Below are 57,671 nucleotides of genomic sequence, written 5' to 3' on the forward strand. Positions count from 1 at the left end.
ACACCATGCTTAGTACAACAACTAAGCCCATCAATGATCTCTTAACAAATTTAAACATTATAAAATGTTCACTCCTTCAATTTATACTGCCCCCAAAAGCAATAAAAATTGATTTAATATCGTATTTGCTAGATAATCTTAAATAAGGTTAAAATTATTCTATTTAACCAATCATTAACATTTTACTTGAAAATTACAAGGGTGGCAAAGATTATGAATAAAAAAATCCGTTCTTTCTTATCAGCTTCCCCAGGTGTTTGGATGATTCGATTAATTATTACTGCTTGTATTGTCGGAATCATCGTTATTGAAGCTGGAATTTACCTTGCACGTCCACTAGTTACCGCTCATTCAATCAACTTAAGATCGAACCCTAAGATATCATCTAAGTTAGTTAGTCGGATTGAGAATGGAACGCGCTTAAAAGTAATTAAAAAGAACGCAGAGACAGACTGGTGGTATGTAAAAGCTAATGGCCACACCGGTTGGGTTGCCTCGTGGTTGATCAATCAAACTAAATACAATGCTAAAACAGCAAATAAAATTGCTGAATCAACAATTGTGTTGGATCCAGGCCATGGTGGAGAGGATACTGGGACCCTATCACATTTTGGTAGTGGTGCTGATAATGAGGAAAAAACCTACACCTTACCACTTGCGCTTCGGGTTCGTGATTTACTCAAACCGACTTATGCACGGGTAATTATGAGTCGGACCACTGATAAAACAGTTGGTCTTCAAGAAAGGGCTGATTTATCTAATAATTCGAAAGCTAATTTATTCATGAGTTTTCACTATAATTCCTCCAACGTTGCTAATGACGCAACTGGCTTTCAAATTTTTAAATATCACAATAATGCCGATATTTTTGCCGAAATTTTAAATAATAATTTTTCAGGCCTACCATTGGTCAATCGTGGCATTGATTTTGGTAACTACCTCGTTCTCCGTAACAATAAGCAGCCCGCCGTACTGATTGAAATGGGCTTCATGGATAATTCAAAGGATCTCCAATACATTCGTAACGCAGATTATCGTAACACTGTAGCAAAAGACGTAGTAAAATCAATGAAACAATATTTGGATGCGGAGTGATTAATGATGATGAATCTATGTACTTTTAATTTAGATAATGCAGAAATTAAGTTAGCAATGCCAGAAATTCGATTTGCAAAACCACTCTATGCATTAATTGACCAAGATCGTGAATCACTTGCCCGATATTTACCATGGGCTGCTGAAATGGAGGGGCCTGATGATGAGGCTAACTTCTTAGAATTTGCACGGGAACAATTCGTTGATTCTAAATTATTCCTATTCGTAATTCTTTATAACGATCAACCTGTTGGCATGATTGATTTACATAACATTAATAATGATAATCATTCAGCTGAAGTTGGTTATTGGCTATCCAGTACTGTGCAGGGGCGTGGAATTATGACGAATGCATTAAAACAAATGATCATTAACGTCCAGCCAGAGTTACAGTTGCATAAAATCACCGTAATTGCCGATGTTGAAAATATCGCAAGTCGATCAATTCCCCAAAGATTAGGGTTTGTTCACGAAGCCGTCTTAAAAGATCATATTTTCTCAAATGGTCAATATCACGATGCCGATGCTTACATTCGATTGTTCAATAATTAAGAAAGATTGGAATTAATTTACTAATCACTTTAAAATAATATATAATTAGATTGTTAGTATTTTTTAAAATTTATTATTAAGGAAGGTTTTATATGCCAATTTTAATTGGAATTTTACCAGCACTTTTATGGGGGATTGGTCCGCTAATCGCCACCATCGCTGGAGGACGTCCAATTGACCAACTAATGGGGACCGTTTATGGTCAAGTAGCCGTTGGTTTAGTGCTTTATCTTATCTTTAGGCCAGAGTTAACGCTAAGTGGTTTCATTTGGTGTTTTGCTGGAGGAGCACTTTGGGCAATTGCACAATTAATGCAGTTCGCTGCATTTACAAAGATGAATGTCTCAACCGCAATGCCAATTTCAACTGGATTGCAATTAGTGGAAATTCCATTAATTGGGGTTATCGTCTGGGGTGAATGGGGTTCAGCAACTTCTAAAATGATTGGTTTTATCAGCATCTTAGTTCTAATCGTTGGAATCACATTAACCAGTATTCAAGATGGTAGTGTTGAAAGACCTAAAATGGATTACAAATCTGGGTTAACCCTCTTAATTGTTGGTTCATTAGGTTACACTGCATGTTCCGTGTTTCCACGGGTCCCAAATGCAGCCGGTTTATCTAGTTTATTCCCACAAACCCTTGGGATGTTCTTTGGTGCATTAGTACTTGGGTTGTTCATGCAAAGTAAGGATCATAAACCACTATTCTTTACTAAGCCGACATTAAAGAGTACTTCAATTGGGATTGCTGGTGGTTTCGGGGTGCTTGCATATTTAACTTCTTTAAAGCTAAATGGGGTTGCAACAGCCTTTCCACTAACCCAATTAAACGTTATCATTTCTACATTAGGTGGAATTGTTATTCTCCACGAACACAAAAATAAAAAGGAACTTACATTTACCATTATTGGATTAATTCTGGTAATCGGAAGTGCCTTCATGATTAGTCAACTAGATTAACGTAAATAAAAAATTGCGCTGCAATCGCAGCGCAATTTTTTTATTTAGTCATCGATTAACATTAGTTTTTCAATTTATTTGTAAACGACTTTAAATCTTTCAAACAGGCATGGCATTTGGGGATTAAAGCGCTGGCCAATTTTTGCATATTCACGTTTAAACAAATTCAAATGAGTCCTTTTCCAATGCCTTAAAGAACGATCACCATCTTGATGAGCATTTTCAGCTGACACTTGATCAAATGCTATTGTCTCAATTGATTCAGTTCGTGTAATACAAATCGGCGATTCAGATCCATCTAAAATGACATTGTAGTCCCCCACTTTGGGGACATCTTCGTTATTAGGAGCGTATAATCCAACTGCCGATGAAGTGGTAGTCTTTACCCCATTAGCGATTAACTTAGCTAGCTTGTCAGCCTGCCTTTTCCCATTTCCATCAGAATAAACATCAAAGTAATCCACGTTGGACAATGCAGTAGTATTTAGAAATTGTTCCCAGTATTGTTCAATCTTAGTAGTTATCATATTAATGCCCCCTCAATATTTTTAATCATTATAGGGCTAAAAAATGCCACCGGAAACCGATCCGATGGCATCTTTAATTGATGTTAATTGATTTAATCACTACTTAATTGCTTTAATGATTACTTAATAATGGCTTTTTGAAATATTTTAACTTGATTCCAATCAATACTATTTAACAAAATTACGGTACCAATCAAAAATCGCCCGTGCCTGTTGCTCTGGCAGGTAACGATAATCATTTGCTTCAGCTTTAAACCCGCGGCGAATATCAATTGATAGGTGGGCGCGTTTGGAACGTACCATCCAAATCGACTGACGGAGGTTGATGCTTTGAATTTGGTGCCAGTTGATTATCTGGGTCTCACGGGTTAATAAACTGGCAGTCTGAACCGCAATTTGGTCTGCACTAATCTGCGTTACGGCAGTCACCCGCCCCTTATAGATTCCATTTAAAATCGCCAGGACAACGATAATCACCGTGAGGACTACCATCCAGGTACTACCGAAATGGGTAAAAAAGGCAACCCCAGTTAACGAACCTAAAAAGACCAGGACCCAAAACACGCCGTTTCTAGCAAAGAGCCACTGACTATAGCGATCACCAGCCTTAAAATTAATTTGCCGATTGGGAATTAAGTCAATAAAATGATTCACGACTTGAAACGCCTGTTGATCCTTGACCACGGGCATTACGGTTACGACACTTTTTTCATCATCACGACCAGAGTTTGTGACCAAGTCCATTTGAACGGTCGTTAAGTGAAATAGTTGCCGAACTGCGTTTTGCTTAAAAATCACCGCTTGAATCTTATTGATCGGCAGATTAATCGTCTTACGTTGGAAAAAGCCCTTTTCAATCACCAGATGATCACCCTGCTTCGTTAAGGTGAACTTATAAAACTTGATGAATGTTTTGACTAACCCAACTAGCATCAACAGTAGCACCAAAAAGATGATTGACTCCACGATACGGTAAATGCTAGTCGCAAAGTTATTGTAAACATTGATTGCGCTTCCTACGTTCAAGTGTAATTCGTTCAAGATCGCCACAAGGGCAAAAATTTCACCGAAAAAGTGGATATCGGTCAGTCCAAACGTGAACATGTCTGTACCGTTAATGCGGTATTGATCTCCCGATTTAGCTTGAGTTGAATGTAATTCTTGTTCAGTGGTTTGCTCTTCTGGAACTTCACTGCCAGTTGCATTGCGATGATACTTTTCGATCAACGGTGCGATCGAAGTATTAACTGCGGGGAGCTTAACCTGACTCTTACGGTCGTCTGATCCAGCGGTGTTGACTACCACCTCTTCGACTCCGAACGGTCGCAAGAAGAACCACTGCCGATTTTGAATCGTTTGAATTCGATCATATGGAACGTGGCGTTGTTTCTTGAAAATAATTCCGTGACGAATAAATAGCTCGTTCGGCAAAATCGAGTAGCGAAAGGTAGCGTATTTAATAACGGCTAAAAGCGCTATTAAAACCAGAAAGATGGCTACGCTTAAAAATGGATTCCGATTCGCTAAGAAAAAAACGACCAGGGTAACCCACCCATTTTTAACCGCTTCACCGATAAACATTAATATCGCCAACGGATGCAAGTGTTTATTGTGCATTCTTGGCCTCCAATGCTAGTTGCATGACCCGATTCTTTAACTCTTCGGCATGCTGCTTGGTGAGGGCATCGATTGAATGGCTCGAACCCCCAGTATCAATGTCGATCTGGTATAACTTCTGGCTGATCAACAATGGTCCCTGATTCAAATCAACGTTTTGCACCCGCGCGATCGGAATTGCAATGTGGTGTCTAAAAAAGAAGCCCTTTTCGATCTCAACGTCGGTCTCGTTGACCCGAAAGTGATAGAAACGATAACGGTATGGAATCAACAATAATTGCGTGACAACGGACAGGATTCCTAGACCAATGATAATGAATGTCCCGAAATGCGGTAACCACGACCATATATTAATAATAAAGGCGTAAGCAACGCTGCCGAGCACCCAAAAACAGGCCTCGATCAAGGCGCTAAATAGCCATACTAACTTAACACGGTTGGGTAAACTTTGCATGGTTCGCTCCTTAAAAGTCTGCGTCAGCACTTCGATTAAAGTACTTTACATAGTAGTTATCATTTTGTAGGGTAATTTTTGTCACCGTCGTATTATCTGGTTCTTGAATCACCATTACGTCTGTCGGGTTGCCTAGTGCAGCTAAAACAGCGGCTTTGATCGTAAAGCCATGCGTTACTACAATGATTTTTTGGTCAACACCTTGCTTATTAACGTCAAGCATAAAGTCATCAACCCGTTGAATCACAGAATCAAAAGTTTCACCATCTGCTAACAATGAATATGATGGTAATACATCGTTTAAGACAGGATCGAACACTTCAGGATGGTCTCTTTGTAAGTCAGCATTCTTCTTACCATCCCACTTACCATATGAAATTTCTAGCACCCGTTTATCCAAAGTAATCGGGAGTTTCGCAGTCTGGTTCAAATAAGCAGCCGTATCTTGAGTCCGCTTCAAAGGACTAGCGATAATCCGATCCGCAAAGGAAATATCAAAGTTTTCGTATAAATTTTGGGCTTGTTGCTTACCCTTCTCAGAAAGATAGGTAATCGGGGTGTTAATACATCCCTGCTTTAAGCCCGCCGCATTAGCAGCGGTCTGGCCGTGGCGTACAAAATAAAAATCAGTCATGTTGGTCCCTCCAAGGTTAATTTTCTATAATTATCTCATATCTAATATCTCAAAACAAAAGCATTTTTAATTTTATATTGCATTTTAAAAAGAGGTGTGTTAAATTTAGGTTATAAAGAAGGGGAGGATTTCTAATGAACATTACTATTTATAATCTAAATAAATTTAATATCGTTAGCTCAAAAAGTTCCTCTCGGTCTACAGTGACATTTATGTAGGCCTATTTAAAATGACACTTTAGTCTGGTCTTGCATAGATGTCTTCTACATCACTGCGGGACCGGGAATTATACCCTTGAAGAAGCTCCCGCAGTGAAATTATTGCGGGGGCTTTTTGTTTCCACTTTTTTATAAAAAATCCACATAAGGGGTCTTAATTGATGACAGTTTATAATTTTTCAGCTGGTCCAGCGGTCTTACCAAAGCCAGTCATGGATCAAATTCAAAGGGAGCTCCCATCGCTCCAGGGTAGCGGAATGAGCATTTTAGAGATCTCACACCGTACCCAGCGTTTTCAAGATATTTTGGATAACACTAAGCAAGATTTGAAAGATCTGCTTCAAGTTCCTGATAATTATGAAGTCCTATTTTGTCAAGGTGGTGGAACTGGTCAATTTGCTGCCGTACCACTTAACCTAGCCAATCATCATCGTAAAATCGCATTGCTCGATAGTGGCCATTGGGCATCTGGAGCTGCTACCGAAGCTGCTGATTTAGGCTATACGGTGGATGTCGTTGGTAATACCAAGTCTGAAAAGTACCAATCACTACCATATCCAGATCGCGAACTATCATCTAGTGAATATGACTACCTATACACAACCCTCAATAACACGATTGAAGGTACTACTTATCACAATGCCATCCTGCCTGACCATAAGGACATCACCCTCGTAGGTGATATGTCATCCAACTTCATGGCAGAACGTTACAACGTAAGTGACTTTGGATTGATTTTTGCAGGAGCACAAAAGAACCTGGCACCCGCTGGGGTCACGATCGTCATCGTTAGAAAAGATTTAATCGACCCTGCAGAACACACGCCAAAGATTCTGAATTATGAACCATACGTTAAAAAAGATTCGATGTTCAACACGCCACCAGTATTTCCAATCTATGTCGCAGGGCTAGTTACACAGTGGCTTAAAAACCTCGGCGGCGTTGATGAAATGGAAAAGATCAACAAACAAAAGGCAGCCGTATTATACGACTATCTTGACGAATCCAAATTATTCAAGAACCATGTCAAACCATCACAACGGTCATTGACTAACATCACATTCTCGACTGGCAACGCAGATTTAGATGCTCAATTCGTTGACTTTGCGACCCAAAACGATCTTATGAGCGTTAAGGGCCACAGAAGCGTTGGCGGACTTAGAGCCAGTCTTTACAATGCCATGCCAATTGATGGTGCCAAAGCATTAGTTGATTGCCTACACAAATTTGAACAAACCCACTAGGAGGAATTTTAAAATGTACAACGTAAAAACTTATAACGCAATTTCACAAGCCGGAATCGACCACTTATCAGATCAATACCAAGTTAACCAAACTGATAATGCAGATGCATACTTAATTCGTTCTGTTGACCTACACGAAGCAGAATTTCCAGAAAAGTTAAAGGTGATTGCTCGGGCTGGTGCTGGTTTCAACAACATCCCATTGGACCGCGTTACCGAAGCCGGAATCGCAGCCTTTAACACCCCTGGTAGTAACGCCAATGCCGTCAAAGAATTAGTGATCGCCATGCTCGTAGCTTCCGCTCGTCACTTATTCTCAGTAACCAAGTACACTGCTGAACACATTGACATCGATATCTCACTGATGAAGAAGACCAATGACCGCTTCAAGGGAACTGAATTACTAGGCAAGAAATTAGCCGTTATTGGTTTGGGACACGTGGGTTCATTAGTTGCCAATGCTGCGCGCGACTTAGGGATGGAAGTAATTGGTTTTGACCCATTCCTTTCATCAGATGCCGCTTGGAACGTTTCGAACCAAATTGAACGTGCTAATTCAATGAAGGCAGCCATTAGCGACGCTGACTTTGTAACCGTCCACGTTCCAAAGACAGAAGACACGACTGGATTAATTGGTGCAGATGAAATTAAAGCCATGAAAGATGGCGTCCACCTATTGAACTACTCACGCCTAGGCATTGTTGATAACCAAGCCGTCGTAGATGCAATTAACGCTAAGCACGTGGCTTCATACATCACTGATTTTGGTCAAGACATTCTTCGCGATAACGACGATGTCGTTGTCACTCCCCATATTGGTGGATCAACTGAAGAAGCAGAAGCTAACGGCTCCGTTCGGGGTGCCAACATCATCATGACCTACCTCGAAACTGGAAACGTTAAGGGCGCATTAAACCTGCCCGACTTAAACGTTCCATTCAATACTCCTTACCGAATTACGTTAATTCACGAAAACATTCCAAACATGGTGGGACAAATCGCTACTAAGGTGGCTGATTACGACTTAAACATCGAAGGAATGAGTAACGCCGCTAAGGAACACACTGCCTATACTGTCATTGATTTAGATCAAGAACCAACCCAAGCAGTAATTGATAACCTATCCCAAATCAATGCCGTGATTAGAGTACGGGTCATTAAGAATCAAAAATAAGCCTTGATTAATAATTATATTCAAGGTAGAATACATGTAATTACAAAGCATTTTAAATTAGTCCTGTGAGGCTAGCAATTGACGGTGCATATTTCTATCCATTTCCGCTTAATCGGGAGTGCTTTAAAGCCGGCTAGTCTTACAGACTGGTCGGCTTTTTTATATAGAAAGGTGAAACTGATGAGACCAATTATTATTGCGCTGGATTTTAAAAACCAACAAATTTGTTTTGATTTTCTAAATCGGTTTACCCATCCTGAAGAACTATTTGTAAAGGTTGGGATGGAATTATTTTACTTTGCGGGACCTAGTATTATTACTAAATTACGTAAAATGGGCGTCAAAGTGTTTCTTGATTTAAAACTGTATGACATTCCCCACACCGTTGAAAAAGCGGCAGAACAAATTGGGCGCCTCGACGTTCAAATGACCACGATCCACGCTGCTGGTGGAGCTGAAATGATTCAAGCTGCCAAGCGCGGTTTAATCAACGGGAGTCAGACCATTAATGGCACCCCTGCAAAATTATTAGCGGTGACCCAATTAACATCCACTTCAGAAGCGCAAATGCAATCAGAACAATTAGTTGACGCTAGTCTCAAAGAATCAGTCACCCACTTAGCTAAGTTAGCCGCTACCAATGGAGCCGATGGAACCATCTCATCAGCACTAGAAACGCCACTAATTCATGATGCTGCTGGCAACGAATTTCTATGTATCAACCCAGGGATTCGGTTGAAAAATAATAGTACCGATGATCAAAAACGAATCACCACTCCCGCTCAAGCCCGTGAATTGGGTAGTAACGGAATCGTTGTGGGACGGGCAATTACCCAGGCGAAAGACCCACAAGCTGCATATCAAATTATTAAACAAGAATGGGAAGGATAATTAACATGGCACTTAAAATTGAAAAACAAATCGCATCAGGACTACTCAGAATCAACGCAGTCACTTTATCACCCAACAAGCCATTTACCTGGGCTAGTGGAATCAAATCGCCGATCTACACTGATAACCGACTCACGATTGGTTATCCTGATTTAAGAACCCAAATTGCCGATGGCCTGGCCAACATGATTAAGATTGCATATCCAGAAGCCAACGTAATCGGCGGGGTAGCAACTGCAGGGATTCCGCATGCCGCACTAGTTGCAGATCGACTAAACTTACCAATGGTCTACGTTCGTTCCAAGCCTAAGGACCACGGTCAAGGACGGCAAATCGAAGGCCATCTCCCAGCCGATGCAAAGGTCGTATTGATTGACGATTTAATCTCAACTGGTGGTAGTGTCTTAGATGCTGCTAAGGCGGTTGATAAAGAAGCTGATGCAAAAGTCATTGGGGTTGCTGCTATTTTTACCTATGAACTATCAGACAGCACTAAAAACTTTGCAGATGCCAAAATTCCATTGACCACCCTCACTAACTATTCTAGCTTAATTGAACAGGCTAAGGATGAATCATTGATTACTCCTGAAGATCATAAATCACTATTAAAGTGGCGCCAAGATCCATGGAGTTGGGGTAAATAAAAGTTAGGCATGTTTTAAGGAAAAGTGACGAATCGCTTGATTTTGTATCTTTTTTGTACTATTATTACAATAATGTACATTGTGAATATCCAATGTATTGAGCTAATTATTACTATCCTAAAAACTTTCTTTTGAAATCTATAAAAAGACCATACGGGGCTGTGTGGTCTTTTTATCTATTGACGGGGAGGAATTAATTACCATGAGTAAAGTATCAATGGAAAAAACAGAAGCTAAAAACAAGCAACAAGCCACTAATGCCAATTCTAGACATTGTGATTGTGCCACTCGCAAACAAGCCTAAACTAAAAGCCAGTTCGAACTTAAAATTCGAACTGGCTTTTTTATTTTAGTATGCGAATCAAAAAAATTAATATTTTTGATTTCGTGATAAAATTCGGCCATGGCGCATTTTATCGTTGATATGAATCTGCTAAATTGCCCCTTCTGGATCCATTTATGAAAGATAATAATAGACACACAAAATAGGTCGTGGTATATTATATCGTACACGATGTAATTAATTATTATCGTTATGAATTCTGTTTCAGAACATTATATTTTAAGAAAGAGGGAAAATCTTTATGTTTAAACACACTCGTAAATTGCAATACAACGCTAAGCCTGATCGTCCAGATCCATTAATGGCACGTCGTCTACAAGAAGCTCTTGGTGGCCAATGGGGTGAAACCACTGGGATGATGTCATATCTTTCCCAAGGTTGGGCATCAACTGGAGATGAAAAATATAAAGATTTACTTCTCGATACAGGGACAGAAGAAATCGGTCACGTTGAAATGATCTCCACAATGATTGGTTACCTTTTAGAAGGGGCCCCAACCACTGCGACTGAAGAAGCAATTAAGAAGGACCCATCCCTAGCTGCCGTTATTGGTGGCATGGATCCAGAACACGGTCTCGTTCACGGAATGACTGCTAGTCTTAACAACCCTAACGGTGCCGCTTGGAACGCCGGTTACGTTACTTCAAGTGGGAACCTCGTTGCCGACATGCGTTTCAACGTGGTTCGTGAATCAGAAGCCCGCCTTCAAGTTAGCCGACTTTACTACATGACTGAAGATGAAGGAGTTCGCGACATGCTTAAGTTCTTATTAGCTCGTGAAACTCAACACCAACTTCAATTCATGAAGGCTCAAGAAGAATTGGAAGAAAAATACGGTGTGATCGTCCCTGGTGACATGGGTGACATCGAACATTCAGAATTTGCCCACACCATCATGAACTTCTCTGATGGCGACGGTTCTCGGGCCTTTGAAGGACAAGTGGCTAAGGATGGTCACAAGTTCGAATTCCAAGAAAACCCTGAAGCAATGGGTGGCATTCCAAAAACTAAGCCTGCTGATCCACGCTTCAAGAACAACCAAGGTTAATTTAAATTGAATCACTTCACTTGCTTATGATGCATAAGTATCGTAAGTAAGCCTAATAATTAAAAAAACGGCGCTGAATTTACTTTCAGTGCCGTTTTTTTGCGTTAAAGTTATTTTTTTAATCCCCTTAGATAAATATCAACTGACACTAACGTCTTAACATTACATGATTAAATCATGACTTTGTTTATTATAAGATTGGTGCCAATAGTCTACTAAATTGCTGCTTAAACCGCAGCCACCTTGATTGTTGACTAAACATTTCCGATGTAATCAGCTTACTACTTGCCATATCTTGTTTATAAATATTAACTAGCTCTTCGCCGATTTTTTCATCGTACATAAACGCATTAATTTCGAAATTCAGCTTAAAGCTGCGGTAATCAAGATTGGCTGACCCGACTGAAGCGACCTTCCCATCAATTACCATTGTTTTAGAATGAATAAAGCCATTCTGGTAGAAATAGATTTTAATTCCATCATCAGCTAGTTGGCGAGCATAGTACTGCGTCGCCCGATAAACGAATGGGTGATCCGGCTTACATGGTACCATAATTCGAACATCGACCCCTGACATCGCAGCAATGCGGAGCGCATCAATCATGCTATCATCTGGAATCAAATATGGCGATTGAATCCAACAGGTCCGTTCCGCCATTTGAATCAACTTAATGTAGCCGACCTTGATTTGTTCCATATCAGAATCAGGCCCACTGGTCACGATTTGCATATCAGTACTTCCATCCACCTCAGTTACAGGGAAGTGTTCTGGACTGTCGTCATCCATTGGATGCTTATCGTCAGTGGCGTTCCAATCTAGGATGAACTGCGACTGCAACCCGAACACCCCGGCGCCAACCACGCGAATGTGGGTGTCACGCCAGTGGCCGAACTTTTTCTTGCGCCCCAGGTATTGATCACCAATGTTAAAACCACCGACATAGCCTACCTTGCCATCAATTACAACGATTTTGCGGTGATCCCTAAAATTAATCCGAAAATCAAAAATGGCTGAATGCGTATGTAAAAATGGTTCTGCAATTCCACCAGCTTCAGTAAGTGGTTTAAAGAACTTTGCATTGGTTCCCATCGATCCCCAACTATCATAAATCACCCGCACCGTGACCCCCTGCTTAGCCTTTTCAACTAACAAATCACGCATTTGAGTCCCAATCTGATCACTATAAAAAGTGTAAAATTCAATGTTAATGCTGTGCTTAGCAGCTTTAACCTCGGTCAACAACCGATTAAAAAGTTGATTGCCATCGGTAAATACGGTGACAGCATTTTTACGGGTTAGGAATGAATCGTCCATATTATCAAATAATCGAATCAGTCCCCGTGACTTATAAGCCACCCGATCAGCTGGAATCGACTGGACGTTTTTAAACATCCCTAATTGCTTATCCAAAATCTTGCGCATGTTGGCAACGTTTTGCGCTTGAAATCTAAATAACCGTTTCTTGGGGAGCTTCCGCCCCAAAAAAGCGTAGATAATAAAGCCCACCCCTGGTAAAAACGAGAGTACCAATAACCACGCCCAGGTGGCTGCAATATCACGTTTTTGTCTAAACACGGTCAACAACGCTAGTCCCGCATTAATCCAAATAATTACATCAATAATATTGGTTAGCATCTATATCACGAATCCCTCCTAATTTTAATATCTAGTATTTCTAATTATACGCTTTTGCTTTGAAAAGATAGGATTATTAATTTTACTGATCAACCAGCATTACTAATACACAATCGTGTATTGATTTATATCTTACACCATTCATTATCAAATGAAAAAAGCGCCCTCAAATTAGGACGCTCAGAAAATAATATTTAGTTCTTACATTTTAATAGCCTGATTGGTAATCAAATCCACTATATTTTTTTGGACCAATTTTCTTGGCGAGTGATTTGGTCTGGTAGTAATGCGCGATAACTGAAATCGTAGCTCCTTCAGCTTCGGTTAACACCCGATGACCCCCAATTGTTTTAACGCTATAAAAAGACCCGTCTCCAGCAGATTGTTGCCAACCACGGAAATTATACCAGGTATTGCCATTATACTTAAACACAGTTGCATATGACCAAGCACCCGTCTTAGAAACTTCCTTTTGAAGCTTTGCATTATAAGGATGGAATTTCGTTGCACTTGCATTTAGATGCAGTGTATATAACTTTTTCTTGCTGCCATCAAAGCCAATGTAAGTATACCAAGTCCCCTGAATACTCTTAGGAAAAGACTTTACATATGTAGGCTTACTTGCATTTGCCTTCGTTTCAAAATCACTAGCAACAAAGATCGAACCAGCTAGTGAAGTTAATAATAACATGCTTAGTAATGATTTCTTTCTAAGAACCATAAATATCATCTCCGTTGATAATCAATATGAAACAATTTAAATATATCAGAAATTAATTTTAAAAGCAAAAAAGCGATATTTTTAATATCGCTTTTTAAATTAAATAACTGAAGCTACTTTTTATCATTGGCATCCCAAATCTTCTTTAAACTCGCCATCCGACCGTATTGATCAGCTTGATCGATTGGTGTCACGATCAAGTTACTATCAGATTGAGCTAATCCAGCAAAGGCATTGATCGATTGATTTTCAAAGTATTTTTCATCAGCATTCGCTAATCCAGACTGAATCGTATCAATTCGATATTTTTCAGCATCAGCTTTAATTCGCGTTGCTTTGGCATTGGCGTTAGCAGTGGCAATTAGGGCTTCGTTTTGTGCCTTGGTCCGCAGTTGAATTGACTGGGCATCCCCTTCGGCCTTTGAAATTTCAGCCTTACGTTCCCGATCAGCGGTTAATTGCTTATCCATTGCTTCTTGAATCGCTGAAGATGGTGTCAATTCATCAATATTAATGCGGTCAACGTTGATTCCGTATGTATTAGTTAAATCACCGATGGCCTCAGCTAAATCCTGGTTAATTTTAGCAGTGGAGCCGAGCACTTCGTTCAAGTCCATTCGCCCCACGATATCACGTAAATGCCCCCGCACTAATTGGGACATTGATTCAACTGAATCCGTATTTTCATATTGGTATTTAGCTGAATCAGTAACGTGATAATTTAAAGTCACGCTAGCGGAAACTTCCGCATTATCCTTAGTGATAATCGAATACTTCTTCAATGAGATTGGGCGCATTGCAAGGCTAACGGTCCTAATCTTTTGTAAAAATGGAACGTAAACATTTAACCCTGATTGAACGGTTCGACTGTACTTCCCTAGGGTTTCAACTAACCCTTCGCAATTTTGTTTAACGATTTTTAATCCAAATGGCATCTTAAAGGCCTCCTTTTTTATTTTTGCCGAAGCAATAACACGTTTCCATTGGTCCCCACCACTTCATATTCTGCCGAAGCAGATGGTTGTGATTCATTCAGTAGGTCATAACGGTAGTAAATCCCCTGCATTAAAACCAGTCTGCTCTTTTTGCTAATTTGATCCCCACTCACGGTGCGGCCAACAAACTGGCGCTGCTCTAAGGTACCACTTTTAACGGTCGTTCTCAACACATTTTTAATATATTCATCGACCGTCCGATGTTCAACTTCAGCAGCGCGCTTAATTTGATCGGCTAATTGCGCATCCAAATTGATTGTAAACTTGATGTTTCACACCTCCCTAAATTGTTTCACGTGTAACATTATCACATTAATTGTTATTATTACAACCAAAATATAAATCGTGATATACTAAATTATAATTATTATAAGACTTGGAGGACTCATGGATGGCTACTAACTTACAATTACGCAGTATGTTAACTTTGGAATCACAACCAGGACCATTTATTTCAATTTTTGTCCCACTTGATAACGTTCGTGATCGTGACTTTGTTACCAATTTAGGTAATCGGGTGAAAAATTCCTTTGTTAATAAATATCCCGATAAAGATTGGTCTCCATATCAAGATAAATTCAATAAAATGCGGATTCCGAGAATGCTCGGCGCGAGAAATACCAAGGGGCTTGCGATTTATGTTGGTCCAACAATTTTAAAAGTATTTAAATTAAACCATGAAGTTAATGAATCGATCATTATGGATGATACCATGAAAATCATTGAACTAATCATGGATACCCAGTTCAAGCACATCCAAAGATCACATCACCTTTTTGATGCAGCAATCAAAAACATTAAAGTGCACTACCATGAAGCTAGTCAAATGGAACTAACCAGTGATAAATTAGACGACATTGTAAAGCTAGCACCAGCTGGACGAATCGATGCCCTAATTATTAATACTGCTGCTTCCCAAGAAGCTAAAAACCATATTTTAAATGACCTTGCCATTACCGTCATTGGATTTGGCGGAAACGTTTTCCTATTAAACAACAGTGAAATGCCTGAAAATAAGGGAGTTGCAGTGATCAAAAGGGGTTAAAAAAGACACTCATTGAGTGTCTTTTTTTATCTCACAAACGGATGGCCACCAGCAACGATAACCCCTAGTAAAATTACTACTATTAGAAGCGTCGCTAAAATTAAAACCATCCGTTTATTGAGTTGATTATGCTTTTGTTTTGCAAATGAAACCTCAATGACACCAATTAATCCAAACGCTGCAACTACTTTAGCCACGGCAAGAAATGGACTGCGCGCCCAGGCGTGCGGGAATAAAACTATTCCACTAACAATAAAAACTAAGTAACAAAACCGAACTATCATTACATAGAATTGGTTGCCACTACTAAGCGATAGGGCCATCACTGTAGAGATAATCATAATCAAAGCAAAAATGATGTGAAGCCATAATAGCATCCTAATTCCCCCAACTAGTCATCCCTTGTTTTTTTTCGCCTTTTTTCAGCCAATAACTTTTCGGCAGTTTTGGCATTAATTTTAACGGAACCATTAGCGTCCAACAGTGGAATCAAAGAACTACCATATCCACCATATTCAACGCCAGTTTCACGATCAACATATACTGAAACGCCAGTAAAAGATTCCTCTAATAATTTAAAGCGTTTTGCCATCTGTGTGTCGCCCCCAGTCTCTTTCCCATTTATTTTACCACAAAAAAACGTATGACTTGAATTACATCAGTCCTACGCTTTCGTTACAATTTAACTTAGGGAATCCCATGGAGCTAATTCGACTGGCGATTGGTTCAATAAATCGCGTTGGGCATCGGAAAGATACTTCTTATTGATCACTACTTCGTAAACAAATGCATCCATCCAGCTGTCATCCATAGTAAAGTAACCCTTATTGCCGTTCTTATCGCCCCAACTATTTTCTACTTTCCAACGGACGGGTTCATCATTAACTAAGTCAACTCCAGTTAACACCATTGCATGTGAAACTTCAGCTTGATGGTATTGAAAACGTTCGGCTTTACTCATCACCAGATCAATATTAAACAATTCAGCTCGATGATAAAGATTAGCATCTAAAATCCCCTCTTTGCGTTCCGATTGTTCAACAACGTCATTGCCAAACCAAACGGTCCCGCCATCCTTTAGTTGTTGAATGGCAGTTGCCTTCAAAACATTCATTGGTAGATTTAAAAATTGAATTTGTTTGCCACCGACAACGTTATTTTGACTAGGCAAACTATATAGTTGGTTGTACTCCTTATCAGGAGCATTAGAAAGTACCACATAATCATCCAGATCATCTGTAAAGTACTTATCAAAAAATTGCTTGGGAGTTAACCCTTGGTCTAAATGGTAGTTTTGTTTATCATCCCGATACTCAAAATCAAATTTTTCAGGTGGAACCCCGACTGAATACCCAACGATGCGGTAAACTTCACTCAACATTTTTTGCCGTGCTTGCGTTAGTTCTTCATCACTAACGCCGTCATTCACTAAATTCCGTAAACGCATTCCATCACGCCGTAATTTTAAGTTCAATAATGAATTAAGGTCGCGAGTATTTTTGGTAACGTTATTTTCTGGGAAAACGCTCGTGGGAACGACCCCATATTTTTGGACCAACGCAGCTGACATTGCCCATTGGCCACCATCATTACCAGGCCCCGCAAGATAAAATTGAACTGTTCGATCTGTAGTTGGTAAATTAGCCGTACTAATCATCCGATCATAAAAAATGTTCGCACGTTCAATTTTATCCCAGAAAAAGAGGTAGCTTTGCGATAGTTCAAAGTCCTTTACACCATACTTTTCAGCAAATTGATGCCGTAAGTTATTTGTAAGCGAAAATAACCAGCAACGCCCACTTTGCCGTTGATTAGTCACTCCACCGGTCTTAACTTCCACTGAAAAAACATGGTTAGTCCGAACGGCAGCTTTTGGATCCTTTGCAACGTTATTGACACCATTTTGTTGGATTGCACGAGCAATTACATCTGCTTGAGGTTGCTTAGCATAATCTTCTTCAAGTGCTGCAATGTCAGCATCAGTTAATTTATTATTATTTTCTGTCATTATCGTTCCTCCAATTTCATATTAATCCCATGCGTTCAATTCGATTGGGGTCTGTGTGAGCATTCTTTGCTGTTCATCAGTTAAATACTGCTTTTTAACAATCACTTCATAAACAAAGTCTTCCATCCAGTCATCAGCCATCGTGAAATAGCCCGATTCACCGACTTTGCTGCCCCAACTATTTTCTACTTGCCATTTAGTCGTCTTTCCATCAATAACGTCGACTCCGGTGAACGTCATTGCATGGGAAGCTTGCGCCTCAGAATATTCAAAACGTTGCTTCTTAGTCATGTCTAAATCAACATTAAATAACCGATCACGACGATATAGCTTACTATCCAGTAATCCTGGTTTAGTATCGGATTGAGCACCTACATCGTTACCGAACCAAACTGGTTCGCCATCCTTTAGCTGTTGTAACGCCATTCGTTTTAGATCCGCCATTGGTAAGTTCAAATAATGAATGTGTTGGCCCCCTACCACGTTATCCGATACTGATTGTTGGTATAGTTTGTTATAAGCACGATGGGGATAATTACATACGGAAATATATTGATTCAAATCAATTCCAAAATACTTATCATAAAATTGTTTGGGGGTAATATTTTTATCAATATGATAATTGTCCTTATCATCTCGGTATTCAAAATCAAACGTTTTTGGCGGTACGCCAATACTCATCGCAACAATGCGGTAAACTTCAGTTAACATTTGTTTTCTAAATTTACTGATTTCATCTGGGTTGGCACCATTGTTAATTAGTTCGCGAAGCTTCATTCCATCCCGTCGTAGTTTGAATGACAATAATCGGTCGAACTCAGCGGTATTGTTAGCAACTTGCGTTCTTGGAAATGCTGCGTCTGGCAATACCCCATACTTTTGGACAAGCGCAACGGCCATATCCCACTCACCACCGTCTTCATCTGGTGATGATAAGTACACTGATAATTCACGATCACTTGTATCCTTAGCAGCCGTTCTAATAATTTGATCATAGTATGCATTGGCCCGTTCGATTTTATCCCAAAAGAATAAGAAGTTAGATGATAGTTGAAATCCTTTTACATTATACTTTTTAATAAATTCATGCCGTAAAACATTCATTAATGCAAACATCCAACAAAAACCAGCTTGTTTTTGATCAGTGATTTGATCATTTTCACTTGCTTTTAAATCAATTGAGAATGTTGGATTTAACCGTACTTTTACTTGATTATCAATCGCAACCTTATTAATTCCATTTTCCTGGATTGCTCTCGAAATAACGTCTGCTTGTGGTTGCCGATTATATGCAGATTTAAAACGTTCTAAATCGGTGTTATTTAACTCATTTGCCATTCTCGATTCCCCCTACGCTAATAGTTTTAAAAATATTTGTAACTATACTATAATTTTCACCCAATTAAAGCAAATTAGTAGAATTAAAAAAGAGCCCCCTTAACAAGGAGCCCTCAATCAAGGCAATCAACTAAGCTTTTGATTTGGCAATATCATCATAAGTGCTTGTCATTTTTTCAATCACAGCAGTTAAATTAACATCATTTAAATCAACAGTGGTCGTTAAACAATGGTATGGACGATAATAATAAATTTTAAAATCACTACCATCGACCCGATGATTAGGTAACTTTTCAAAGTAGTTTTCTACAGTGGATAGTTCTGGATAATCCTTGATATCAAAAACACCCCAGTCTTCCAATTGAAGTGGAATCAATACCCGAACTTGATGGTCGTTATGAACTTGGAACTGGATTTCGCAATCTCCCTCATTAACAAGTCCCACCATTGCCCAGTAAGGTGTTTCTGGGATGATTTTTAAATCTGAAATGCTGTAGTTACTATTTGCTTTAACAGATTCAACAGCAGATTCAATTGTATCGATCATCTTCATTAAATCATATCCTTTCTCAATATTAATACAGGTTAAATTATACCATTATATTAGATAAACAATTACTATTATCTATTGGATTTAGCTGATTTTTAGCATTTTTTGAAACATATTTTTAAATATTATCTATATAAATAAAGATTATCAAAAAATTTTATAAAGGTGGCTATTTTCATGTATTATTTATTTAATAATTGTGATAACATATTAATTTGTGAATGATAGATACTTTTTGTTAGTGAAATTTTAGAACTTTTTCAGTAAAAAATATGTTTTTAAGTGAGAGGTATTAATATGTTTTTAGGAAGTAAAATTGCTCAACAACGTAAGGAAAAGAATATCACCCAAACTGATTTGGCAAGTGATATTTGTACTCAAAACACAATTAGTAAGATTGAAAAGCACAATGTGCCACCAACTACTAAGATTTTAATCAAGCTATGTCAAAGAATTGACCTCACATTAAACGATGTCTTTTCTGACTTTAGCCGTCCAGATAGTGACGTAGATGCACTTTTGAATAATGCTGAACATTCACTATATAACTACAATCATGAAAATGCAGATGAGATTGAAAGCAATATCGCTAAGCTAAAGAATTATCAAATCGAAGCTGAAGCACTGGTCCAATTTCAATTCATCAACGCATTCTTAAAATTTAGACAGGGACAATTCGAAGATGCTATCTTTGAATGTGATAAAGTTCTTGCAAGCACCCGTAGTGAAGATGCTAACGTTTACACAACCTTGGCTTACACAATTAAGGGTGATTCCTACAAAAAACTTGATAAGATCAGTAATGCTGAATACTACTTCAACATTGCGGATAAATTTATCAAGAGCTACAAGTCAGAAAAGGGCCTTGATTACAGTTCTATTCAGGTCATCTTTATTTGTAATCAATTAGCTCACTACTACATTTTAACTAATGAATTTAAAAAAACGATGCGGGTTGCAAAGACTGGAATTCAGTTAAATGATCAACTCCACACGACTTACTTTATGAATTCACTATTCAACACCGCTTTTGAAGCTGGTAAAGAACTTAATTTAGAACCCGCTTTGTTAAAGAATTATCAAAAATTCGCTAATTTATTTGAACAATACAACGGATTTGAAAGTATTAACGCATAATAAAAGGATCCTGATTATATTATGATTAACATTAAACAACACATTCGGATGTATGCTGAAACGGCAGTTCAAAATGGTGACTTAGCAACTACTGAAGATGTTCAATCTTTAGCCCAAGCTGATCACAAAACATGGAATGTTTCGGTCAAACATTTCCAAAACAATAATGGTGTTATCAACATTACACTAGCGCCTGTTTCAGAATCAAAAGATTATCAAGTATTGGATGGCAATAATAATATTATTTGGCAAGGTCAATTCACAGAAGCAAACTTTAACTCTATTATTCAAAATGTTCTAATGAAAATAAATATTATTTAGCTATTAAAAATAAAAAAGAAGTTCACACCATGATTGATGTGAACTTCTTTTTTATTCATATGCTAAAGAATTAATATTCTTTTGTTGTTGTTTATTAGTATTATTGCTGTTGAAAGGCCATGGCCATTCAAAGACGTGAACAACTCCCATGATCTTATCCTTTGGAACGAAGCCCCAGTAACGACTATCGTTAGAAACGCTTCGGTGATCACCTAATACAAAATATTCACCCTTGGGAACCGTAACGGCTTGTTTATTCTTCGGCCAATTAGCAGCTAATTTCTTAATGTCCCAATTTGTAATCTTATAAGTTGGCACCTGAGTCCCCGTGGTTTGTTCATAATTACTAATGAACGTTTGGGAGACCTTCTTATCATTAACGTAAATCGTCCCAGCCTTGAAAGCTACCTTGTCACCAGGAAGTCCGATAACCCGCTTCACATAATAATCGGGATTCCCAGATGCTTGGGGATCTTCTCCAGAAGCATTAAAAACAATCACACTTAGATGCTTAATTTTTGCTTGGCGGTAAACAACAATGGATTGATTGTTCTTAAGGTTCGGTTCCATCGAAGGACCGCTTACTCGCACCTTAGTAATTAAAAAGTTGTTTACTAATCCAAGGACTATCAATGTTACCACAATTGGTAAAATATAGTCCAAGATAAATTGAATCACTCTATTTTCTGATTTCACAATAACGTCTCCCGTTTCAATTTTGACAAATTTATTCATATTATAACATTTTATAGCAAATGTTTGCGATGTTGATATTTTCTTAAAAAAGTACCTGTGGATAAATTATCCACAGGTACTTTTAATTCTAATATCCCAACGAATTGATGTTATAACGTTGCTGACTATTTGTATTGTACTTATTGAACGGCCATGGCCAACCATAAACATGAACCACGCCCATAATCTTATCCTTTGGAACGAATCCCCAGTAACGACTATCATTAGAAACACTACGGTGGTCACCTAGTACAAAGTACTTACCCTTTGGCACGGTAACGGCACCTTGATCAACCTTCCAATACTTAGATAGGGTTTTTAAATCCCAATTTTTAAAGGTTGGAATCCCATCAGAAGTATTTTGGACTTGTGTCCCAGTAGTTGCTTCATACTTACTGATGAAAGTCTGTGGGACTTTTTTATCATTAACATAAACGGTTCCATCTTTAAAGGCGACTTTATCCCCAGGCAACCCAATAACCCGCTTAACATAATAATCAGCAGTCGGGGTTGCGCTAGGATCAACTCCACTAGCATCAAAAACAATCACGCTCTGATGCTTAATCGGTGCTAGCTTCCAGACGACCAATAATTCCTTATCGTTTAAGTTAGGCTGCATTGACGGCCCGCTGACCCGCATTTTATCAACAACAAAAACCCTTAATAAAACCACGAGCACAATTGCAAACACGACTGGAAAAACATAGTCACGAATCGCTTGGAATATTTTATTTTCTTTCAATTTGAAAAACTCCTAAATTTATGTAATTTATAACTAATATATACCTTTTTTAAAAATTAAATACTAATTTAATTAGTTTATAAGAAAAAATTAAAAAGCCATGTTGGCATTTTAATACCAACATGACTTCTTAAATAATGATTATTTAGTTTTGGCAATCCGTCCCTGTTGAATGTAAACACTTAAGATCGCGATATCAGAAGGATTAACTCCACTAATCCGTGATGCCTGTGCAATACTGTGTGGTTGGATCTTTTTGAGTTTTTGATGTGCTTCAGTTGCCAGACCGTCAATTGCGTCATAATCAATGTTTTCAGGAATCTTCTTTGCTTCCATCTTCTTTAATTTTTCAACGTTTTCTTCAGCCTTTTTAATGTAGCCAGCGTACTTAGTACGAATTTCAACTTGTTCGATCACCCGCCGACCAAGTGGCTTAGCTGGTTCTGGAATGAAACGCTTCAAGATGTTGTAGGTAACATATGGGCGCCGTAGAAATACTGAGGCCAAAACCCCATCTTGTAACGGTTTATCCCCGTGTTCTTGAATAAATTGGTTGACCTCATCGTTCGGCTTGATCCGAATGCTGTTCAGGCGTTCAATTTCACCCTCCACAGCTGCTTTCTTTGCTAAAAATGCTTGATACCGTTCTTCTGAAATAAGGCCTAATTCGTATCCCTTTTCAGTTAACCGCATGTCAGCATTATCATGCCGCAAAAGTAATCGATACTCAGCCCGACTAGTCAATAACCGATATGGTTCGTTGGTCCCCTTAGTTACCAGATCATCAACCATAACTCCAATATAGGCTTCGTTCCGTTTCAAAATCAATGGATCCTTACCTTGGGCGCGTAATGCAGCGTTAATTCCAGCGTACATCCCTTGTCCCGCTGCTTCTTCATAACCTGAAGTCCCGTTGGTTTGCCCCGCAGTATAAAGATTCTTTAATACCTTAGTTTCAAAGGTTGGTTTCAATTGGTATGGATCGACAACGTCATATTCAATCGCATAACCAGGCCGCATCAATTCAGCATTTTGCATTCCAGCAACTGAATGAATCATGTTTTGTTGAACTTCTTCTGGCATTGAAGTCGACATCCCATTCACGTAGTATTCTTGGGTTTCGCGTCCTTCTGGTTCCAAAAAGACCTGGTGGTGATCCTTATCAGCAAAGCGCACGACCTTATCTTCAATCGAAGGACAATAACGAGGTCCAATTCCTTCAACGGTTCCGTTAAACATTGGTGCCCGCCCTAAGTTTTCCCGAATGATTTCATGGGTCTTTTCATTGGTGTAGGTCAACCAACATGACAGTTGATTCTTAAGGTCAAGGTATTGACTATCTGGCGTTTCGTAACTGAAGTGGTTCACTTCTTCATCACCAGGTTGTTCAGTCGTTTGACTAAAGTCAATCGTATTCCCATCAACCCGTGGTGGAGTTCCAGTTTTGAACCGCTTTAATTTAAAGCCTAAATTCTCCAAATTCTTGGATAATTCTAGGGCTGGTTGGGTATTATTAGGCCCGGATGAGTATTGTAACTCACCGATAATAATGCGACCACGAGCAGCAGTTCCAGTACATAGAACCACCGTTTTAGCGTTATATTTAGCACCAGTGTTGGTAACGACACCCTTACAAACCCCATCTTCGGTAATCAATGAATCAACGATTCCCTGCCGTAACGTCAAGTTCGGTTGATTTTCAATCGTTTGCTTCATTGCGCGGTGGTAGGCATGCTTATCAGCTTGGGCCCGTAAGGCTCTCACTGCAGGGCCCTTACCCGTGTTTAGCATCCGCATTTGAATGTAGGTTTTATCAATGTTGCGACCCATTTCACCACCCAGGGCATCGACTTCACGCACCACGATTCCCTTGGCAGGCCCTCCAACAGAAGGATTACATGGCATAAATGCGACCATTTCTAAGTTGATCGTAAGTAATAATGTTTTGTTGCCCATTCTGGCCGCTGCTAATGCCGCTTCACAACCAGCATGTCCGGCCCCAACCACGATCACATCATAGTCTGGTCCTTGGTAAGTCTGCTTAACGTGACTTAAAATTTCACTCATAATTTCCTCCAAAAAGTTATCCACATGTTAATTACTTTTTATTTGCAATAAAGTTATCCACAGTTACTTTCCTAAACAGAATTGACTGAATAATTGATCAAGCAACTCGTCGTTATAGCTATCTCCTGTAATTTCACCCAGAAGCTCCCAACAACTAGTCATGTCAATTTGCACCAAATCAACAGGCATGTCGTTTGCAATTCCGTTAATAACATCATCCAAAGCAGCAGTCGCTTGGTTCAACAATCCAATGTGTCTTGCATTCGTTACCATTACGTTCGATTGTGAATTTTCAATTCCCTCTTCAAAGAAGAGTTTGGCAATGCGTTCCTCAAGTGACCGAAGTCCGTCAGCCTTCATGGCAGAAGTGGAGATGATGTTATCCTTACCAACTAGTTGTTCAACTTCAGCTAATTCAATCTGCGTTGGTAAATCGGTCTTATTTAAAATGACGATTCGTTTCACATCATTGGTCAAGGTTAACAATTCACGATCTTCGTTCGTTAGTGGTTCACTAGAATTGAGCACTAGGAGTACTAAATCAGCACTGTTGATTGATTTACGGGAACGTTCGACCCCGATTTTTTCCACTTGGTCATCAGTTTCCCGAATCCCAGCAGTATCGATCAATTTAAGTGGCACCCCACTAACATTGACGTATTCTTCCAATACATCCCGAGTCGTCCCAGGGACGTTGGTAACAATTGCTTTATCCTCATGCAATAAATGGTTGAGAATGCTAGATTTACCAACATTGGGCCTACCAACAATCGCAGTGGCTAACCCATCACGGAGCACCTTCCCCTGTTTGGCAGTCTTTAATAATTGCTGTAAGCTAGCCTTGACTTCATTGGCCTTACTTAACAATAACTTAGTCGTCATTGTTTCGGCCGCATCATATTCTGGATAATCGATATTGACTTCAACGTTGGCCAAAACATCTAAAATGTCCTGTCGTAAGTTCCGAATCAGGTGGGAGAGATTCCCGTCCAATTGATTTAATGCTGCTTTCATGGACTGATCAGTCTTGGCTTCGATCAAATCCATTACCGCTTCAGACTGTGATAAATCAATTCGCCCATTCAAAAATGCCCGCTCTGTAAATTCACCAGGATTCGCCATACGCGCCCCGTTGCTAAGCACAATTTGTAAGATGCGGTTCGTTGCAACAATTCCACCATGGCAGTTAATTTCAATCACGTCTTCTTTGGTGTAGGTGTTGGGAGCCCGCATTACTGAAACCATTACCTCATCGACGGTTTCGTTGCCGTTTGCTGGATCAACAATATGTCCATAATTAATAGTATGGCTAGCAACTTGGTTGAGGTCTTTTCCACGATAAATAGCAGTAATTACCTTCATTGCATCTTCACCACTAATCCGCACGATTGCAATCCCACCTTCACCAGGCGGAGTCGAAATTGCAGCAATGGTATCGAATTCAGTTGTCGTTAGTGCCATATGATGACTTCCTTTCTTTCATTTCAAATCAATTTAAAATACAAAAAAAGTGCCCACACCACGCCCTTAAACCGCGTGGATAAAGCACTTTCACTACTTCATCTAGCTATATTAATTTTTACACGACAAATAACATTTATATCATATATTGATATAAACGGTTTGTCAATTTGGTTGCTTATTTATTTTTTTACTTTGGGACCACTACTACTGCGCGATAGGGCTCTCTTCCAGCCGAGTAGGTACGAACGTATTGATGGTTCTCTAATGTTTTATGAATTTTCTTTCTTTCAAATGATGGCATCGGATCTAAGTAAACTGGTTTCCCCTCTGCTACAACGTCTCGAGCTGTCTTTTCTGCCAATTTTTCTAAAATATCTAAGCGCCGTTGACGATAATTAGCGGTATCTAATTCAACAACGACATGGTAAATTCCTAATCGATTTAAATAAATCTCAGCTAAAGTTTGAAGGGCGTTGATTGTTAAACCATGCTTACCAATCAATAATCCTTCTTCTTTTGTTTCAAAATCAATCTTAACCGTTTTACTATTTTTAAAAATTACTTTTGATGTTGCATGGATGCTTAATTGAATTACAATTGCATCCAAATATTGTTGAAGCTGATCAACTGCTTTTTTAATTTCATCTGAATTACTAGTTGGTTCATCATCCTCATTTTGAGAACGACTGAACTCAATGCTAGCTGACTTAGCAGCATTCGATGCCCTTGTATTAATTTCTTGGTCATCACTTGATGACTTTGGTGTTTCTTCTGCTGTTTTTTGAATTTCCGTTACTTCAACAATTGCATCGCGCTTGCCAAAGCCAAGAAATCCCTTCTTTTCAGTTTGAATTACTTTAATATTTGCTTGATTTTTTTCGATTGCTAGTTTGTTGAGTCCGTTTTGAATCGCTTCCTCAACATTCTTTCCGGTAAACGTGTTCATGAATGTGAATCCCCCAATAATTTTTGACTAACATTATAATGATAGCACAAGAACAACAAAAAAAGACACCAAAATAAGTAGATTTGGTGTCTTTTAATTAAGGTTTAAATTTATTTTCGACGGCTCTTCTTCGCCTTGCGAATTGCCTTAGCAACTTTACGTTCATGTTCCTTACGAACAAATTCCTTTTCTTCACGTTCCCGTTGAATTTTCCATGGGTTTTGAAGAACGAGAGTTTGGACAGCTTGGAACGCATTGGTAATCACCCAGTAAAGTGATAGTGCAGATGGAACGCTTAAAGCAGTAAAGAAGATAATCAATGGCATCCCAAACGTCATAATAGTTGTCATACTATTCTTTTCGGGTTGAGATTTCATTGCAAGCCATGAACTAACAAAAGTCAATAAAGCAGCCAAAATTGGTAGAACAAAGAATGGATCTTTATCACCAAGTTTTAGCCATAAAAATTGACCAGACTTCAAGATTTCAGTTCTTGAAATCGATTGGTAAAGTGCGTAAATAACCGGCAATTGGACAATTAATGGTAAACAGCCCGCAATTGGATTAACACCAGCTTCTGAATAAAGCTTTTGTTGTTCTTCACGCAACTTTTGCATTGTTTCAGTATCCTTTGAGGAATACTTCTTTTGCAATGCCTTTAACTGTGGTTGAATTTCTTGCGTTTTCTTCATGCTCCGAGTTTGGAAAATCATCAAAGGTAAAATGATGATTCGGATAATAATCGTAAATACGATAATCCCAATTCCATAACTGGAACCGAATAGCTTAGATAACCAAATGATAGCACGTGAGAAGTTTAAAACAATTCCCCCGTCCCAAAAACCAGTACTATGATTAGTAATTGGAGTCGTACTACATGCACTCAATAGGAAGACTAAACTAAAAACAGAAGCTAACGCTAAGTATCTCTTTAGTTTTTTATTCAATTTTTTGATCCTCACTATAATTAGGACTAAGTAAATTTGCTAATTTTAATACATGAATCAAATTATACTTGATGGCTTTCATCGATTGGCCTGACGCATGGGGACGAGCAATCACTAAAATATCAACATCACTGCGCAAAGCAGGTTTTAATTCTAAAAGTGATTGTCTGATCCGTCGCTTTACCCAGTTTCTATGAACTGCGTTTCCAATTTTTTTACCAACAGAAATCCCAACTCGAAAATGAGGTTGACTAGGTTTGTCCATTTGATAAATCACAAACATCCGATTAGCCACTGAGTTATGGTTTTCAAATACCGTCTGGAAGTCAGCTTCCTTTTTAACGCGATATGATTTTCGCATAATCCATCTCCAAGTAACGATTCAAAATATACATAATAATGAAAAAGACCACTGAATGGTGGTCAGTGATCTATACAGACAATGATTTTCTGCCTTTTCTACGACGACGTGCTAACACTTTGCGTCCGTCACTAGTTAACATGCGTTTACGGAAACCGTGTACGCGAGCACGATGACGTTTCTTTGGTTGGTAAGTTCTCTTCATTACTAACCCTCCTTAGACTTGTTCAATTTCTATTTAAGTTTACAATACAATTCCTAAATATAATAACACAACTCAAATTAATTTTAAATAGTTATTTTCCGAAACATTCATAATTTTTTATCAACAGGGTTGTGGATAAAAAATGTTACTCAACTTTTAAATCAAAAATATTTAATAAGTTATCCACATGTTATCCACATGTTATCCACATATCCACAGCCTGTGGATAAAGTTATCAACAGGTGTGGATAAGTTTTTATAAATGTTTATATATTAACATTACAAGCCCTTTTTTTATCCACAGCCCCTGTGGATAACCTGTTTTTTTACGATTATTTTATCTGTTATCCACAGCCTGTGGATAAAGTAATCCACAGGGTGTGAAACAAATTTATTTTCATTCACAGCCTGTGGAAAACTCATAATTTTAATGCTAAAATATTTTTTGTATTTTTAAGAAAGGAGGTAGGCATTTTGGATGCTAATTCTCTATGGGAAAAAATTAATGATCATCTCAAAAATGATTTTACCCCCGTCAGTTACCGAACTTGGTTTAAAGATGTAAAGCCAATTAAACTAGATCATAATCGATTAACACTTCAACTTCCTTCTGATTTACACATTGACTATTGGCAAAAAAACATTACCAGCAAGGTAATTGAATACTCCTTTCAAATCACTGGCAAGGATATTAATCCAATATTAGTTACTGAAAATCAAGTTGAAGATGAAAAACAAGAGCAAGCTGAAAGCAAACCGTTTCCACCTGAAGAAGAAAAAAATAATCAGTTAAATCCTGATTATACATTTGATAAATTTGTGGTGGGACGCCCAAACATGTTTGCCCAAGCTGCTGCCCTCTCCGTTGCAGAAGAACCAGTGACTATTTATAATCCCCTTCTTATCTATGGAGGTGTGGGATTAGGAAAGACCCACTTAATGCAAGCCATTGGTAATTTTATATTAGAACAAGATCCCACCAAAAACGTCGTATTTATTACTAGTGATAAGTTTACTAATGAATTTGTTAGCGCCGTTAAAAAGGATGCCCATGGTGGCAACGAAATGGAAAAGTTCAAAGAAAAATATCGAAATGTTGATACCCTACTAGTTGATGATATTCAATTCTTTTCTAGTAAGGATAAGACCCAAGAAGAATTCTTTCATACATTTAATGAGTTGCATAAGGATGGTAAAAAAATTGTCATGACTTCTGATCGATTACCTAACGAAATTGCAAAGCTGCAGGATCGACTAGTTTCTAGATTCAACTGGGGACTTGCGGTCAGTATTGACGAGCCTGACGTTGCGACCAGAACCAAGATACTACAAAGTAAGGCTAAATATGCCAATATTGAAATTACAGACGAAGCACTAGAATACCTCGCTGAAAGTATTAACTCTAACGTGCGGGAGCTAGAAAGTGCATTATCAAGAGTTAAGGCTTTTTCTGAGCTTAAGGGAAACCACGTTAAGATCAATACCAACTTAGTAAAGGAAGCGATGGGTGGAATTGATTTTTCAAGTCGAGTTGAAAAAAACGTTGATATTAATGACATCCTCCAAAAAGTCGCCTCCTATTATGACGTTTCTGTAGATGATATAAAGGGCAAGAAGCGTTATAAAGAAATTGTTGCCCCTAGACAGGTTGCAATGTATCTATCGCGGGAACTTACAAGAATTTCTTTACCTAAGATTGGCAAAGCTTTCGGTGGCAAGGATCATACTACCGTTATCCACGCTTATGAAAAAATAAAGAAGGCATTGGATAACAATGATCCTCAAATTAAAGATGAGGTCAATGATTTAAAAACTGAGCTACTTCGATAACCATTATCGGTATTAAAATGATCATTTGATGTTATAATTTCAACATGTGTTTTGGATGTTTTTATTTACTTATCCACAGGTTATCCACAGGAAGTAAGGACTTATCCACAGGTTATCCACAGGGTTAATCCCTTACGCACCATGCGATTAGCTTACATTTGGCTGACTTATCCACAGGACTTATCACCATCATTTATATAATAACTTATTACTACCACGCCAGGAGGAAATCATAAATGAAATTTTCAATTAAAAGATCTGCTTTCATCAAAAGTTTAACCACTGTATCTAGATCAATCTCTTCAAAGACTACGATTCCAATTTTAACTGGAATCAAAATCACTGCTGATAACGAAGGATTAATTCTTACCGGTAGCAATGCAGATATCTCGATTGAAACTCAAATTAAAAGTAATGACCCTAAAAACGAATTAGTCATTAGTGAAGAAGGCTCAGTAGTATTATCTGCTGGATTCTTTATTAGCATTGTTAAAAAACTACCAGAAGTAACAATGACCGTATCGGTAGGAACTGATTTACAAACAACCATTAAGTCTGGTCAATCAGAATTCACAATTAATGGATTAGATGCCAGCAATTACCCTCACCTACCAGAAATTGATACTGATGATTCCGTTACTTTTTCTGGGGATATCTTTAAAGAAATCATTAGTCAAACTGTAATTGCTGTATCTACCCAGGAAAGTCGCCCTATTTTAACTGGGGTTCATTTTGAATTACGTGATGGGAAATTATTAGCAGTCGCAACTGATAGTCATCGGCTCAGTCAACGTTCGATCGAATTTTCAGGTAGTGATCGTGAATATAGTTTCGTGATTCCAGGAAAGAGTCTGAACGAACTTTCCAAAATGATTGGTGATCATCAAGACCTTGAAATGAGAATTGCTGAAAACCAAGTCCTATTTATTTTTGATGATAACTACTTCTATTCAAGATTACTCGAGGGTAACTACCCCGATACTTCACGATTAATTCCTGAAGAATCAACGACTAAAATTCAATTAGCCGCCCCTGAATTATTAGCTTCAATTGAACGGGCTTCAGTCCTTTCACATGCTTCTCGAAACAACGTAGTTAAATTAACTATTATGCCAAGTGATGTTAAAATTAAAATTACTGGTGATTCTCCAGACGTTGGGACGGTTGAAGAAGAATTAGAACCTGACTCAGTGACTGGCGATGAATTGGAAATCTCATTCAATCCTGATTACGTTAAGGATGCTTTACATTCATTTGGGAAATCAATGATTGAAATTTCATTTTCTGCAGCATTACGGCCATTCACTTTAAAGCCAACTGAAGATGGCGATAGCTTTATTCAATTAATAACACCAGTACGGACGTTCTAGGGTCCGAATAAAAATTCTTTTGTGGGGTGGTTTAAATGTCAAAATTAGAATCAGTTCAAAAATGGACAGCTGAACAAGGAGCAGATGTTACCTACATCAGTAATCCAAAGACGATTGAATATTTAACTGGATTTTATAGTGATCCAGTTGAACGGGTTTTAGCTTTAGTGGTATTTGCAGATCAAGAACCATTTATATTTGCACCAGCACTAGAAGTGGAAGTTGTTAAGGGGACTGGTTTCAGCCATCCTGTTTATGGTTACTTAGACCATGAAAACCCATGGCAAATGATTGGCGACCAAATTAAAAAGCGGGTTGCAGACCCTAAACACATTGCATTGGACAAGGCCTACTTGCCAGTTGCTCGTGAAGAAGCTTTACAAAATGTGTTAACTAGTGCCGCTTTTGATATCGATGTGACTTCATTTATTGATCACATGCGCTTATTTAAAACTGCTGATGAAATTGCGAAACTAGATGCTGCTGGTCGCGAAGCTGATTTTGCATTTGAACAGGGATTTGCTGCGGTTAAGCCTGGCGTGACTGAAATGAGTATTGCTGCCAAATTGGAATACGAGTTGAAAATGCGTGGGGTTAGTAACATGAGTTTTGATACCTTAGTTCAAGCGGGTGCCCATGCAGCTAATCCACATGGTGATACCAGTGAAATTAAAGTTCAAAACAACCAGTTAGTATTATTTGACCTAGGAACGGTTCATTATGGTTATATTTCAGATGCATCTAGAACCGTTGCGGTTGGGAAACCAACTGATAAGGAATTAGATATCTATAAGGTTTGTTTAGAAGCCCAGTTAAAGGCAATGGATGCAGCTAAGCCAGGCATTACTGCAGAGCAACTAGATGCGGTGGCCAGAGATGTTATCAACAAGGCTGGTTACGGTGAATACTTTATCCACAGACTCGGTCATGGGATGGGGATGAGTGAACACGAATTTCCATCAATCATGGAAGGCAATAAGATGGAATTACAACCAGGAATGTGTTTCTCGATTGAACCTGGTATCTACATTCCAAATGTTGCTGGAGTCCGAATTGAAGATTGTGTTCACGTCACTGAAACTGGTGTTGAACCATTTACTCACACTTCAAAAGAACTAACTTATGTTAACAAATAAAAATTAACTTAAATTAAAGCGTGGAACTAATTATTTAGTTTCACGCTTTTTTTGCGTAATTTAAGCTAAAATTTACGATTTAAGGTGTTTTTTCTTTTATTAGACTAATTACATATAATCAACTTAAAATTGCTGTAAAGGCCTGATAATGTGATTACAGTGTACTTTTTGTTATTTTAAGGTTATAATAGAGGTTGTAAAAGAGGGGTGAAAATTTGAAGAAAACTGTTTTTATCTCTACTCCGTATATAACATTAGGACAAATGTTAAAGGAGGAGACAATTGTAGGATCTGGCGGTCAGGCAAAATGGTACCTTCGTGAAAATACAGTCTTATTGAACGATGAACCAGAAAATCGGCGTGGTAAGAAATTGTACGATGGTGACAATGTCTCGATTCCAGACGTTGGGATGTTTTTCATTCGAGCAAAGCAGGATGATTAATGAAAATTGCTAAATTAGAATTAAACCATTTTAGAAACTATGAGCATTTAGCGGTTGATTTCGATAGCGGAGTAAATGTCTTATTGGGTAATAATGCCCAGGGCAAAACGAATCTATTGGAATCAATTTATGTATTAGCACTGACTAAGAGTCATCGCACTAATAATAATCACGATTTAATTCAATGGAAAAACCAAAGTGCCCAGTTGAAAGCCTTAGTTAATAAGGAATCTGGTAAGTTAGACTTAGAATTAAATCTTAGTAAAGATGGGAAACTATCACGGGTTAATCATATTGAACAGCCTAAGCTATCATCTTACATTGGTAATTTGAACGTAGTTTTATTTGCCCCGGAGGACCTTTCAATCGTAAAGGGGTCCCCTCAGATTCGGAGACGTTTTATGGATATTGAGTTTAGTCAAATGAGTAATCAATACCTTTATAATAGTGTTCAGTATCAACGGGTTTTGCGTCAAAGAAACAAGTATCTTAAGTTATTGCAAATTAAAAGGGCTTCTGATTTATTGTATTTGGATGTTTTATCTGATCAACTAGCTGGTTATGGTGCAGAGATCATTTACCATCGGTTGATGCTACTAAAAAAATTGGAACAATGGTCGAGTCAAATTCATGCGACGATTTCACAAAACCAAGAGCACCTAAGTTTTAATTACGTTACGCGCTTAAGAAAAAAGCAGTTAGGTTCGGTTAAGGATATCTATAATGGGCTAATGCAAGCGTTTCAAGATGAACGGAATCGTGAAATTAAAATGGGCACATCCGTTTTAGGCCCCCATCGTGATGACTTAAAATTTCAAATTAACCGAAATGATGTTCAGACGTTTGGTTCGCAAGGTCAGCAACGAACAACAGCATTGTCTGTTAAGTTAGCTGAAATTGATCTAATGAAGTCAGAAACTGGTGAATATCCAATTTTATTATTAGATGATGTTTTATCAGAACTAGATGATGATCGACAAACCCATCTGTTAAGAGCAATTCAAGATAAGGTTCAAACGTTTTTGACAACGACGAGCTTAAGTGGAGTTGCTAAGGATTTGATTCATGATCCAAAAGTATTTCATGTTAACGATGGAAATTTAAATGTTGATTGATGATTTGTGATTAAAGGAGGAGTTAAAGGTGACTGACGAAGAAAAGCGACGTGAAAAAGAAGCTGAAAAGTATAATGCCAGCCAGATTCAAGTTTTAGAGGGCTTGGAAGCCGTTCGGAAGCGACCAGGGATGTATATCGGTTCCACTAGTGTTCAAGGCCTCCACCACTTGGTGTGGGAAATTGTTGATAACGGAATCGACGAAGCCCTCGCTGGATTTGCCGATACCATTCATGTGACGGTTGAAAAGGACAATAGTATTACCGTTACTGATAATGGACGTGGGGTGCCTGTTGACACCATGACTAAGACTGGGAAACCAGCTTTGGAAACGATTTTCACGATTCTGCATGCTGGTGGTAAGTTTGGCGGTGGCGGATATAAGGTTTCTGGTGGACTCCACGGGGTTGGGGCATCAGTAGTTAACGCCTTATCAACAGAATTAGACGTGACTGTCAAACGTGGTGGTAAAGTTTATTACATTGACTTCAAGCGCGGCCACGTTCAAGATCAAATGAAACAAATTGGGACCACGTCCGAAGAAGAACATGGGACCAAGGTACATTTTGTTCCAGATCCAGATATTTTCACCGAAACCACTACTTATGATATGGACACCTTGACGAATCGGGTCCGTGAACTGGCTTTCTTAAATAAGGGCCTTCGGATCACAATTCGGGATGAACGGCCTGAAAAACCAATTGAACATGATTTTCATTATGAAGGCGGTATTAAGCATTACGTTGAATACTTAGATGAAAATAAAGATACCCTATTTGAGACGCCGATTTATGTTGAAGGCAATGAAAACAATATTAACGTTGAAGTAGCCCTTCAATATACCGATGATTACCATAGTAACCTCCTAACCTTTACGAATAACATCCACACAATTGAAGGTGGAACCCACGAAGAAGGTTTCAAACGAGCCTTGACGCGTGTGATCAACGACTATGCTCGCAAGAACAACCTCTTGAAGGGTAAGGATGCTAAGTTGACTGGTTATGACGTTCGTGAAGGCTTAACTGCTGTTATTAGCATCAAGCATCCAGATCCACAATTTGAAGGTCAAACCAAGACCAAGTTGGGGAACTCCGATGCACGGGTTGCTACGGATCGAATTTTCAGTGAACATTTCAACCGTTTCCTATTGGAAAACCCGAGTGTTGCTAGAAAAATCGTTGAAAAGGGATCAATCGCATCCAAAGCACGGGTGGCAGCTAAGCGGGCGCGTGAAGTTACTCGGAAGAAGAGTGGCTTGGAAATCAGTAACCTGCCAGGAAAGTTAGCTAATAACACTAGTAATGACCCTAAGATTTCAGAATTATTCATTGTCGAAGGGGATTCTGCTGGTGGATCAGCAAAGCAGGGACGGTCTAGATTAACGCAAGCAATCCTGCCAATCCGTGGGAAAATTCTAAATGTCGAAAAGGCAAGCATGGATCGGATTTTAGCAAATGAAGAAATCCGTTCGTTGTTCACCGCCATGGGAACTGGTTTTGGTGATGATTTTGATATTTCTAAGGTTCACTATCATAAATTGATCATCATGACCGATGCCGATGTCGATGGTGCACATATCCAAACTTTATTATTGACGTTGATTTATAATTACATGCGCCCATTGTTAGATGCAGGGTATGTTTACATTGCGCAACCACCTTTGTATCGTTTAAGACAGGGAAAATTACAACGTTATCTTGATACTGATCAAGAGTTACACAAACTGTTAAGTGAACTACCAGGTTCACCAAAGCCACAAATTCAACGTTACAAGGGGCTTGGTGAAATGGACCCAGAACAACTTTGGGAAACAACTATGAATCCAGATAATCGGCACCTGCTGAGGGTCGATTCTGAAAACGCTGCTGGCGCTGCCCAGGTATTTGCAATGTTAATGGGGAACCAAGTTGAACCACGGCGTAAATTCATTGAAGAGAATGCTAAGTTTGTTGAAAACTTGGACGTTTAATTAATTGTTACACGTGTAACATCATGATTCATGAATTTAAATGTTTCACGTGTAACATCGATTAAAAATAGACCATGAATGGAGGCAAATAAAGTGGCCGACGAAGAGATTGTAAATCACCGCATCACAGATATTGATTTATCCAAAAAAATGAAAACATCATTCTTGGATTATGCAATGAGTGTTATCGTTGCCAGAGCGTTACCAGATGTTCGGGATGGACTGAAGCCCGTTCATCGTAGAATCCTTTACGATATGCATGAATTAGGGGTGACCCCCGATAAGCCGTACAAGAAATCAGCCAGAGTAGTTGGGGATGTGCTAGGAAAGTACCATCCTCATGGGGACTCAGCTGTTTATGGCTCCATGGTCCGAATGGCGCAAGACTTTAGTTATCGCTACATGCTAGTCGATGGTCATGGGAACTTTGGATCCGTCGATGGTGATGGCGCTGCCGCAATGCGTTACACCGAGGCACGGTTAAGTAAGATCGCGTTGGAAATGCTTCGTGATATTAATAAGGATACCGTTGATTTTCAGGATAATTATGATGGTACTGAAAAAGAACCGACCGTATTGCCATCTCGTTTTCCAAACCTATTGGTCAACGGGGCTTCTGGGATTGCCGTGGGGATGGCTACAAATATTCCCCCACATAATTTAAGTGAAGTAATCAGTGCTATTCATATTTTAATGGGCAACCCAGATGCAACGACGGCTGATTTAATGGAAGCATTACCTGGTCCTGACTTCCCAACTGGTGGGGTCGTAATGGGTAAATCTGGCATTCGAAAGGCATATGAATCTGGAAAAGGAACCATTGTACTGCGGGCTAAGGTTGATATTGAAGAGGTAAGAGGTCACCAACAAATCGTTGCAACCGAATTACCTTACATGGTCAACAAGGCCAAGTTGATTGAACGGATTGCCGATTTAGTTCGTGAAAAGCGAATCGAAGGGATCACAGACATTAAGGATGAATCCGACCGTGAAGGGTTGCGGGTCACGATTGATGTGAAACGTGATGCGAGTGCGGAAGTTGTTTTGAACAACCTCTACAAATTAACGCTGCTACAAACTTCATTTAGTTTCAATATGTTAGCAATTGTTCACGGCGCACCGAAAGTCTTAAGCCTAAAAGAAATCCTGCAAAACTACTTGGAACACCAAGTAGAAGTGATCAAACGGCGGACTGCCCATGATCTTAAACGGGCTGAAAATCGTGATCACATTCTTCAAGGGTTATTGATCGCGCTAGATCACATTGATGAAATCATTCGAATCATTCGTGAATCCAGAACGGGTGCGATTGCCAAAGCTCAATTGATTGATAACTACGATTTATCTGATAAGCAAGCTCAAGCAATCTTGGACATGCGATTAGTACGGTTAACTGGTCTTGAACGCGAAAAAGTTGAAGAAGAGCATCAAAAACTGTTAAAAGATATCGAAGAATTCAAGGCCATTTTAGCCAGCCGTGAAAAAGTGAATGAAATTATCTATAATGAATTATTGGAAATTCAAGATAAGTTCGGGGATGAACGGCGGACCAAGCTATTGGTTGGTGAAGTTCTAAGTATTGAAGATGAAGACTTAATTGCAGAAGAAGATGTGATGGTTACCTTGACCCACAACGGGTACGTCAAGCGCCTCCCAACTTCTGACTTTAAGACTCAAAATCGCGGTGGTCGTGGGATTCAAGGTATGGGTGTCCATAATGACGACTTCATTGAACACCTAGTTGCCACTTCTACTCACGATACGCTCCTATTCTTTACCAATGCAGGAAAGGTATATCGAATGAAGGGATATGAAATCCCTGAATATGGTCGGACTGCTAAGGGAATTCCAATTATCAACTTGCTAGGAATTAAACCTGAGGAAAAGATCGAAGCGGTAATTAATGTTTCTGCTAAAAATAAGGAGGAAGAAAAATTCCTATTCTTTACTACCTTATTAGGTCGTTCCAAACGAACATCAATTAATGAGTTCTTCAATATTCGGAGTAATGGACTTAAGGCAATTAGTCTAAAGGAAGATGACGAATTAATTCGAGTTTCCGTTGTAAATAAGGAAGATAATATTATTATTGGAACCCATCAAGGCTATGCAGCTAGTTTTAAAGCGGAAGATGTGCGCTCGATGGGAAGAACTGCGAGCGGGGTTCGTGGAATTAATCTTCATCCAGATGATTATGTAGTCGGTGCTGACGTGTTAGCTCCAAATAGTTTCGTCTTTGTTATCTCTGAAAAGGGATACGGGAAACGGACGCCAGCTAATGAATATGCGATTAAAGGACGTGGCGGAAAGGGAATCAAGACCGCTAAAATTAGTGCTAAAAATGGTCCTATTGCTGGATTAGCAACCGTTGACGGTGACGAAGACATCATGTTGATTACTGATAAGGGCGTTACGATTCGATTTGATGCGAATAACGTATCCGAAAGTAGTCGGGTTACCTTAGGAGTTCATTTAATTAGAATGGATGGCGAATCCAAGGTTGCTACAATGGCTAAGGTCGCTAAGGAAGACGATTCTGAAGATTCAAGTAACGAATCATAAAAAAATTTAAAATAAAATAACGGCTTTTTAGCCGTTATTTTATTTGTCTGCGTATTTTAACTATGTATCGAAAATACTCATCTCGTTATTAATTTTATTGATTATTTTTAGCAAGCATGCTATAATTTTTACTTGTGAATATTGGTGTTTTCCAATATTTTCCTTGCCCCTTAGAATTGGCTATGGGGCCTCAGACCACAAGGAGGTGTAACTCATGGAAGAAAAGAAATACGAAATTACTTACATCATTCGTCCTGATTTAGATGAACCAGCTAAGAAGGAATTAGTTGATCATTTTGACAAGATCTTGACTGATAATGGTGCTAAGATTATTGATTCAAAGGATTGGTCAAAGCGCCGTTTTGCTTACGAAATTGGTGGTTTCAATGAAGGTACTTACCACATTGTTAACTTAACTACTGATAAATACGAAGCATTACAAGAATTTGATCGTTTATCCAAGTATAGTGATGGTATCTTACGTCAAATGACTGTTTTAAGATAATTAAACTGATCATTGTAATAAAAGAGAGGAGTTTTTCAGCATGATTAATTCTGTTGCATTAACTGGACGTTTAACCCGAGATGTAGATCTTCGATACACACAATCAAAAAGAGCGGTTGCTCATTTTACATTAGCGGTAGATCGTAACTTCAAGAGTGCCAATGGTGATCGAGACACTGATTTTATTAGCTGTCAAGCTTGGGGGAAAACAGCTGAAACCCTTTCTCAGTACGTACACAAGGGAAGCTTAATTGGTGTAGAAGGTCGTATTCAGACTGGTAGCTATGAAAAACAAGGAACTCGCATTTATACTACTGATGTTGTTGTTGAAAACTTTTCATTTTTAGAATCACGTAATTCTGCTAACTCTAATCGGGGTGCAGCAAGCGTGAATAATTTTGGTAATGGTGGTTACAACAACGATAATGGTTCATCTTTTCAAAATGGAAATATGAATGGATTCGATAATCATGTTTCTGGGAATGGTAATTATAATAACCCCCAGCCTAATAATGGTTGGAACGGTGGGAATCAAAACCCATTTCCAAATAATATGAATGGTGGTAACCAAACTCCATTCTCAGATAATATGAATGGTGGTAACCAAAACCCATTTTCAGATAATATGAACGGTGGTAACCAAACTCCATTTACAGATAATATGAACGGTGGGAACCAAACTCCATTTACAGATAATATGAACGGTGGGAACCAAACTCCATTTACAGATAATATGAATGGTGGGAATCAAACCCCACATTCAGACAATGTGGATGGTGGACACCAAACTGAAAATTCAAATCCTAATGATTTGAATAATAATCAAAAACCTGATTCAGGTAAAGATGATTATAATGATCGAAACGACAATAAAGCTCCTTTTAAAGGGAAAGATGATAAGAATAATCGAAACTTAAAGCTTTCCGATGATAATTTACCATTCTAAATTAAACTTAAAATTAGAGTTGTTAAATAAAAATCAAATTATAAAGGAGTGAAAATAATGGCACAAAGAAGAGGCGGACGTCGTCGTCGTAAGGTCGATTATATTGCTGCTAATCATATCGATTACATCGATTACAAGGATGTAGCTTTATTAAATCGTTTTACATCAGAACGTGGTAAAATTTTACCTCGTCGAGTTACTGGTACCAGCGCTAAGAATCAACGTAAGTTGACTGCTGCTATCAAGCGTGCTCGGATCATGGGCTTAATGGCCTTTGTAAGCGAAGACTAATCAGATTAGTTAGAAGGGGAGTGGGATCAATTGGTCCTACTCCTTTTTTTACTATCAAAATCAGATTGTGATAAAATATAGTTATCTCAAAATATAAGAGGTATCATAATGAAGAAAAAAGATTCATTTAAAAACATACCACCCTTTCTTAAAAATAAAAATTTAAGATGGGTAACCTTGTTTACTTCCGTTTTATCGATTTTAGGAACGGTAATTGCATTTCTTTATAGTATCTACACTGGAATCGTCCTTTTGACATTTGTTTGCATTGGATTGGCGTATACTTTCAATTTATTGAATCATTTAAGCGCTAATCGTAATCAGTATATTTCGGATTTATCATATCGGATTCACCGTGGTGAAAGCGAAACAATGCTTGAAATGCCAATGGGTGTGATGATTCTAAGTGATGATCAAAAAATCGAATGGGTTAATCCGTACTTACAACCATACTTTGGTGATCAGGTTGTGCTTGGGAATACAGTAGTTGAAGTTGCACCAGGCTTAAATTCTTTAATTTCCAAATATTGGAATTCGAATGAAGCAAATGATGTTACTTGGAACCACCATCATTTTTCAATGTTAGTTCAAAAAGAATTTCATACCGTTTATTTAATGGATGTCACTAGTTATTACGATATTGAGGAACGTTATAATAATGAAAAGGTTTCAATTGGAGAAATCTTTTTAGATAACTATGATGAAATTACTCAGTCGATGACCGATCAAGAAATTTCTAATCTTTTGAATTATGTCACCAATGAGCTAACTGCTTGGGCTCGTGAGTTCGGGATGTATTTAAAACAAATTGATGATGATCATTTTATGATTATTGCATATGCTAGATCGCTAGCTGAAATCGAGGATGATAAGTTCAAGATTTTAGATAAAATTCGTGAAAGCACGTCTAAGCAAAATTTCCCATTAACACTGAGTGTCGGAATTGCTTATGGTGATGACAATTTAAATAGTCTGGCTGATCAAGCCCAAAGTGATTTAGACCTTGCGTTAGGACGTGGGGGTGACCAAGTGGTTGTTAAGGCTAAGGATAAAGAGGCCCGTTTCTATGGTGGAAAAACAAATCCAATGGAAAAACGGACTCGTGTTCGGGCACGGATGACTTCACAAGCCCTTCAAGAAATTATGAAGGAATCAGATCAAATCTTTGTTCAGGGTCACCAACGTCCAGATATGGATGCAATTGGAGCTTGTTTTGGAATCAGAAGAATTGCTAAGATGAATAATAAACAATGTTGGATCGTTATTGATCAATCACAATTGCATTCTGATGTAAAACGCTTAATTGCAACTAGTAAGGATTATCCAGAAATTTATGATTCGATTATTACTCCTGAAGAGGCTCTCCAAAAGGCAACTGATAATAGCTTATTGATTATGGTTGACCATTCAAAACCATCAATGAGTATTTCTCAGGATCTTTATAAACGTTTGGCTAGTCGGGTGGTAATTATTGATCATCACCGCCGTGGTGAGGAATTCCCTCCAAACCCAATTTTGGTTTATATTGAGCCTTATGCATCATCAACTTGTGAATTGATTACGGAAATGTTTGAATATCAATCACAAGATGCAGAACCAATTAATAAACTAGAAGCAACAGCCATGTTGACTGGAATCTTTATTGATACTAAGTCCTTCTCGATGCGAACTGGAACCAGAACGTTTGATGCAGCAAGTTATTTGCGGTCTGCTGGTGCTGATTCTGAGGAGATGCAACAGTTCATGGAAGAGAATGTGGATGATTATCTTGCTAGAAACCACCTCATTTCTTTGGTTAGATTTGTGGATAAAGATCGTCATATTGCAATGGTGATTGGTGAAGATGATAAGACCTATGATCCAGTTACGGCTGCTCAAGCCGCTGATTCAATCCTCTCCATGTCGGGAGTGGAAGCTTCGTTCGTTGCAACCCAACGTCCTGGTGGAGTGGTTGGAATTTCTGCTCGTAGTAATGGAGAAGTAAACGTTCAAATAATCATGGAACGGCTTGGTGGTGGAGGCCATTTATCAAGTGGAGCTACTCAAATCAGTGATAAGAAAGTATCTGAAGTTGAACCAATTTTAGTTGAAACGATTAAAGATGTTCTTTCAGACGAGACGGATTCGGATAGTAATGATAAAATAGATGAGTAAGATTTAAAGAGTCTGATTTATTTAATTAAATCAGTACAAAGGAGTGGATTCTAAATGAAAGTTATCTTCTTAGAAGATGTTCGCGGAAAAGGAAAACGCGGCGAAGTTAAGGATGTCCCACAAGGATACGCACAAAACTTTTTAATTAAGCATGGTAAGGCTAAGGCTGCTACTGGTTCAGCAATTGGTAAGCTTAAGGCTGAACAACGTGCTGAAGCTAAAAGTGAAGCCGAAGAACTTGCGAATGCCAAAGAATTAAAAACAACCTTGGAAAATGATAATACAGTTGTTGAACTAACTGCTAAGGCTGGTTCAGATGGACGTTTATTTGGCTCAATTCCAAGTAAACAAATTGCCCAAGCATTGGATAAACAATTTAATATCAAAATTGATAAGCGGAAAATTGAATTATCAAATCCAATTCGCTCACTCGGTTATACAAACGTACCCGTTAAATTACACCCAACTGTGACTGCTACAATTAGAGTTCATGTTGATGAAAAGTAATGATTTGAGCTATTAAAACAATACCAAGAAATACTGGGGCCAACACGCTCCAGTATTTTTGATTAAAAATAAAAAGAGGAAATCCAATGAGTAATGAAGTAATGAGTCAAATGCCACCGCAAAATATTGATGCAGAAAAAGCGGTATTAGGTGCAATTTTTCTGGATACTGAATCATTGCCGGATGCTATGGAACAACTGCAATCTGATGATTTTTACAAAAATGCTCATCGGATCATCTTCCAGGCAATGGAGGCATTAAGCGATCGTGATGATAAGATCGACTTTGTGACCGTAGTTGACTATTTAAAATCAAACCAAAAATTAGATGATGTTGGTGGCCCATCTTATTTAGCAGAACTATCCCAGTCTGTTCCGACCGCTTCTAATATTGCATACTATGCCAAAATTGTTCGCAATAAATCAATTGCTAGGAAGCTAATCGAAACGGCGACTAGTATTGCCACCGAAAGCTACAATAATAGCGATGATATTACCACCCTATTAGATGATGCTGAAACTAAGATTTTACAAATCTCCGAAAATCGTGGGCAATCAGGATTTAAACAAATTGATGATGTTTTAAAAAATACGCTTAGTGATATTAGTAAACTAGCTAAAAATAGTGACACTGTAACGGGAATTTCAACTGGTTTTCAAAAGTTAGATGAAATAACCACTGGGCTGCATGAGGGTGAATTAATTATTCTAGCAGCACGGCCGGCCGTCGGGAAGACTGCATTTGCTCTGAATGTAGCCCAAAACGTTGCTACTAAGTCAGATAAAACGGTTGCGATTTTTAGTTTAGAAATGGGCGCAGAGCAATTAGTGAATCGAATGATTTGTGCTGAAGGTAGTATCGATGCCAATCACTTACGAACTGGTAATTTAGATAACGATGAGTGGAATAACCTAATCGTAGCGATGGGGAGCTTGTCTAGAGCCAGTGTTTATATTGACGATACCCCAGGAATTAAAATGTCAGAAATTAGGGCTAAGAGTCGACGCTTAGCTAAGGAGAAGAATAACCTAGGCCTAATCGTGGTTGATTATCTTCAACTAATTGAAGGTGGCAATCGTGAAAATCGACAACAACAAGTTTCTGCAATTTCACGCCAAATGAAAAAATTAGCTAACGAGCTAAAAGTGCCCGTAATTGCGTTGTCACAACTCTCACGTGGGGTTGAACAGCGTCAGGATAAGCGGCCAGTTCTTTCCGATATTCGTGAATCAGGGTCGATTGAACAAGATGCAGATATCGTTGCCTTTCTCTATCGGGATGACTATTATGAACGTGAAGGAAATAATGATGATGATAATAGTGACCCTAAAGATGATAATGAAGATATTGGAGAAGTTGAAGTGATCATTGAAAAGAACCGTTCTGGAGCCCGAGGAACGATTAAGCTCTTATTTGTGAAATCACATAATAAGTTCTCATCTATTTCATACATGGATGATGGTCGTTAAATAAAGAAGTGTTCTTTTGAACACTTCTTTATTTTTTTACTTAATTATTTAAATAACCTTAAACGCTATATCTTATTTTTATAAATCACTGTTAAAATAAGGATAATAAAAAAGAATGGAGCATTAAGCAAATGCAAATTACATTTAGACCACCTAATATGGATGATTTAGACGAATTGTTACATGTGGAACAAAGTTGTTTTGAACCTGAAGAAAGAGCCAACAGAAAAGACTTCATTAACTTTATCAATTATCTTCCCCAAACAACTTTGATTGCTGAAATGGATGGTAAAGCTGTCGGAATGTTGATCGGTAGGACCACTAACGATAACTTATTGAACAATGATAGCTACACGAAGGACTTAACTCGAAAACCAAGCGATAAGTATCTGGGAATATTAGGACTTGCGGTTTCTCCTGATTACCAAGGATTGGGAATCGCAACCCAACTATTGGACCGAATTGCAGAACTGGCCAAAAAACAAGAACTATCAAGATTGATCCTTGATTGTCGTGAACGCTTAATCCCATTCTATGAAAAACATGGGTTTGAACTATTGGGACATTCAAATTCTAATTTTGGTGGAATTGAATGGTTCGGAATGCAAAAAAGTTTAAAATAATTTTTGATTTTCACAAAGTGGGGTTAACTGCTAGAACGGCAGTTAATCCCGCTTTTATGTTTACGCATACTATATATTGTGCTATCTATCATTCATAACACATACATATTGTGTTTGGTAGTCTTTTTCTTCTAATAATTATGTAATAGGATGGAAGTAATGATTAACAAGGAGTGATGGATTTTGCAACGAACGACGATAACGTTTCGTTCTAATATGGTTAGCAATCGGATGAAACAATTTCTAAAGGGATGTGGCCCAGGGATGATTGTAATGCTAGCTGATACGGATGCTGGTTGTTTAATAACCGCCGCTCAGTCGGGATCCAGATTTGGTTATTCAATGATTTTACCGCAATTATTGTTGATACCGATTTTATTTATGGCCCAAGAGATGACGGTTCGCTTAGGAATCATTACCAAAAAGGGACATGGTGAATTGATTCGTGAACACTTTGGGAGTAGTTGGGCAGTCCTTTCCGCAGCGACGTTATTGATTTCAGTTATTGGTGCGTTACTGACTGAAATGATTGGAATCGCTGGAGTTGGGGAACTATTTGGAATTTCCAAATGGGTGACAGTACCATTGGCAACCCTTTTACTAATTAGCATCGTATTCCGTAATTCCTACCATCGGGTTGAACGAATCGGGGTGGCGGTCGGTTTATTTGAACTACTGTTCATCATTGCATTATTTGTCGTTAAACCGAACGGGAATGACATTGTTAACGGCATGCGTTCCATGCCCATTCATGATTCATCATATTTATACTTATTCGCTGCCAACGTTGGAGCGGTCATCATGCCCTGGATGATTTTTTATCAACAGGGAGCGGTGATCGATAAGCAATTAACGCCAAAGATGATTCGTAGAGAACAATTAGACACTGGAATCGGAACGTTGATTACCCAGGGAATCATGATTGGTTTTGTAGTTTTATTTGCTGCGACTACGACTCAAAATGGTCAGCTACCATTAAATACGGTTGCGGACCTGGTTAATTCATTAGTGCCGTTTTTAGGTAGTGGGATGGCCAAAATAATTATTGGTGGCAGCCTGCTTGGCGGAGCTCTTGTTGCCGCAATCGTGGTCAGTTTGTCTGGAACTTGGGGGATTACAGAGGTTTTGCACATTCGCCATAGCGTCAATGACCGCTTTAATAAGCAAAGTTTCGGTTTCTACTTCATATTGATCTTGATTTACATTAGTGGTGCCGCAGTGGCCCTTCTCAATTCTCATACAGTTGAATTAGCGGTGCTAGTAGAGGTGATCAACGCCTTGATGTTACCAATCGTGCTGGGATTCTTGTTATTGCTAGAAGCGAAGGCACTTCCTAAAAAATACCGAATGAAGGGGCTTTATCGCTGGATTGTAATTAGCCTTAGTTTAGTTGTGATGGGATTTGGAATCTATATGGTCGGACCAACGCTCCAAATTTGGTAAAGTGCTACTATTCGGCGGTTCTTTAATGTAAAATGAATTGCAACGGTGGTGAAAACGATGGTATTTTTATTATTATTACTTTTATTGATATTTGGTGGAGTTTCATTATTTTTTAGTTGTTTAGGAACGATTTTAGCGATCGCGGTGATCATTGCACTGATCATAGTTGCATCATGGATAGTTCTATACGGTGTAATCGTGCTACTTGTATTTTACTTAATATACCGTTTTTGGAAATGGCTGTTAATTAAGCATCCCCGCTTAGTCCAACGCCTTAACCTAATTCGCTTTAATGAATGGCTCATTCGAGCTAATAATGGGAAAACAAAGCAAAATGTTTTAATTTTGTTAGTTGCGGTGTTAATCATAATTTGGCTAATTCGTAGGTGAAAATATTATCTGTCTGATATACAGATGTGCTATTATTGACCTATTAAGTATTTTTCATAACTAAGGAGTAATTCAATATGCTATGTATTATGAATTTTAAGACTTTAATGCCTGTTAGAGAACAACAAAAAATGATGGATGATGTTGAAAAACATTCTTTTAAGCCTGACTTAATCATTTCACCAGTGATGTTGCAACCTAATCATTTTAATCATTTCCAAGAAGCATCCCAAAACATTACAATTACCAAGCGGACTGTCGGTGAACCATCCGCTGATGAATTGCATTACCTTGGCATCAAGTATGCTTTTGTTGGACACTTGGAACGGCGGATTCAGTTACACGAAGGATACGACATTATTCACAACAAGCTGGAAAATGCCCTGCGTCATAAAATTGTTCCAATCATCTGTATGGGATCTCAAAACGATGAAGATGGAATTGAAGAAGAATTCAATAAAATTGTTGGGGACTTGGACTTAAGTAATCATGAAGTAATCATTTCATGGGAATCAATTAAGTCGACCTTGGAAGGCAAGCGGCTTTATACTGATGAGACTGCCGAACGGACCTTCAAAGAACTCAAAAAGATTCTCTCTAAGTATGACAATGTTAAGTATCGTTTAGTATTGGGTGGTCACGTTGAACCACGAGAAGCTAAATTAGCTAAGCAACTTGGGATTGACGGGGTCTTAATCGGTGATCGGTTCAAGACTTTTGAACAACTTGATACGATTTTAAAACCATTATCATAATAAAAAATGCACTTCATTTTGAAGTGCATTTTTATTAATCATTGAATAATGATGAATATTTGTAAATTGCGGCAATCATTCGCGTTTGGTCTTTAGAACCCTTTTTATCATTTAAGGTGGTAACGATCAACCGTTGACCGTTATTCTTACTCGTACTTACTAAACAGTAGCCAGCAAGTGGAGTATAACCCGTCTTGAGGCCATCGACCTTAAGGGCGGGATTGTAACTACTACCACCAGGAAGCAGTTCATTTTCATTTTTAAGCGTTTGACCATCTAAAGTAGCGTAACGATGATTAGCATCGTTGACGATTGATGGATATAACTTAAGTAGGTGTTGGGCAATGGTTGTTATTGCTCTTGCGCTGACTTTGTTATAATCAGAACGACTACCGTATTTGAATCCGTAACGGTAAAGGTCTGTGTTTTCCAATCCAGATGCTGAAACAAAATGGGCTTGGTTGGAAATTCCCCAAGCATCAGCTTGCTTATTCATCATTGCTATGAATTTATTATTTGATCCAGCAACGTATTGGCCCAAAGCAATCGCAGCGCTATTTGATGATGCGATCAAAGCGGCTTTATAAAGGCTACGAACGGTATAACGACTCCCTGTGTTCATCCTAAAATTACCTAGATCATAACTCTTGCTCATCTTACTAAGGCTACTGGAAATCGTTACTAAGTGTCCCCATTGATTTAATCTTTTGGCCTTTTGAATGGCGAGGTAGAGGGTCAATAACTTGGTGGTAGATGCAATTGCATATTTAGTACTACCATTTTTGGAATATACAAATTGACCGGTACTAGAATCCATTGCAGCGGCTGCCACCGCACTATTCTTAAGTTTGCTAAGTGCAGTTGCGGAAGTAATTAGTTCATCATCACCAGTGACTCCTGTTGAAGCATTGTAATCTGGTGTATAACTAGCATTTGTAACCGTAGTTGTAGCAACCGTTCCGAAAGTCACGGAGGTCACTAAAATAATTGAAAATCTTTTGATACTTGATTTGTGAAACATTCAATTCACCTCTAAAATTTATGTAATTATATTAATCATATTCCTAAATGAACATTTATTTATAAATGTTATCCTTTTGTAAATTAAAATTCACGATTATGAAATAATAATCGTGGATTTAAGGTTATTTAACTAGTTGATTTTTGACAATGTTTAAATTATAAAAATAAAGAGGAGCGATTTAATATGGCGATTCAACATAAGGAAACCATCCCCGACGACATCAAAGTCTACGGGGCTAAGGTCAATAACTTAAAAAACATTAACGTATCAATTCCTTTGAACGCATTCGTTGCGATCACGGGAGTTTCTGGTTCTGGCAAATCATCACTTGCGATGGGGACACTGTATGCCGAGGGGGCGCGGCGCTATTTAAATGCGCTTTCTACTTACACGCGGCGGCGAATTGGACAAGATGCTCATCCCAACGTTGATAAGATTGAGTACTTACCATCAGCGATTGCACTACGACAACGGCCAACGGTTCCTGGGAATCGCTCGACCGTCGGTACCATGTCTGAGGGGTTGAACGTTTTACGATTAATGTTCTCACGGCTGGGATCTTATACCTGTCCGAACGGTCACACGGTGCCACCAACGATTAAGGTGGCCCAGGCAATGGATGTTGAGGGTCATGAGATGGGCAAGATTCAGTGTCCAACCTGTGGGGTTAAATTCTCCGCCCCCAGTGCGGAATCATTTGCATTTAATGCCGAGGGGGCATGTAAGGAATGTCAAGGGACTGGTAAGGTGCGCCAAATCCTTAAATCATCGTTGATCGAGGATGAGAACGAAACGATTGAAGATGGTGCCGTTGCTTCTTGGCACTTACCAGGTCGAAACTTCATGCCAACCGTTGCTAGGGAGGTAGGGATTCGCATCGACGTTCCATTTAAGGACCTGACCGCACGCGAAAAGGACCTCGTGTTCAATGGACCTGGTAAGAAGTATCAAATCAGCATGCCATCTAAGACGGGACGGGTGTTCAACTTGAATGCGAAGTATGAAAATGCATTCGCAGCCGTTGAAGATAGTATGAAGACCACCAAGAATCCCCGTTCGATCAAGCGCTTGAATCGCTTTTATGCCTTCGATACCTGTCCGCGTTGTCACGGGCAGCGGTTTGATCCAGATGTTTTAACAACAAAGCTATTTGGTAAAGACATTGCAGAAGTCAGCGAGATGACGCTCCTCGACTTAGTCCCATTTTTAGCTGATTTAGATCATTCATTACCAAATGATATGCATGAACTGGCAACTAGTCTAATCAACGAATTTAAGGCGGCCATCAAACCGTTATATGACCTGGGATTAGACTACTTAACATTGGGGCGTGCTGGGAATACATTATCAACTGGTGAATTGCAGCGGATTCAATTGGGCCGAACGCTAAGGAGTCAAACGATCGGTGTTTTATACGTATTAGATGAACCCTCAGTGGGGCTACATGCCGCGAACGTTGCTGGCTTGATCGAAATTTTGCGACAATTAGTTAGCCAGGGGAATTCATTGGTCGTGGTGGACCATAATATTGATATCATTTCAGCAGCTGATTACATCATTGAAATTGGCCCGAAGGCAGGACGCCTGGGTGGCCAGGTAATTGATTATGGAACGCCTGATGAGGTTAAACAAAAACCCAATTCGATCATTGCACCTTTTTTAAAGGGCCAGGGAAAGATTATCGAACGTCCTCAAGCAGCTGCAAATCAAATTTTTCAAAATGGGCAACTTGAGCTCCACATCACAAAGCAGCATAACTTAAATGACGTTGGGATTAAGATTCCAAAAAATCGGCTGACCGTCTTTTCAGGATACTCTGGAGCAGGTAAGTCAACGCTAGTCATGGGCGGATTGGTCAAAGCCATGCAATGCCAAGCAGATGCGCAGCCACTGCCAAATTACATTGACCACTTCAACAGCAACGGCCTTAGTCGGGTGATTGAAATTAATTCGGTCCCCATTGGTAAAAACGTACGTTCCACGGTGGCAACGTATTGTGGAATTTGGGATCCAGTGCGCAAATTATTTGCCAATACCCCTTTGGCTAAAAAACACCACTGGAACGAAGGGCACTTCTCCTACAACGTTAAGGACGGGGCCTGCCCTAATTGTCAGGGGACGGGGACGATCTCACTAGATGTTCAATACCTTCCCGATATGACGATGACTTGTCCAGTTTGTCATGGGAAGCGTTATGCTCCTGATACCCTAGCTGTAAAGTGGCATCACTACAGCATTGCCGATATTTTGGCGTTGTCAGTTACCGATGCGTTGCAAGTCTTCAAGGATGAACCAAAGATCGCAGCCACCTTAAATGCACTTGCACAGATGGGGCTCGGTTACTTGATCCTGGGCGAAAGTACGCCCATCTTGTCCGGTGGTGAGGCGCAACGTTTGAAGCTGGTATCTCAAATGGGGCGCAAGCAAGATGATACCCTATTCGTATTTGATGAACCATCTGTCGGGTTGCATCCCAAGGACGTTGAGGTCTTGAACCAAGTTTTTCAACAGTTAATTGATAAGGGTGCGACAGTCGTTGTGATCGAACACGATTTGGACGTGATCATGAATGCCGATTACGTCATTGATCTGGGTCCTAAGGGTGGTAACCTAGGTGGTAAAGTGGTGGCTACTGGCACCCCAGTAGACATCGCTAAATCTAAGGAAAGCCAGACGGGCAAGTATTTAGCAAAGCGCATGCAACTGGACCGACTGTTGTAAACAATTGTGATTAAATTTAGGTGTATAATGATGATGCATCCTAAATTTACATAAGAGGGTAATCAAATGAAAAGATTATTTTTGCTTCTATTTGCGGCGGCTAGTCTTTCGATGGCTGGTGCTACATCAGTGAATGCTGCGTTGCTGAATGGCTATTGGCATAATAGTGATTTAAAGGTATTGGTAAGTGGTAAGCGGGCCAACGTTAATGGGCAGTACGTCAAAATTAAGCAAACTAGTGCTAATCATTGGCGGAGCGTTGCTAATAAATCTTCCCAACCATTTTCATTAGTAAAGAGCGGCAACAAGCTGACCTTTATTTCTGGGATGGATAAGGAAGTGCTTCATAAGTAAAAAAATGGTAACTGACTAAGGGTTAAAGTCGGTTACCATTTTTAATTTTCATAAAGTTGATGTCCAATAAATGCCAAATGAAAAGGCTACCCAAAATGAATTGAATAGCCTTACATCCCACTACACCCAACAGTTTATTTTATTTAAAAATCTTCTCTAGAATGTAAAAAAGCTATCACGATAGGCTTTATAACACCTTATCATAATAGCTACTTCTCATTTGATGGGCAGTCAGGGGATCGAACCCTGGACCCACGGATTAAGAGTCCGTTGCTCTGCCAGCTGAGCTAACTGCCCAAATGTTTCGGAAATCGATATCACTAAAATATCAACGATTTATATAATATCATTTGAGAAATAAAAAGGCAACCCTTTTTTTCAAAAAAGTTTAAAAAAGTTCTTTAATTGCATTTTAATACAATGAACAAAGGGTATGTCCGTGATATAATTTAATTTGAAGCTGATAATTTATTAGCTGTTCAAACCTAAAAGTAATCGAAAGTACCAAAAAAGAAAATATAACTAGAAATCGTTTTTTAAGAGGTAAATTAAATATGAAAAAAATTCTTGTAGTAGATGATGAAAAGCCAATTACTGATATTGAAAAATTCAATTTGGTAAAAGAGGGCTATGATGTTTCAGTCGCTTACGATGGAGAAGAAGCACTTGAAAAAGTCGATGAAGAAAATCCAGACTTGATTATTTTGGATTTAATGCTTCCCAAAATCGATGGACTAGAAGTTGCTCGTCAAGTACGGAAAAGTCATGATACGCCAATAATCATGGTGACAGCTAAGGATTCTGAGTTAGACAAGGTGTTAGGGCTGGAATTAGGGGCTGATGACTATGTTACCAAACCGTTCTCAAATCGAGAATTGGTAGCGCGGGTAAAGGCTAATTTACGTCGGCAAACCGCTAATGATAACTCTTCCGATGATGATAACCAAGATATTAAAATCGGTGATTTGGTAATTCATCCCCAAGCCTACTCAGTTACTAAACGGGGCGAAAGCATTGAATTAACGCACCGTGAGTTTGAATTATTACATTATTTAGCACAACACATTGGTCAAGTGATGACCCGTGAACATTTGTTACAAACGGTGTGGGGATATGACTACTTTGGTGATGTCCGCACCGTAGACGTTACCGTTCGACGGTTACGTGAAAAAATAGAAGATAATCCTAGTCATCCAGTATGGTTAGTGACCCGCCGTGGGGTTGGTTACTACCTTAGAAACTCAGAAAACGAGTAGGGGGACTAGCTTTTAAAGGGGTATTCCTGTTTTGAATAAGCGATTCAAGTTCTTTCAATCAATTGATTTTAAAATGGCATTAGTGTTCGTTTTAATGCTATTAGTAACTTTGGAAATTGTCGGTGGCGTTTTTGTTACCCAGTTGGAAAAGAAAAACGTACAAACATTTGAAAATCAGCTACAATTACCAACTTACGTTAATAACGCTCTAACCAACCAACTTTCCAAAACCAATACTAAAAAGGCTGACGCTTCGATTCGTTCTCTGCTTTCTGATATTGATAATAATAATGATAATCAAGTGCAGATCATCGATAGCAAGGGAATCATTCGGGGGACTAATCAAGCGAATAATCAAGCTATCGTTGGCCAAAAATCGGTTGATTCTGGCATTAAAGATGCCATTCATAATAATAAAACTGTGACGAGGACGATTCAGCCTGATGATAATAAGTACTTTATTAAGGTAACGCCTCTTTTACGGAGCCAAAATGGGGACGTTGTCGGTGCGATTTACATCAAAGCGAGTCTAAATCCAGTTTATACAACGATTAATAATATTACGATCATCTATTTAGCTGCTGCTGCAATTGCGGTGCTATTGGGCATTTTAATGTCGATTGTGATTTCACGTGCGATCACTCGTCCGATTGATGAAATGAAGAAGCAGACATTGCAAATTGCGCGAGGCGATTATTCTGGACAAGTGCAGGTCTATGGAAAAGATGAGTTAGGCCAATTAGCAATGGCGGTCAACAACCTTTCTGTGAAGGTTGAAGAATCACAAGAGACGACTGAATCTGAACGGCGGCGGCTGGATTCAGTTCTTTCTAATATGACCGATGGAGTGTTAGCTACTGATCGACGTGGAAATATTATTATTGTCAACTATGAAGCTGCAAAGTTCTTGGATTTAGCTGAAGAACACATCATTGGGCATTCAATCCTTGATATTTTAGGGATTCAAGATGATTACTCACTCCGTCAATTACTAGAACAACCAGAAGAGATTTCATTAGATTACACCCATGAGGGGCGTGATTTAATTTTGCATGCCCATTTTACATCGATCCAACGGGAGTCTGGTTTTATTAGTGGGTTAGTGTGTGTATTACGGGATGTTACTGAGCAACAAAAGATTGATAAAGATAGAAAACAATTTGTATCTAATGTTTCCCATGAATTAAGGACCCCGTTGACCAGTGTTCATTCGTATATTGAAGCTTTACAGGATGGGGCTTGGCAAGATAAGGAAATTGCCCCGAACTTCTTGAAGGTTGCTCAAGACGAAACTGATCGAATGATTCGGATGATCAACGATTTATTGACCCTTTCACGGATGGATTCCGGGACTCAAAAAATCAATAAAGAGATGATTAATTTAAATGAGTTGTTCAATTATATTTTAAATCAATTTGATATGATCATTAAGAACGGCAATAAAACCGAACAGGGAATTGACGTAAATAATAATTATAAAATCATTCGTAATTTTACTAAACAAACTCTGTGGGTTGAAATCGATGCCGATCGTTTTACCCAGGTGATTGATAATATTATGAACAATGCCATGAAATACTCACCAGATGGGGGACAAATCACCTGCTCACTGTATGAAACTCATAATCAAGTTATCTTGAGCATTTCCGATCAGGGACTAGGAATCCCGAAGAATGCAATTGACCATATTTTCGACCGATTTTATCGGGTTGATAAGGCGCGCTCCAGAGCCCAAGGTGGGACTGGATTAGGGCTTTCTATTTCGCGTGAGGTAATTGAAGCGCAAGGTGGTCATATTTGGGTTAAAAGTGAGGATGGCAAGGGTTCGACATTCTTTATTTCGCTCCCTTATGAACCAATGGAGGAGGATTTATGGGATGAGAATTAATCGCTTGGGAAAATATTTACTACCTTTTTTACTGACTGTGGCAGTGATCATTAGTATTATTTTATCTGGATCGCTTTGGTTGAATCCATCGCATTATAAAAATAATGCTTCTAGTAGTGCAGGTACGAATATTAAAAATCAACTAAATAACAAGCCATTGTACGATGTTTATGCACCGACCCAATTAATGCATATTGATGAAAATGGTAATCAGCATTTATTAGTTAATCAATCGATTAACTTAATTGGTGAAATTAGGGAGGACATCCATAATTTTAAGGATGTGAAAATTGAATCCACTACCTTTGGATCTAAGGAAGAATACCTTAGGTTGTTGAGACGTTCTGATTCATATATGCTCAATTATTCTAGCCAAGTTTCAATGCCAATCTTAAACGAATTTATGAATAAGAGTTTTGGTAAATTTCCTGACTATAAGGTGAATCGGGTGATTTTGCCATTGGATGATTCCAGACACATTTATTTATTAAATGATAATGGGTACAGGATTTATAAGATATCAATTAAAAAGCATAGCTTAAGTAGTTTGAATGACTTTTTGGATACTAAGATGAAACGAATTGATGTTTCAATGAAATTTTTCAATAACCAACCACTAATCTACTTTAAAAAAGATCAAGAAATGCCTCAGTATGCTTATTTAGTGAACGTTCAACAGCAAAATTACTATGTTACCAGATTGCTAGGCGAATCGCTGAACTTTAACGTTAAACATGAAAGTCATTCAACGGTTTATAATGACCAAGACTCCAAACAGATAACTTTTTATAGTAATAATGATGTTAAGTACGTTGATGAACGACCAAAGTCCATCCCAGATAGCCTGAATCAAATTTTGTATAATAATTATAATATGTTAATTAATTCTGGAATCTCACTGGATAATGTGAAGTACTTTGGTTATAACGATAAGAACCAAACCACGACTTATCGTGGCTATGTTGAAGGATTTCCAATTTTTAATAACATTAATTCTGGGTTCATTAGCATGCAGGTGGATAATAACTCCTCATTAAAATACCAATTCTCACTGGCTAGTTTACAAATTCCAGTCCCAAGTGGGGTGCCTGATGTAAAGCTACCAAGTACGGAGGATGTTTTGGAAACCCTTAAGAAATTAGGTTATAAGAGCAATAAGATCAATGGAATTGAGTTAGGGTATAGTTGGCATGGTAGCTCTAAAACGGATGTATTGGTTAACTTAATTCCAACTTGGTATGTTCGTTATGGTAATAATTGGATTAGTTACGATGATATTTTAGCTGGTAAATAATGGAGGATAGAAGATGAACTTTAAAAGAATTCAAATTATTTTTTTAATTACGTTTATAATTATCGACATCATGCTATTTTCCATTTTGAATCAGAATATAAATCCTCAAACGCAAACTGATGGTTCTGGGGATTCAAACATTATTAAAGAAATGCGAAATGATCAAATTACGTTAAAAACGCCAACTAAGACGAATGGTAACGGTTACTATATTTCCGGAACTCGTGATGACATAATTAGGCAATCTGTTGGTCAATTAGAAAATCAAACGACTAAATTTAGTAATCACACCTTGCAAAGTGAGTTTAAACGACCAATTGCAATGTATTCATCTCATCCTGAAGAAAAGTTGAACCAGTTGATCAAGAGTGATTCATTTGTCATTAATGGAAGTGATTATCAATATAATAGTCAACTATCCAGCAGTTCAACCATTGTTTACGTCCAAAAGTCATATGGTTCTCAATTATATTCAAATTATGGAGAGATTCGTTTTAACATTAGCAATAATGATGGTGATAAAAGATTGGTCAGTTATACTCAGACTTATTTGGATAACTTAGTAACGCTTCGTGAAAAATCACAGACAATTTCTGAAGAACAAGCATTAAGTGCGTTGTATCAATATAATGAAATTCCTAATAATTCACGAATTGAATGGACTAGCTTGTCATATACCCAATATATTGCCGTTAAACAAAACTATATTTTTATTCCAACATGGATTATTGCATATAAGACGGCTAACTCTGATGGGTTACAAATTAAGTGTATTAATGCGTTTAGTGGTTCGATCATCGATAATGATAGTCTCAAAAATCAACTGGCAAATATGTAAAAATAATTAGAAATGCGTGATTAAATAAATGAGTAATGATTCAAATATAATGCGGGTTAGCATTCTCTCAAGTGGGAGTTCAGGAAACGTTGCATATATCGAAACTAATGAGCACCAAATTTTATTGGATGCAGGATTGAGTGGTATCAAAATTAGTAATTTAT

At 38.6% G+C, this 57,671-nt stretch carries 57 protein-coding genes and 1 tRNA gene (2 of these 58 only partly in view); 34 read left to right on the forward strand and 24 right to left on the reverse strand.

What is annotated here, in order from left to right:
- Positions 1 to 58: the 5' portion of a metal ABC transporter solute-binding protein, Zn/Mn family gene (locus ACSYTE_RS01045; RefSeq protein ID WP_491716875.1), read on the reverse strand. 848 nt of this gene lie to the left of the window's left edge; the window shows 58 of its 906 coding nt (coding positions 1-58); its start codon is at positions 56 to 58; its stop codon lies beyond the left edge, outside the window.
- A 155-nt stretch (positions 59 to 213) separates the two neighbouring features.
- Here ACSYTE_RS01045 and ACSYTE_RS01050 point away from each other — a divergent pair, with 155 nt between their 5' ends.
- The 3 genes from ACSYTE_RS01050 to ACSYTE_RS01060 all read left to right on the forward strand — a co-directional run bounded on the left by ACSYTE_RS01050 (position 214) and on the right by ACSYTE_RS01060 (position 2,609).
- The gene (locus ACSYTE_RS01050; protein WP_491716876.1) at positions 214 to 1,095 is read left to right on the forward strand and encodes an N-acetylmuramoyl-L-alanine amidase; all 882 of its coding nucleotides are present in this window, start codon (positions 214 to 216) and stop codon (positions 1,093 to 1,095) included.
- A gap of 3 nt (positions 1,096 to 1,098) precedes the next feature.
- On the forward strand, positions 1,099 to 1,647 hold the full coding sequence (locus ACSYTE_RS01055; RefSeq protein WP_491716877.1) for a GNAT family N-acetyltransferase: 549 nt from the start codon (positions 1,099 to 1,101) through the stop codon (positions 1,645 to 1,647).
- 92 nt (positions 1,648 to 1,739) lie between these two features.
- Positions 1,740 to 2,609: a GRP family sugar transporter gene (locus ACSYTE_RS01060; protein ID WP_491716878.1), complete on the forward strand. Its 870-nt coding sequence runs from the start codon at positions 1,740 to 1,742 to the stop codon at positions 2,607 to 2,609.
- Between the two features lie 74 nt (positions 2,610 to 2,683).
- Here ACSYTE_RS01060 and ACSYTE_RS01065 read toward each other — a convergent pair whose 3' ends face one another.
- The 4 genes from ACSYTE_RS01065 to ACSYTE_RS01080 form a co-directional block, all read right to left on the reverse strand.
- The gene (locus ACSYTE_RS01065; RefSeq protein WP_491716879.1) at positions 2,684 to 3,136 is read right to left on the reverse strand and encodes an ASCH domain-containing protein; all 453 of its coding nucleotides are present in this window, start codon (positions 3,134 to 3,136) and stop codon (positions 2,684 to 2,686) included.
- Positions 3,137 to 3,304: 168 nt separating this feature from the next.
- Complete coding sequence (locus tag ACSYTE_RS01070) at positions 3,305 to 4,753, reverse strand: PH domain-containing protein (protein WP_491716880.1); 1,449 nt, start codon at positions 4,751 to 4,753, stop codon at positions 3,305 to 3,307.
- A complete protein-coding gene (locus ACSYTE_RS01075; protein WP_491716881.1) occupies positions 4,743 to 5,207 on the reverse strand; it encodes a PH domain-containing protein in 465 nt (154 codons plus the stop codon). The genes ACSYTE_RS01070 and ACSYTE_RS01075 overlap by 11 nt, the downstream gene beginning before the upstream one ends.
- 10 nt (positions 5,208 to 5,217) lie before the next feature.
- Complete coding sequence (locus ACSYTE_RS01080; protein WP_491716882.1) at positions 5,218 to 5,841, reverse strand: histidine phosphatase family protein; 624 nt, start codon at positions 5,839 to 5,841, stop codon at positions 5,218 to 5,220.
- Positions 5,842 to 6,220: 379 nt separating this feature from the next.
- On the opposite strand from ACSYTE_RS01080, the gene serC reads away from it, so the two are divergent.
- From serC to ACSYTE_RS01105, 5 genes are all read left to right on the forward strand, one after another.
- Positions 6,221 to 7,303 (forward strand): 3-phosphoserine/phosphohydroxythreonine transaminase, encoded by a 1,083-nt coding sequence (gene serC, locus ACSYTE_RS01085; RefSeq protein ID WP_491716883.1) that lies wholly within the window; start codon positions 6,221 to 6,223, stop codon positions 7,301 to 7,303.
- 13 nt (positions 7,304 to 7,316) lie between these two features.
- Positions 7,317 to 8,477: a phosphoglycerate dehydrogenase gene (locus tag ACSYTE_RS01090; RefSeq protein WP_491716884.1), complete on the forward strand. Its 1,161-nt coding sequence runs from the start codon at positions 7,317 to 7,319 to the stop codon at positions 8,475 to 8,477.
- 180 nt (positions 8,478 to 8,657) lie between these two features.
- A complete protein-coding gene (gene pyrF / locus ACSYTE_RS01095; RefSeq protein ID WP_491716885.1) occupies positions 8,658 to 9,368 on the forward strand; it encodes an orotidine-5'-phosphate decarboxylase in 711 nt (236 codons plus the stop codon).
- 5 nt (positions 9,369 to 9,373) lie between these two features.
- Positions 9,374 to 10,012 carry an orotate phosphoribosyltransferase gene (gene pyrE, locus ACSYTE_RS01100; RefSeq protein WP_491716886.1) on the forward strand — a complete coding sequence of 213 codons (639 nt, stop codon included), beginning with the start codon at positions 9,374 to 9,376 and terminating at the stop codon, positions 10,010 to 10,012.
- A 584-nt stretch (positions 10,013 to 10,596) separates the two neighbouring features.
- The gene (locus ACSYTE_RS01105) at positions 10,597 to 11,403 is read left to right on the forward strand and encodes a manganese catalase (protein ID WP_491716887.1); all 807 of its coding nucleotides are present in this window, start codon (positions 10,597 to 10,599) and stop codon (positions 11,401 to 11,403) included.
- A 190-nt stretch (positions 11,404 to 11,593) separates the two neighbouring features.
- Here ACSYTE_RS01105 and cls read toward each other — a convergent pair whose 3' ends face one another.
- The 4 genes from cls to ACSYTE_RS01125 all read right to left on the reverse strand — a co-directional run bounded on the left by cls (position 11,594) and on the right by ACSYTE_RS01125 (position 15,006).
- A complete protein-coding gene (gene cls / locus ACSYTE_RS01110) occupies positions 11,594 to 13,039 on the reverse strand; it encodes a cardiolipin synthase (protein ID WP_491716888.1) in 1,446 nt (481 codons plus the stop codon).
- 208 nt (positions 13,040 to 13,247) lie between these two features.
- The gene (locus ACSYTE_RS01115) at positions 13,248 to 13,760 is read right to left on the reverse strand and encodes a hypothetical protein (protein ID WP_491716889.1); all 513 of its coding nucleotides are present in this window, start codon (positions 13,758 to 13,760) and stop codon (positions 13,248 to 13,250) included.
- 113 nt (positions 13,761 to 13,873) lie between these two features.
- Positions 13,874 to 14,695 (reverse strand): SPFH domain-containing protein, encoded by an 822-nt coding sequence (locus tag ACSYTE_RS01120; protein ID WP_491716890.1) that lies wholly within the window; start codon positions 14,693 to 14,695, stop codon positions 13,874 to 13,876.
- Positions 14,696 to 14,712: 17 nt separating this feature from the next.
- On the reverse strand, positions 14,713 to 15,006 hold the full coding sequence (locus tag ACSYTE_RS01125; RefSeq protein WP_491716891.1) for a toxin-antitoxin system HicB family antitoxin: 294 nt from the start codon (positions 15,004 to 15,006) through the stop codon (positions 14,713 to 14,715).
- 140 nt (positions 15,007 to 15,146) lie between these two features.
- On the opposite strand from ACSYTE_RS01125, the gene ACSYTE_RS01130 reads away from it, so the two are divergent.
- Positions 15,147 to 15,800, forward strand: coding sequence for a hypothetical protein (locus ACSYTE_RS01130; protein WP_491716892.1), 654 nt, complete (start codon positions 15,147 to 15,149; stop codon positions 15,798 to 15,800).
- Positions 15,801 to 15,826: 26 nt separating this feature from the next.
- Here ACSYTE_RS01130 and ACSYTE_RS01135 read toward each other — a convergent pair whose 3' ends face one another.
- From ACSYTE_RS01135 to ACSYTE_RS01155, 5 genes are all read right to left on the reverse strand, one after another.
- Positions 15,827 to 16,177: a DUF1516 family protein gene (locus ACSYTE_RS01135; protein WP_491716893.1), complete on the reverse strand. Its 351-nt coding sequence runs from the start codon at positions 16,175 to 16,177 to the stop codon at positions 15,827 to 15,829.
- 14 nt (positions 16,178 to 16,191) lie between these two features.
- Complete coding sequence (locus ACSYTE_RS01140) at positions 16,192 to 16,392, reverse strand: DUF6440 family protein (protein ID WP_491716894.1); 201 nt, start codon at positions 16,390 to 16,392, stop codon at positions 16,192 to 16,194.
- Positions 16,393 to 16,482: 90 nt separating this feature from the next.
- Positions 16,483 to 17,808 carry a C1 family peptidase gene (locus ACSYTE_RS01145; RefSeq protein ID WP_491716895.1) on the reverse strand — a complete coding sequence of 442 codons (1,326 nt, stop codon included), beginning with the start codon at positions 17,806 to 17,808 and terminating at the stop codon, positions 16,483 to 16,485.
- Between the two features lie 21 nt (positions 17,809 to 17,829).
- The gene (locus tag ACSYTE_RS01150; protein ID WP_491716896.1) at positions 17,830 to 19,146 is read right to left on the reverse strand and encodes a C1 family peptidase; all 1,317 of its coding nucleotides are present in this window, start codon (positions 19,144 to 19,146) and stop codon (positions 17,830 to 17,832) included.
- A 130-nt stretch (positions 19,147 to 19,276) separates the two neighbouring features.
- A complete protein-coding gene (locus ACSYTE_RS01155; protein ID WP_491716897.1) occupies positions 19,277 to 19,699 on the reverse strand; it encodes a hypothetical protein in 423 nt (140 codons plus the stop codon).
- A gap of 294 nt (positions 19,700 to 19,993) precedes the next feature.
- On the opposite strand from ACSYTE_RS01155, the gene ACSYTE_RS01160 reads away from it, so the two are divergent.
- Entirely contained in the window at positions 19,994 to 20,833 is an 840-nt protein-coding gene (locus ACSYTE_RS01160) for a helix-turn-helix domain-containing protein (protein ID WP_491716898.1), read from the forward strand.
- Positions 20,834 to 20,854: 21 nt separating this feature from the next.
- A complete protein-coding gene (locus ACSYTE_RS01165; RefSeq protein ID WP_491716899.1) occupies positions 20,855 to 21,154 on the forward strand; it encodes a hypothetical protein in 300 nt (99 codons plus the stop codon).
- 51 nt (positions 21,155 to 21,205) lie between these two features.
- Here the strand turns inward: ACSYTE_RS01165 and lepB (ACSYTE_RS01170) are convergent, their stop codons facing one another.
- The 8 genes from lepB (ACSYTE_RS01170) to rpmH form a co-directional block, all read right to left on the reverse strand.
- Positions 21,206 to 21,850 (reverse strand): signal peptidase I, encoded by a 645-nt coding sequence (gene lepB / locus ACSYTE_RS01170; protein WP_491716900.1) that lies wholly within the window; start codon positions 21,848 to 21,850, stop codon positions 21,206 to 21,208.
- A 127-nt stretch (positions 21,851 to 21,977) separates the two neighbouring features.
- Positions 21,978 to 22,631: a signal peptidase I gene (lepB, locus tag ACSYTE_RS01175; RefSeq protein ID WP_491716901.1), complete on the reverse strand. Its 654-nt coding sequence runs from the start codon at positions 22,629 to 22,631 to the stop codon at positions 21,978 to 21,980.
- Between the two features lie 141 nt (positions 22,632 to 22,772).
- Positions 22,773 to 24,698: a tRNA uridine-5-carboxymethylaminomethyl(34) synthesis enzyme MnmG gene (mnmG, locus tag ACSYTE_RS01180; protein WP_491716902.1), complete on the reverse strand. Its 1,926-nt coding sequence runs from the start codon at positions 24,696 to 24,698 to the stop codon at positions 22,773 to 22,775.
- 63 nt (positions 24,699 to 24,761) lie between these two features.
- On the reverse strand, positions 24,762 to 26,159 hold the full coding sequence (gene mnmE / locus ACSYTE_RS01185; RefSeq protein ID WP_491716903.1) for a tRNA uridine-5-carboxymethylaminomethyl(34) synthesis GTPase MnmE: 1,398 nt from the start codon (positions 26,157 to 26,159) through the stop codon (positions 24,762 to 24,764).
- 190 nt (positions 26,160 to 26,349) lie between these two features.
- Positions 26,350 to 27,108 (reverse strand): RNA-binding cell elongation regulator Jag/EloR, encoded by a 759-nt coding sequence (gene jag / locus ACSYTE_RS01190; protein ID WP_491716904.1) that lies wholly within the window; start codon positions 27,106 to 27,108, stop codon positions 26,350 to 26,352.
- A 110-nt stretch (positions 27,109 to 27,218) separates the two neighbouring features.
- Entirely contained in the window at positions 27,219 to 28,055 is an 837-nt protein-coding gene (yidC, locus tag ACSYTE_RS01195; RefSeq protein WP_491716905.1) for a membrane protein insertase YidC, read from the reverse strand.
- Positions 28,048 to 28,416, reverse strand: a complete 369-nt coding sequence (gene rnpA / locus ACSYTE_RS01200; protein WP_491716906.1) for a ribonuclease P protein component — start codon at positions 28,414 to 28,416, stop codon at positions 28,048 to 28,050. The genes yidC and rnpA overlap by 8 nt, the downstream gene beginning before the upstream one ends.
- 70 nt (positions 28,417 to 28,486) lie before the next feature.
- Entirely contained in the window at positions 28,487 to 28,621 is a 135-nt protein-coding gene (rpmH, locus tag ACSYTE_RS01205; RefSeq protein WP_491716907.1) for a 50S ribosomal protein L34, read from the reverse strand.
- 471 nt (positions 28,622 to 29,092) lie between these two features.
- Between rpmH and dnaA the strand changes: the two genes are divergently transcribed.
- From dnaA to ACSYTE_RS01285, 16 genes are all read left to right on the forward strand, one after another.
- Entirely contained in the window at positions 29,093 to 30,451 is a 1,359-nt protein-coding gene (dnaA, locus tag ACSYTE_RS01210; RefSeq protein WP_491717268.1) for a chromosomal replication initiator protein DnaA, read from the forward strand.
- Positions 30,452 to 30,687: 236 nt separating this feature from the next.
- Positions 30,688 to 31,821 carry a DNA polymerase III subunit beta gene (gene dnaN, locus ACSYTE_RS01215; protein ID WP_491716908.1) on the forward strand — a complete coding sequence of 378 codons (1,134 nt, stop codon included), beginning with the start codon at positions 30,688 to 30,690 and terminating at the stop codon, positions 31,819 to 31,821.
- A 35-nt stretch (positions 31,822 to 31,856) separates the two neighbouring features.
- Complete coding sequence (locus tag ACSYTE_RS01220) at positions 31,857 to 32,957, forward strand: M24 family metallopeptidase (protein WP_491716909.1); 1,101 nt, start codon at positions 31,857 to 31,859, stop codon at positions 32,955 to 32,957.
- 215 nt (positions 32,958 to 33,172) lie between these two features.
- Positions 33,173 to 33,400 (forward strand): S4 domain-containing protein YaaA, encoded by a 228-nt coding sequence (gene yaaA / locus ACSYTE_RS01225; protein ID WP_219053893.1) that lies wholly within the window; start codon positions 33,173 to 33,175, stop codon positions 33,398 to 33,400.
- Positions 33,400 to 34,515 (forward strand): DNA replication/repair protein RecF, encoded by a 1,116-nt coding sequence (gene recF / locus ACSYTE_RS01230; protein ID WP_491716910.1) that lies wholly within the window; start codon positions 33,400 to 33,402, stop codon positions 34,513 to 34,515. The genes yaaA and recF overlap by 1 nt, the downstream gene beginning before the upstream one ends.
- A gap of 28 nt (positions 34,516 to 34,543) precedes the next feature.
- Entirely contained in the window at positions 34,544 to 36,487 is a 1,944-nt protein-coding gene (gene gyrB, locus ACSYTE_RS01235; protein WP_491716911.1) for a DNA topoisomerase (ATP-hydrolyzing) subunit B, read from the forward strand.
- Positions 36,488 to 36,580: 93 nt separating this feature from the next.
- Positions 36,581 to 39,049 carry a DNA gyrase subunit A gene (gene gyrA / locus ACSYTE_RS01240; RefSeq protein ID WP_491716912.1) on the forward strand — a complete coding sequence of 823 codons (2,469 nt, stop codon included), beginning with the start codon at positions 36,581 to 36,583 and terminating at the stop codon, positions 39,047 to 39,049.
- Between the two features lie 214 nt (positions 39,050 to 39,263).
- The gene (gene rpsF, locus ACSYTE_RS01245) at positions 39,264 to 39,554 is read left to right on the forward strand and encodes a 30S ribosomal protein S6 (protein WP_491716913.1); all 291 of its coding nucleotides are present in this window, start codon (positions 39,264 to 39,266) and stop codon (positions 39,552 to 39,554) included.
- 40 nt (positions 39,555 to 39,594) lie between these two features.
- Positions 39,595 to 40,500 carry a single-stranded DNA-binding protein gene (locus ACSYTE_RS01250; RefSeq protein ID WP_491716914.1) on the forward strand — a complete coding sequence of 302 codons (906 nt, stop codon included), beginning with the start codon at positions 39,595 to 39,597 and terminating at the stop codon, positions 40,498 to 40,500.
- A 54-nt stretch (positions 40,501 to 40,554) separates the two neighbouring features.
- Positions 40,555 to 40,791, forward strand: a complete 237-nt coding sequence (rpsR, locus tag ACSYTE_RS01255; protein ID WP_491717269.1) for a 30S ribosomal protein S18 — start codon at positions 40,555 to 40,557, stop codon at positions 40,789 to 40,791.
- Between the two features lie 108 nt (positions 40,792 to 40,899).
- Positions 40,900 to 42,945, forward strand: a complete 2,046-nt coding sequence (locus ACSYTE_RS01260; RefSeq protein WP_491716915.1) for a DHH family phosphoesterase — start codon at positions 40,900 to 40,902, stop codon at positions 42,943 to 42,945.
- A 54-nt stretch (positions 42,946 to 42,999) separates the two neighbouring features.
- Positions 43,000 to 43,452: a 50S ribosomal protein L9 gene (gene rplI, locus ACSYTE_RS01265; RefSeq protein WP_491716916.1), complete on the forward strand. Its 453-nt coding sequence runs from the start codon at positions 43,000 to 43,002 to the stop codon at positions 43,450 to 43,452.
- Positions 43,453 to 43,538: 86 nt separating this feature from the next.
- Positions 43,539 to 44,921: a replicative DNA helicase gene (gene dnaB / locus ACSYTE_RS01270; RefSeq protein WP_491716917.1), complete on the forward strand. Its 1,383-nt coding sequence runs from the start codon at positions 43,539 to 43,541 to the stop codon at positions 44,919 to 44,921.
- A gap of 131 nt (positions 44,922 to 45,052) precedes the next feature.
- Positions 45,053 to 45,544: a GNAT family N-acetyltransferase gene (locus ACSYTE_RS01275; protein WP_491716918.1), complete on the forward strand. Its 492-nt coding sequence runs from the start codon at positions 45,053 to 45,055 to the stop codon at positions 45,542 to 45,544.
- Between the two features lie 231 nt (positions 45,545 to 45,775).
- The gene (locus ACSYTE_RS01280) at positions 45,776 to 46,987 is read left to right on the forward strand and encodes an NRAMP family divalent metal transporter (RefSeq protein ID WP_491716919.1); all 1,212 of its coding nucleotides are present in this window, start codon (positions 45,776 to 45,778) and stop codon (positions 46,985 to 46,987) included.
- A 479-nt stretch (positions 46,988 to 47,466) separates the two neighbouring features.
- Positions 47,467 to 48,132: a triose-phosphate isomerase gene (locus ACSYTE_RS01285; RefSeq protein WP_491716920.1), complete on the forward strand. Its 666-nt coding sequence runs from the start codon at positions 47,467 to 47,469 to the stop codon at positions 48,130 to 48,132.
- Positions 48,133 to 48,166: 34 nt separating this feature from the next.
- Here ACSYTE_RS01285 and ACSYTE_RS01290 read toward each other — a convergent pair whose 3' ends face one another.
- Entirely contained in the window at positions 48,167 to 49,153 is a 987-nt protein-coding gene (locus ACSYTE_RS01290) for a D-alanyl-D-alanine carboxypeptidase family protein (protein WP_491716921.1), read from the reverse strand.
- A gap of 186 nt (positions 49,154 to 49,339) precedes the next feature.
- Here ACSYTE_RS01290 and ACSYTE_RS01295 point away from each other — a divergent pair, with 186 nt between their 5' ends.
- Positions 49,340 to 51,877: an excinuclease ABC subunit UvrA gene (locus ACSYTE_RS01295; RefSeq protein ID WP_491716922.1), complete on the forward strand. Its 2,538-nt coding sequence runs from the start codon at positions 49,340 to 49,342 to the stop codon at positions 51,875 to 51,877.
- 66 nt (positions 51,878 to 51,943) lie between these two features.
- Positions 51,944 to 52,231, forward strand: a complete 288-nt coding sequence (locus ACSYTE_RS01300; RefSeq protein WP_491716923.1) for a hypothetical protein — start codon at positions 51,944 to 51,946, stop codon at positions 52,229 to 52,231.
- A gap of 224 nt (positions 52,232 to 52,455) precedes the next feature.
- Here the strand turns inward: ACSYTE_RS01300 and ACSYTE_RS01305 are convergent.
- Positions 52,456 to 52,528: transfer RNA gene (locus tag ACSYTE_RS01305), tRNA-Lys, on the reverse strand.
- A gap of 257 nt (positions 52,529 to 52,785) precedes the next feature.
- Between ACSYTE_RS01305 and yycF the strand changes: the two genes are divergently transcribed.
- The 5 genes in view from yycF to ACSYTE_RS01330 are tightly spaced (at most 31 nt apart) and all read left to right on the forward strand, a layout consistent with a single transcriptional unit that may run on beyond the window.
- Positions 52,786 to 53,487, forward strand: a complete 702-nt coding sequence (gene yycF, locus ACSYTE_RS01310) for a response regulator YycF (RefSeq protein ID WP_491716924.1) — start codon at positions 52,786 to 52,788, stop codon at positions 53,485 to 53,487.
- Between the two features lie 31 nt (positions 53,488 to 53,518).
- Positions 53,519 to 55,375: a cell wall metabolism sensor histidine kinase WalK gene (walK, locus tag ACSYTE_RS01315; protein ID WP_491716925.1), complete on the forward strand. Its 1,857-nt coding sequence runs from the start codon at positions 53,519 to 53,521 to the stop codon at positions 55,373 to 55,375.
- A complete protein-coding gene (locus tag ACSYTE_RS01320) occupies positions 55,365 to 56,669 on the forward strand; it encodes a YycH family regulatory protein (RefSeq protein ID WP_491716926.1) in 1,305 nt (434 codons plus the stop codon). The genes walK and ACSYTE_RS01320 overlap by 11 nt, the downstream gene beginning before the upstream one ends.
- Positions 56,670 to 56,682: 13 nt before the next feature.
- On the forward strand, positions 56,683 to 57,507 hold the full coding sequence (locus tag ACSYTE_RS01325) for a two-component system regulatory protein YycI (RefSeq protein WP_491716927.1): 825 nt from the start codon (positions 56,683 to 56,685) through the stop codon (positions 57,505 to 57,507).
- A gap of 28 nt (positions 57,508 to 57,535) precedes the next feature.
- A protein-coding gene (locus ACSYTE_RS01330; protein ID WP_491716928.1) for an MBL fold metallo-hydrolase crosses the window boundary here: on the forward strand, positions 57,536 to 57,671 show its 5' end (the start). The gene runs 677 nt beyond the window's last position; 136 of the gene's 813 nt are visible here — the first part of the coding sequence; it begins with the start codon at positions 57,536 to 57,538; its stop codon lies beyond the right edge, outside the window.

The sequence above is a fragment of the Nicoliella sp. ESL1120 genome (assembly GCF_058508515.1).

What these genes read in the sequence shown, in the direction of transcription:
- ACSYTE_RS01060 (WP_491716878.1), top strand. Translation starts at nt 1,740, where the DNA reads ATGCCAATTTTAATTGGAATTTTACCAGCACTTTTATGGGGGATTGGT.
- recF (WP_491716910.1), top strand. Translation starts at nt 33,400, where the DNA reads ATGAAAATTGCTAAATTAGAATTAAACCATTTTAGAAACTATGAGCAT.
- mnmE (WP_491716903.1), bottom strand. Translation starts at nt 26,159, where the DNA reads ATGGCACTAACGACAACTGAATTCGATACCATTGCTGCAATTTCGACT.
- ACSYTE_RS01115 (WP_491716889.1), bottom strand. Translation starts at nt 13,760, where the DNA reads ATGGTTCTTAGAAAGAAATCATTACTAAGCATGTTATTATTAACTTCA.
- jag (WP_491716904.1), bottom strand. Translation starts at nt 27,108, where the DNA reads ATGAACACGTTTACCGGAAAGAATGTTGAGGAAGCGATTCAAAACGGA.
- pyrF (WP_491716885.1), top strand. Translation starts at nt 8,658, where the DNA reads ATGAGACCAATTATTATTGCGCTGGATTTTAAAAACCAACAAATTTGT.
- ACSYTE_RS01250 (WP_491716914.1), top strand. Translation starts at nt 39,595, where the DNA reads ATGATTAATTCTGTTGCATTAACTGGACGTTTAACCCGAGATGTAGAT.
- ACSYTE_RS01325 (WP_491716927.1), top strand. Translation starts at nt 56,683, where the DNA reads ATGAACTTTAAAAGAATTCAAATTATTTTTTTAATTACGTTTATAATT.
- ACSYTE_RS01135 (WP_491716893.1), bottom strand. Translation starts at nt 16,177, where the DNA reads ATGCTATTATGGCTTCACATCATTTTTGCTTTGATTATGATTATCTCT.
- dnaN (WP_491716908.1), top strand. Translation starts at nt 30,688, where the DNA reads ATGAAATTTTCAATTAAAAGATCTGCTTTCATCAAAAGTTTAACCACT.
- ACSYTE_RS01105 (WP_491716887.1), top strand. Translation starts at nt 10,597, where the DNA reads ATGTTTAAACACACTCGTAAATTGCAATACAACGCTAAGCCTGATCGT.
- ACSYTE_RS01070 (WP_491716880.1), bottom strand. Translation starts at nt 4,753, where the DNA reads ATGCACAATAAACACTTGCATCCGTTGGCGATATTAATGTTTATCGGT.
- ACSYTE_RS01155 (WP_491716897.1), bottom strand. Translation starts at nt 19,699, where the DNA reads ATGAAGATGATCGATACAATTGAATCTGCTGTTGAATCTGTTAAAGCA.
- ACSYTE_RS01220 (WP_491716909.1), top strand. Translation starts at nt 31,857, where the DNA reads ATGTCAAAATTAGAATCAGTTCAAAAATGGACAGCTGAACAAGGAGCA.
- ACSYTE_RS01145 (WP_491716895.1), bottom strand. Translation starts at nt 17,808, where the DNA reads ATGACAGAAAATAATAATAAATTAACTGATGCTGACATTGCAGCACTT.
- ACSYTE_RS01080 (WP_491716882.1), bottom strand. Translation starts at nt 5,841, where the DNA reads ATGACTGATTTTTATTTTGTACGCCACGGCCAGACCGCTGCTAATGCG.
- ACSYTE_RS01050 (WP_491716876.1), top strand. Translation starts at nt 214, where the DNA reads ATGAATAAAAAAATCCGTTCTTTCTTATCAGCTTCCCCAGGTGTTTGG.
- yycF (WP_491716924.1), top strand. Translation starts at nt 52,786, where the DNA reads ATGAAAAAAATTCTTGTAGTAGATGATGAAAAGCCAATTACTGATATT.
- ACSYTE_RS01165 (WP_491716899.1), top strand. Translation starts at nt 20,855, where the DNA reads ATGATTAACATTAAACAACACATTCGGATGTATGCTGAAACGGCAGTT.
- dnaB (WP_491716917.1), top strand. Translation starts at nt 43,539, where the DNA reads ATGAGTAATGAAGTAATGAGTCAAATGCCACCGCAAAATATTGATGCA.
- ACSYTE_RS01160 (WP_491716898.1), top strand. Translation starts at nt 19,994, where the DNA reads ATGTTTTTAGGAAGTAAAATTGCTCAACAACGTAAGGAAAAGAATATC.
- ACSYTE_RS01150 (WP_491716896.1), bottom strand. Translation starts at nt 19,146, where the DNA reads ATGGCAAATGAGTTAAATAACACCGATTTAGAACGTTTTAAATCTGCA.
- ACSYTE_RS01065 (WP_491716879.1), bottom strand. Translation starts at nt 3,136, where the DNA reads ATGATAACTACTAAGATTGAACAATACTGGGAACAATTTCTAAATACT.
- ACSYTE_RS01280 (WP_491716919.1), top strand. Translation starts at nt 45,776, where the DNA reads ATGAAACAATTTCTAAAGGGATGTGGCCCAGGGATGATTGTAATGCTA.
- rpsF (WP_491716913.1), top strand. Translation starts at nt 39,264, where the DNA reads ATGGAAGAAAAGAAATACGAAATTACTTACATCATTCGTCCTGATTTA.
- ACSYTE_RS01260 (WP_491716915.1), top strand. Translation starts at nt 40,900, where the DNA reads ATGAAGAAAAAAGATTCATTTAAAAACATACCACCCTTTCTTAAAAAT.
- ACSYTE_RS01075 (WP_491716881.1), bottom strand. Translation starts at nt 5,207, where the DNA reads ATGCAAAGTTTACCCAACCGTGTTAAGTTAGTATGGCTATTTAGCGCC.
- serC (WP_491716883.1), top strand. Translation starts at nt 6,221, where the DNA reads ATGACAGTTTATAATTTTTCAGCTGGTCCAGCGGTCTTACCAAAGCCA.
- pyrE (WP_491716886.1), top strand. Translation starts at nt 9,374, where the DNA reads ATGGCACTTAAAATTGAAAAACAAATCGCATCAGGACTACTCAGAATC.
- ACSYTE_RS01300 (WP_491716923.1), top strand. Translation starts at nt 51,944, where the DNA reads ATGAAAAGATTATTTTTGCTTCTATTTGCGGCGGCTAGTCTTTCGATG.
- ACSYTE_RS01140 (WP_491716894.1), bottom strand. Translation starts at nt 16,392, where the DNA reads ATGGCAAAACGCTTTAAATTATTAGAGGAATCTTTTACTGGCGTTTCA.
- ACSYTE_RS01275 (WP_491716918.1), top strand. Translation starts at nt 45,053, where the DNA reads ATGCAAATTACATTTAGACCACCTAATATGGATGATTTAGACGAATTG.
- cls (WP_491716888.1), bottom strand. Translation starts at nt 13,039, where the DNA reads ATGCTAACCAATATTATTGATGTAATTATTTGGATTAATGCGGGACTA.
- ACSYTE_RS01290 (WP_491716921.1), bottom strand. Translation starts at nt 49,153, where the DNA reads ATGTTTCACAAATCAAGTATCAAAAGATTTTCAATTATTTTAGTGACC.
- rplI (WP_491716916.1), top strand. Translation starts at nt 43,000, where the DNA reads ATGAAAGTTATCTTCTTAGAAGATGTTCGCGGAAAAGGAAAACGCGGC.
- ACSYTE_RS01130 (WP_491716892.1), top strand. Translation starts at nt 15,147, where the DNA reads ATGGCTACTAACTTACAATTACGCAGTATGTTAACTTTGGAATCACAA.
- ACSYTE_RS01090 (WP_491716884.1), top strand. Translation starts at nt 7,317, where the DNA reads ATGTACAACGTAAAAACTTATAACGCAATTTCACAAGCCGGAATCGAC.
- rpmH (WP_491716907.1), bottom strand. Translation starts at nt 28,621, where the DNA reads ATGAAGAGAACTTACCAACCAAAGAAACGTCATCGTGCTCGCGTACAC.
- ACSYTE_RS01055 (WP_491716877.1), top strand. Translation starts at nt 1,099, where the DNA reads ATGATGATGAATCTATGTACTTTTAATTTAGATAATGCAGAAATTAAG.
- ACSYTE_RS01320 (WP_491716926.1), top strand. Translation starts at nt 55,365, where the DNA reads ATGAGAATTAATCGCTTGGGAAAATATTTACTACCTTTTTTACTGACT.
- rnpA (WP_491716906.1), bottom strand. Translation starts at nt 28,416, where the DNA reads ATGCGAAAATCATATCGCGTTAAAAAGGAAGCTGACTTCCAGACGGTA.
- ACSYTE_RS01295 (WP_491716922.1), top strand. Translation starts at nt 49,340, where the DNA reads ATGGCGATTCAACATAAGGAAACCATCCCCGACGACATCAAAGTCTAC.
- ACSYTE_RS01120 (WP_491716890.1), bottom strand. Translation starts at nt 14,695, where the DNA reads ATGCCATTTGGATTAAAAATCGTTAAACAAAATTGCGAAGGGTTAGTT.
- ACSYTE_RS01285 (WP_491716920.1), top strand. Translation starts at nt 47,467, where the DNA reads ATGAATTTTAAGACTTTAATGCCTGTTAGAGAACAACAAAAAATGATG.
- mnmG (WP_491716902.1), bottom strand. Translation starts at nt 24,698, where the DNA reads ATGAGTGAAATTTTAAGTCACGTTAAGCAGACTTACCAAGGACCAGAC.